We start from the raw sequence: 57,671 nt of genomic DNA on the forward strand, positions 1-57,671 counted from the left end.
CAGGCGTGCTCTACGGCGTCACCGCCGGATTGATCAAGGTCGTGGCCGGGCAGATCCGGCAGGGCGGCCTCGCCGAACCGTTCGGCCACCCCACCCTCTACGTCGTGTGCGCGCTGGGGCCGGTGGGGTTCCTGCTCAGCCAGAACACCTTCCAGCAGGGCCGGTTCATCTCCCCGGCACTGGCGGTGATCACCGCGGTCGATCCGCTGGTGGGCATCGCGATCGGGGTGAACTGGCTCGGCGAGCGGGTCGTGGCGAGCCCGTACGCACTGGCAGGTGAAGTGCTCGCGGCGGTGCTGCTGCTGGTCGGCATCTGGGTGCTGACCCGGCGCGGCGAGCACCTGCGCCGGATCGCGGCCCGGAATTCCGGGTCCGGATGAGGTGGCCTCCGCGGCGCGCCCTGATCACCGGGGGTTCCTCGGGCATCGGAGCGGCGCTGGCGATCGAGCTGGCCGCCGCCGGGTGCGAGCCGCTGCTGGTGGGGCGCGACGCCGACCGGCTCGGCGCGCTGGCGCGCCGCACCGGTGGCCGCCCGCTGCGCGCCGACCTGACCGTTCGGGACGAGCTGGCCCGGGTCGCCGATGCGGCCGCCGGAGTCGAGCTGCTGATCAACAACGCCGGGGCGGGCTGGCATGGCCCGCTGGGCGCGATGACCGCCGGGCAGGTCAGCGACCTGGTAGCGCTGAACCTGACCGCTCCGATGGAGCTGACCAGGGCCGCGATGCCGGAACTGAGCCATCGCGGCGGGCAGGTCGCGTTCGTCTCGTCCATCGCGGCCGTCGGCGTGCACCACGAGGCCGCCTACGCGGCGACGAAGGCCGGGCTGCGGGCGTTCGCCGACAGCATCCGCGCCGAGGGCGTGCCGGTCACCACCGTGCTGCCGGGCGCGGTGCGCACCGGCTTCTTCGACCGGCGCGGCGCGTACACCCGCCGGTTCCCGCGCCCGATCCCGCCGGATCAGGTGGCCCGCGTGCTGCTGACCGCCATCGAGCGGGAAACGCCGGAGGTGTTCGTGCCGTCCTGGCTGGGCCTGGCTTCGCGGGTGCGCGGCGCCCTGCCGGGAACCTTCCGCTTGCTCGCGCGCCGCTTCGGCTGAAGCGCGAAAACGGCACCGCCCCGCGGGACGGTGCCGTTCGTCGACGAAGGCTCAGGCGGGCACGGCCTTGCGGGAGAAGCGCAAGGTGATCCCCTCGCCGTGCAGCTCCCGGCGCAGCCACCACACCGACGCCACCGCGGCCACCGCCACGAGGCTGAACGAGCCCGCCGTGCTGGCCAGCAGGAAGTGCCCGATCGTCGCCTGCGCCAGCGCCCACAGCGTGGTGAACCCGTTGATCGTGAACACCAGCGCCCACAGCAGCGACACCCGCCGGAAGAACCTCTGCACCCGCGCGTTGCCGATCAGCGACGGTGGAAGCACGCAGAAGTCGTCGGCGAGCTTGGCGATCAACGTCCGCTCGAACAGCAGCGAACCCAGGAACAACAACGCCACGAAGAAGTTCTGCAAGCTCGGTTCCAGGAAGTACAGGAATGAGCTGCCGGTCGCGAACCCGACGACGGTGCGGACCACCAGGATCCCGGTGGTCAGCAGCAGCACCATCGGGATCTTCACCCGCAATACCGCTCGCACCGCGACGGCGCCCACTCCCCAGACGAGCGCGGCGATGAGACCGCCGGTCAGGCCGGTGAGGTTGAACAGGACATAGAACAGCGCAAGCGGCGCGATCACCGTCTCGCCGAGGTGTTTGGCCGCGTGCCAGAGGTGCGCGGAAAGCGCGTCGAGGTGAATCACCTGCGAGGGCTTCTGCATTCGTATCGGTCCGTACGTCGGGGGCCGTTGGCCCCTACCGTAACCAGCACGCCGGGACTACCGACGAACAGGGGTGACTCACGTCACCCGCGCAGCGCCCGTATGGACTCGCGCAGTGAACCCATCGTGGCCATCACGGCCGTCGGCTCGTAGCCGCAGTGCGCCATGCAATTGGCGCAGCGCGAGTCGCGCCCGCGACCGTAAGCCTCCCAGTCCGTCTCCTCCAACAGCTCCCGGTAGCTCTGCGCGTAGCCGTCGGCCATCAGGTAGCAGGGCCGCTGCCAGCCATATAGCGAGTAGGACGGGATGGCCCACGCGGTGCAGCCGAAGTCGACCTTGCCCTCCAGGAAGTCCAGGAACTTCGGCGAGTGGTTGAACCGCCACTTGCGGCGCCTGCCATCGGCGAAAACCTTCTTGAACAGCTCCCGGGTCTCGGTGACGCCGAGGAAGTGGTCCTGGTCCGGCGCCTTGTCGTAGGCGTAGGCGGGCGAGAGCATCATCTGGTCCACGTCGAGCTCGTTGTTGAGGTAGTCCAGCACCTCGATCACCGAGGACGGCGTGTCGGTGCTGAAGAACGTGCTGTTCGTGGTGATCCGGAACCCGCGCTGCTGCGCGTCCTTGATGTTGTCGACCGCTTGCGCGAACACGCCCTCCTTGCACACCGAGGCGTCGTGGCGCTCTTGCAGCCCGTCGACGTGCACCGCCCACGAGAAGTACGGGGACGGCGTGAACTTGTCGATCTTGCGCGGCATCAGCAGCGCGTTGGTGCACAGGTAGACGAACTTCTTGCGCTTGACCAGCTCGTCGACCAGCACCTCGATCTCGGGGTGCATCAGCGGCTCGCCGCCTGCGATGGAGACCACCGGGGCACCGCATTCCTCGACCGCGGCCAGCGCCCGGTCGACCGGCATCCGCTGCTTGAGGACGCTCGCCGGGTGCTGGATCTTGCCGCACCCCGCGCAGGCGAGGTTGCAGGCGAACAACGGCTCCAGCTCCAGGGTGAGCGCGAACTTCTTCCGGCCCGCGAGCTTCTGCCGCACTAGGTAGGCGCCGACGCGAGCGGCCTGGCGCATCGGAATGCCCATGGCTGCACCTCCTGACTGCTTCTGGTGTTTGCGGATCAGTCCCGGTGCGCCACCGCGGGCGCGCGTTCCGGGTCGGCCGCCCACTCCGCCACCGCGGGTGTGAGGCGGCGCAGCCGTAGCAGCGCCCGGCACGCGCGGTACGGCGTGCGCGGGCGCAGCAGCGGCTCGCTCGGGGTGTCCACGACCACGCGCACGACCGCGCGCAGTCCGCGTCCGGCCAGCCGGGCGAGCGCGGCCGATTCCATATCGACGGCCAGCGCGCCGGTAGCGGCCAGCGCCGACTTCTCGCCGCCGCCGACGATGTGGTCGGTCGTCGTGATCGGCCCGCGCCACACCGCGAATCCGGCGCGGTCGAGCCGAGCCGCCAACGATCCCGCGTCCGGCAGGGTCGTGCTGCCGTGCGCATCCCGGACCTCGTCGGCGACGACCACACCGCCGCTGGGTACTTCACCCAGCCCGCCCGCGAGACCGACTACGGCCAGCGCGCCGCAGCCGGCCACCGCGTCGGCGTTGCGGCGCCGGGAGCTCCGGCGCGGCCCGAGCCCGGTGCGCAGCACGCGCGCCCGGTCGCACGCGCCGCGCAATGCCACGGCTTCGGTTCGCAGCGCAGCGCAGATCAGCAGCCGATCACCGCTCACCGGTTCACCGCCTGCTCGTAGCGGCCGAGCGCGGTCAGCGGGAAGATCAGCCGGTACAGGTGGTAGTTGATGAAGAAGTCGCCCGGGAATCCGGTTCCGGTGAACTGCGGCTCGTCCCAGGTGCCGTCCGCGCGCTGGCTCGTGGCCAGGTATTCCACGCCGTTGCGCACCGCTTCGCTGGCGTGCCTGCCCAGCGCCAGCAACGCCATCAGCGCCCATCCGGTCTGCGAGGCGGTCGAGGTGCCCACCCCGATCCACCGCGCATCGGTGTAGGAACGCATGTCCTCTCCCCAGCCGCCGTCGGCGTTCTGGTGCTCCTCCAGCCAATCCGCCGCCCGCCGCAGCGCCGGGTGGTTGGCGGGCACCCCGGCGGCGACCAGCGCGGGCACGACCGCGCCCGTGCCGTAAACGTGGTTGGCGCCCCAGCGGCCGAACCACGAGCCGCCGCGCTCCTGGTTCGCCAGCAGCCACCGCACGCCCGCGCGCACCGCGGGATCCTCGCGGTCGGCGAGCAAGCTCATCGCTTCCACGACGTGCGCGGTGACGTCCGCTGAGGGCGGGTCGATCACTTCCCCGAAGTCGCAGAACGGCAGCCGGGTAGCAAGCCTGCTGGTGTTGTCCGCGTCGAACGCTGCCCAGCCACCGTCTCGGGACTGCATGCCGCGCATCCAGGCCAGCCCGCGTTCGATGGCCGCGTGCACCTCCTGCGGTCTGCCGTGCTCGACCCGGTTGAGCGCGAGCACCGCTTCGGCGGTGTCGTCGATGTCGGGATAGCCGTCGTTGTCGAACTCGAACGCCCACCCGCTCGGAGCGAGCCCGGGCCTGCGCACCGCCCAGTCACCGGGCACCCGGATCTCCTCGCGCAACAGGTAATCGGTCGCGCACCGCAGCGACGGGTGGTCGGCGGGCAAACCGGCGTCGTGCAGCGCCTGCACGGTCAGCACGGTGTCCCACACCGGTGATTGGCACGCCTCCATCCGGCGGCTCGTGCCCTGCGGAGTGCGTTCCCGGATGAGGAAGCCCTCCAACCCGGCCAAGCCCTCCCGCAGCACCGGGTGTTCCAGCGGGTAGTCGAGCAGGTGCAGCGCCAGCAGCGAGTACACCCAAGGGGGCTGGATGCCGCCCCACGAGCCGTCGGCCTCCTGCCGGGCGATGATCCACTCCGCAGCGAGTCGCATCGCGTGCCGCCGCACCGTCTTCAGCGGGTACCGCTGATACCGGTGCAACACCGCGTCGAGCGCGCGGAACGCCCGGTCCCAAGGGTCGGAGGAGCGCTGCGGCGTCCGCCCGGAGCGCAGCTCGCGCACGCTCACCCCGAGTTCCCTCCGGGGTGCAAGCGTGCACACGATGGTCAGCGGCACGACGGTCTGGCGCGCCCAGCAACCCCAGTTCGCCAGGTTGAGCGGCGCCCACTTCGGCAGCAGCACGACTTCCGGCGGCATCGCGGGCAGCTCGTCCCACGACCATTCGCCGAACAGCGCCAGCCAGATCCGGGTGAACACGCGGGTCGATTCGAGGCCGCCGTGCGCCAGGATCCAGGCTCGCGCGAGGGTCATGTGCGGGGCTTCGACGTCGTCGCCTGCGAGTTTGAGCGCGACGTACGCCTCGACCGTGGTGGAGAGGTCGCCGGGCCCGCCGTGGAAGTTCGCCCAGGTGCCGTCTTCGCGCTGCTGCGAACGGATCCAGCGCGCCGCCTGCGCGGTCTCCTCCGGCGTGCGGATGCCGAGGAACTGGCGCATCAGCAGATCCTCGACGTCCATGGTCACGTTCGTCGCCAACTCCCCCTTCCACCAGCCGTCGGTGTGCTGCAACGACAAGAGGTGATCCCGGGCGGCGAGCAGCGCGCCGTGCGCCCTGGCGCCTACCGCGGGCAGGTCCGGCTGGGTCTGCTGCTGCTGGGATCGGGTCAGTTGGTCGGTCACCATTGCCTCCGCACGATGAACTCCGCGAGTTCGGTCAGGGATTCGACGGCCGCGCTGTGCCGGCCGCAGGCGTGCAGTTGCGCGAGCGCGGCGTCGAACCTGCGCTCGCACTCGGATTCGGCCCACTCCCGGGAGCCGGCCTGGCGCACCAGTTCGGCGGCGTGCTCGGCGCGTTCGCCGACGAGCCGCGCGGGTTCGCGGTAGATCCGGCGCAGCCGCTCGCCCGCCGGGGTCGCCGAGCTCAGGGCGTGCACGATCGGCGCGGTCTTCTTGCGCGCCCGCAGGTCGGAGAGCACCGGTTTGCCGGTCGTCTCCGGATCGCCCCACAGCCCCAGCAGGTCGTCGACCAACTGGAAGGCCATGCCCAGCTCGATGCCGAACGAGCGCATCCGCGCCACGGCGTCTTCGTCTCCCCCGGCGCACAGCGCCCCCAGCGAGCACGCGCAGCCGAGCAGCGCCGCGGTCTTGCCTTCGACCATGCGCAGGCACTCGTCCAGCGCCACTTCGTGCCGGTGCTCGAAGCCGAGGTCGGCGGCTTGGCCGACGATGAGCCTGCTGGTCGCCGCGCCGAGCATCCGCACCGCTTCCGCCGCGTGCGCGGAAGGCGTGTCCACCAGCACGTCGGTGGCCAGCGACAGCAGCGCGTCCCCCGCCAGCAGCGCGGAGGGCCGGCCGAACACGGTCCAAGCGGTGGGCCGGTGCCGCCGGGACGTGTCGTCGTCCATCAAGTCGTCGTGCAGCAGCGAGAAGTTGTGCACGAGCTCGATGGCCGCGCCCGCGCGCGTCGGCCAGTGCCCGGGGCCGCCGATGGCCTGCGCGGACAGCAGCACCAGCGCCGGGCGAAGCGCCTTGCCGGTGCGCCCGTCCGGAGAACCGTCGGCGTGCACCCAGCCGAGGTGATATTCGCAGACCCGCCGGGTGTGCTCGTCGAGCCTGCCGACCGCGGCCCGCAGCTGCGGTTCGACCTGCTGGCGCGAGGTGCTCAGCACGCTGGGTGTCGCCGTGGTCATCGGGTCACCTCCAAGCCCGCCGGGCGGGCTTCGTCGAACGTCGCCCGCACCACTCGCGCGGCCTGGTCCCCGCTGCGCACAGCGCCTTCCAAGGTGTCGGGCAGGCCGGTGGCGGTCCACGCGCCCGCCAGCACCAGCCCGGGCAGCCCGGTGTCGGCGCCGGGTCGCAGGTCGCGGGTCCCGGGCGCTTGCGCGAAGGTCGCGCGCGGTTCGCGGGTGACGAAGAAGTCCAGGACCTCGGCCCGCCGCGCGGGGGGAAGCAGGTCGCGCAGCGCCGGCAGGAACAGCCCGCGCAGCTCGCCGGTGCGCTGCTCGACGTACTCGTGCGCGGCCGACAGGGAGATCGCCAGGTACTGGCCGCGGCGCACGCCGGCCGCGGAGGTGCGGTCGAACAGCCATTGCACCGGAGAGCCGAGGACCGCCGCGAACGGTTCGGCCAGCACCGGCCGGTCGTAGCGCACGTGCACGTTCACGATCGGCGCTGCCGACAGCCCGGCCCAGGCCGCCGCCGCGGGCAAGAGCCGGGCGGACAGGAGTGCGCCGGCGTGCTGGTGCGGGACGGCGACGATCACGGAGTCGGCGCGCAGCACTTCCTCGCCTCCGCGCCCGCGCACCGGGACCCGCCAGCCCGTCTCGCCCGATTCGTCTCGCAGCACGCTGTTCGCCTTGGTGCGCAGGAGAACCCGCACTCCTGCGGACGCCAGCTCGCGGTGCGCGGCGCCGTCGTGCAGCTCTGCCAGCGGCCGCAGCGGTACGCCGATGTCGCCGCTGTCCGCGGCGTCGAGCAGGCCGGTGCGGAACACCGTGGCGGCCAGCGCGAGCGAGGACTCGTCCGGCGCGGCGTTGAGCGCGGCCACCGACAGGAGTGCCCAGAGCGCGTCCACGGCCCGCGCCGACTCACCGCACTCCCGCAACCAGTCGCCGAAGCTGATCCGGTCGAGCGCCGGATCCTCCGGGTCGAGCTCCCGCATCCGCATCCCGGTGCGCGCGGCGTTCACCCGCTGCCGCAACGTCAAAGCGGGATGCCCGAGCAACGCCGGAGCCAGGTGCGCCGGTGCGGGCAGGTCCCAGCGCCGCAGCACCGAACAGGCCCGGAACGGCTCGAGCACCGGCACCCGGAAGCGAGGCTGCACCCGCACCTTGTCCAGCACGCCGAGCCTGCGCAGCAGCGCGGCGTACGCGCTGTAGCAGCGCAGGAAGACGTGCTGCCCGGTGTCGACGTCCAAATCTCCGCGCTGGAACGAACTCGCGGCGCCACCGAGCCGCGCTCGCGTCTCCACCAGCGTCACCGCGTACCCGCTGTCGGCGCACCGCAGCGCGGCGGTGACCCCAGCGAGACCGCCCCCGACCACCAGCACGTGCCGGCTCACGGCGCCATCCCCGCCATCGAGCGGGCCGCCACGCCCGCCTTCTGCCAGCTCGTCAGCGAAGTCCGCTGCTGCAGGGCCCGCAGCGGCGACGCGGCGATCGCTTGCAGGACCTCGTGGTAGATCCCGGCCATCGACGCGCAGCAGGCGCGGCTGCGGCGGTCGAGCATCGGCAGCAGCGCGAAGCCCTGGCGGTACCACTGCTCGGCGCGCTGCACCTCGAACCGCACCAGCCGCGCCAGCCCGTCCTGCTCGTGCAGCAGCAGCCCGGGCGTGTGCGGCTCCAGCCGGACCCCGAACCGCTCGAGGTCCTCGTCCGGCAAGTACACGCGGCCTTCCCCGTGGTCTTCGCGGACGTCCCGGAGGATGTTGGTCAGTTGCAGCGCCACGCCGAGCGCGTCCGCGCGGCGTTCCGCCACGGCCCGGTCCTGGGTGCCGAACACGCCCAGCGAGAGGCGGCCGATCGAACCGGCGACGCAGCGGCAGTAGTGCAGCAGCTCCGCGAACGTCCGGTACCGGGTGCCGAGCACGTCGGCCTCGCAACCGTCGATCAGTTCGTCGAAGGCGTGCATCGGTAGCGCCGACCGCGACGCCGCGTCCGCCAGCGCCACCAGCACCGGATCCGCCGACCGAGTGCTGGCCGCGTGCAGGTCCGAGCGGGCCTGGCCGAGCAGCCGGAGCTTGTCGTTCATCGGAAGTCCGCCGTCGCCGATGTCGTCGACGCGCCGGGCGAACGCGTACACCGCCGAGAGCGCCCGCCGTTTCGGGCCGGGCAGCAGCCGGATCCCGTAGGAGAAGTTGCGGGCACGGGTGCGGGTGATGCGCTCGCACTCGCGGTATGCCTCTTGCACCGACGCGGTCACCAAGCTCCTCCAGTCAGCAGCAGTCGTGCCCATTCCCCCGCGGTGCGCGTCTTCGCCGGGCTCAAGTGCACGGAGATCGGGTCGTAACCGGCGCCGGCGAAGGCTTGCGCGGTCGCGCGCCCGCCCGCGACGTACCCGGCCACGGACAGCCGCGCCAGGCCCGGCAGCCGACCGATCAACGGGGCGCCGGAGTCGAGCAGGCGTTCGGCGCGGGCCACTTGGAACCGGATCAGCCTGCGCCAGCGCAGCGGTGCCGGATACGTGCCGAGTTCGTCGAGGCTGCAGCCGAAGTGCGCCAGGTCCGCCTCCGGCAGGTACACCCGGTCCTGCCGGAGGTCTTCGAGCACGTCTTGGCAGTGTTCGAGGACCTGCAACGCGGTGCACACCCGGTCGGACAGCGACACCAGGTCCGGGCGGGCGCAGCCGAACACGTGCAGCACGGACTCACCGACCGGGTTGGCCGACAACTCGCAGTACCGCACCAGTTCGGCGAACGTCCGGTAGCGGCGCACGTGCTGGTCCTGGCGGTTCGCTTCGATCAACCTGACGAGGACGTCCTGCGGGATGCCACATTCCTGCACGGTGGGTGCGAGCGCGCGCAGCAACGGGATCCGCGGAGTGCCGCGGTAGGCGTGCGCGAGGTCGGCTTCGAGGAATTCCAGCAGGCTTTCCCGGTTTCCGGGGGCCTCGTCGCCCGCGTAGTCGACCAGGCGGAAGTAGCCGTACAGCGCCATCAGGTGCCTGCGCAGATCTCTCGGCAGGACGCGGGCGGCGACGGGGAAGTTCTCCCCGGCGGCGCGCGCGAGCACGGCGGCGGCGTCGGGCAGTTGTGCCGAAACGTCCGGCTGCCGCGCCGCCGCGTGCTCGTGGCCATACCGCCCACGAGCCCGAGAAATGTCCACAATGGCCCCCTCACCCAGCGACACCCATGGGTGACCGACCAGGTCAGCGTAGGTCTGCGCGGTTCGCACCGCAGGTCGGAGCGGCTACTCGACCGGGTGAGCGTCGTAGGGCGGTGCGGCGCAAGCGAATACCTTCGTTGCGTCCACTATGGACATATGCATTCCGTTCCGCAGCACGGGGACGCAAAGCCGAACACCTGGGCGCATCGCCATGTCACGAACGAAGAAATTCCGCGGGCAAAGCCTTACATGGCGGTCGAATTCGCCTCAGCACGATTTATTCCACAATGGACTGTTGTGTTCGGACGAGCGAGCCGGGGCGGCACTCATCGATCGGGAAGCGGCACGGACGCAGGTGCGCTACGAACGCTGGAGCGGGCCGTTACATCGTCACCTTCGGTCGCATCGATCACCTCCGGCCACGTCGGACCAACCGGCCCGGTGACGTCCGCGACGGCGTTGCGTGTCGAAAGGGACGCGCGGGAATACCGCGATCCCGAGCTCGTTGTTCTCAACCGGGGAAACCATCTCCGGAACCGACAGGAGGAGTGACCGTGGAGTACCGCCAGCTGGGACGTTCCGGTCTGCGCATCTCGACGCTGACGCTGGGCACGATGACCTTCGGCGGGGAAGGCATGTTCGGCAACCTGGGCAACACCGGCGTCGAGGGCGCCAAGCGGCAGTTCGGCATGGCCCGCGACGCCGGGGTCAACCTCATCGACACGGCGAACATGTACTCGACCGGCGCGGCCGAGGAGATCGTCGGCGAAGCGATCGCGGGCGAACGGGACGACTGGCTGCTCTCGACCAAGGTCCGGATGCCGATGGGCGACGGCCCGAACGACGCAGGGCTCTCCCGCCACCACATCATCGGCCAGGCCGAGGCCAGCCTGCGGCGGCTGCGGACCGACCACATCGACCTCTACCACGTGCACGAGTGGGACGGGCAGACTCCGCTGGAGGAGACGCTGGAGGCGCTGGACACGCTGGTGCGCTCCGGCAAGGTCCGCTACCTCGGGGTGTCCAACTACGCGGGCTGGCAGCTGATGAAGGCGCTCGGGGTGGCCGACCGGCACGGCTACCAGCGGTTCGTGGCGAACCAGATCTACTACTCGCTGGAGAGCCGGGACGCCGAGTACGAGCTCGTGCCCGCATCGATCGATCAAGGATTGGGAATCCTGGTGTGGAGCCCGCTGGCCGGTGGGCTGCTGTCCGGCAAGTACCGCCGGGGGCAGCAGGCCGCCGAGGGCAGGCATCTGTCCGAGGAGTGGAGCGAGCCGCCGGTGCGCGACGAGGACAAGCTCTACGACACCATCGAGGTGATCGTGGACATCGCCGCCGGGCACGGCGTCTCCCCTGCGCAGATCTCGCTGGCCTACCTGCTGCACAAGCCGGGCGTGACCTCGCTGGTGATCGGCGCGCGCAAGGACGAGCAGCTGCAGGACAACCTCGCGGCCGCGGAAGTCCGGCTCGGCCGGGACGAGCTGGCGCGGCTCGACGAGGTCAGCAAGCCGTGGCTGGTCTACCCGCACTGGCACCAGGCCAACACGGCGACCGATCGCTTCGGTGCGCCGGATCGGGCGCTGCACGGCTGAACCTCCTCGACGGGCTCGGTGGTCGTTTCACCGATCGGGTGGCCGGGAATCCCGGGCGTACCAGGGGTTCCCGGCCACTGAGCTGCTGAGGCTCGTGCCGGACTCCCGGCGCGCGAAGGAGGCAGCAGATGTCGTTCACCGAGTCCGTGCTCGTCGCCGCACCGGCGGACAAGGTCCGGCGCCAGTGCGCGGAACCGAGTTTCCTGGCCAGGGTGTTCCCTGGGCTGACCGGGGTCCGCCGCGTCGGGGACGGAGTGTTCCGGTGCGGGCTCGACTTCGAGGGGATGCCGACCGACGCCGAAGTCCGGGTCGAGGAGACCGGCGGGCGCACTCGCCTGCGCGGTGCACAGCCGAGCTACGAAATCCTCGTCGACGTCGCCCCGCAGCAACAGCGGCGAACCGACATCAGCATCCGAGTCGACTTCCGGCCGCAGACCCGCACGCAGCACCAGCAGATCAACCGCGCGGTCCGCGACGGCCTCGCGCAGATCAAGGTGTTCCTGGAAACCGAACCGGGCGTGCCGGAGTCCCGGCGCGGGGAGCGCGACCCGCTGCTGCACACCGGCCCGCGCATCCCGCCGGACACGCCGCGCTGAGCGGAACCGGTCACGGCGGATGCTGCGGGCGCCCGCGGAGGAACCTGCGATGATCGCTTACCGAGAATTCGTCGACGGAGTCCGGAAGAAGGCCGAACTGGCCGATGCCGAAGAAGCACGGCGAGCCACGATCGACGTGGTCGCCGCACTGGTGCAGCACTTGGACGGGGCGGACCGCGAGCAGCTCGCCACGGTGCTGCCAGGCAAGCTGCGCGAGGACGTCCCGTGGGATGCGCCGCTGCGCTCCGGTGATCAACCGGCGGACCTGGCGCAGGAGGTCGGCGGCCAGGCCGGGGCGCCGCCGGAACGCGCTCGCTACCTGACCCAGGCCGTGCTCTCCCAGCTCGCGGCTCAGGATCCGGACGTGGCGAAGTCGTTGCAGCACCGGTTGCCCGGCGATCTCGGCGTGCTGTTCGCGCCGCCCGGTGGCGGTCCGCCGCCGGAATGGGCGGCGGCGGGAGCCGATGATCGGCCGCGCCCGTTGGATCAGGGCGAGCTGGAGCGCACCTTGCGTTCGCTACCGGGCTGGACGGGCACGACCACCGGGATCACCCGGGAGGTGAGTCTGCCCGCGGACCGGCTCACCCCGCTGCTGAACCAGGTGAAGCAGGCGGAGAAGGATCTCTCGCACCACGCCGCCATCGAGGAACGCTCCAGCGGAGTGCTGTTCACGCTGCGCACACGCTCGCTGGATGCGGTCACCGAACTCGACGTGGAGCTCGCGCGGCGCATCGACGAAGCGGTCGGCGCGGTCGGCTCCGGCGGTTGACGACCGCGCCTGTTTCAGGAGCCCGCAACCAGGTACGTCGCGTCAAGCTCGCTCGCCGCGGCGGCCGGCTTCCTGCACCCAGGGTTCCTGGCTCAGCAGCTCGCCGAGCCGGCGCACCGCCCGGTACTGCAGCGCGCGCACCGCGGCCGGCTCGCGCCCCATCTTCGCCGCCGTCTGGTCCACGCTGAACCCGCAGGCGAACCGCAGCACCAGGCAGTGCCGCTGATCACCGCTGAGGTCGGCCGCCCGCGACCACAGCCGGTCGGCCATCCACCGGTCCAGCACGCGGTCTTCCAGCACCTCGCCGCCGAACCGGTTCGGGTCGAACTCGCCGGTGACGACCTCGCGGCGATGCCGGGCGGACTTGACGTGGTCCAGCAGCAGGTGCCGGGCGATCGTGACGAACCACGCGCCCGGATCGCTGCTGCTGCGGCGCACGGTGGCGATGCTGCCCAGCGCCCTGGCGAACGTCTCGTGCACCAGGTCCTCGACGGTGCTGAAGTCCGCGATGCGCGCGCACAGGAAGTTGCTGACCCGATGCCGGTAGCTCTCGTAGAGCTCGCCGAAAGCGGCCGCGTCGCCCTGCTTGGCCAGCTCCACCAGCTCCCACGCGCGGTCGCCGGAAAGCGCTTCCGGCGCCGCCGCCGCGGCGGTCATGCTCCCGCTCCGGCGAGCCGGGCGGGCCGGGAAGCGGCGATCCGGCGCTTGTCCCGCAGGATCGCGGGCAGCGCGAACGGCGTGTAGCGCAACGGCCACGGCAGCGCCCGCAGCACCCCGCCGACGAGGCGGCCGAACCGGCGCAGTCGGCGTTCCTGCTGGGCGCTCCACTGCAGGCCCATTCGCTCGCGCAGCTCCGGCGGCATGGTGCCGATGGTCGTCATCCGCACGATCCGGCCGAACGGACGGCCGATCGGCGCCCACAGCAAGCGCGGTATCCAGCGGTACGGGCGCGGTGGATCGGAGATGCTCTCCAGCACGTCGTAGGTCGACTCGGTGGCTTCCAGCCGGTTGCGCACCACGTCCCGGAACCACACCTGCGCACTCGCCCAGTCCGCGGGCATGTGGTGCTCCTTGAGCTGCAAGGCGCGGCCGATCGCGCGGAACTCCTGCCACATCCGCTCGGTCTCGGCCGGGGTCATCGGATCGCCGAACAGCTCAGCGGTGTCGACCACGAACTGCGCGAGGGTGAAGTGCACCCACGCGTACGCCTCCGGGTTCAGCGCGTGGTACCGGCGGCCCCGGCCGTCGACTCCCTTGATGTCCTTGTGCAGTTCCCGCAGGCGGGAACCTTCCGCGTCCGCGCCCGGTCGCATCCCGTAGATGAACCGCATGGTGGACAGGTGGGTGTTGACCAGCCGCTTCCACGGGGCGTTTTTGAAGTCGGAGTGCTCCAGCACGCCTGCGCCCACCACGGGGTGCGCGACCTGCAACAGCAGCCCGGTGCCCGCGAGGAACAGGCCCGGTGCGAGCCCGAATCGGCGCCAGGTCTCCGAATCCGCTCCGGGAAGCGGCGGGTGTTGGGCGGTTCCGTGCACTGCGCGCCTCCACGATCGCCGATGATCAGGGACGGGATGGGGACCGGCCTGGTGCCGCGGCGTCCGCGACACCGTGCGAATCGCGATTAACATTAGGCTCGATCGAGTTCGCCAGTCAAGAACGAGAGCCGTTGTGCTGGCTGCGAAATCCCGGGCGTGTAAAGTCGTTCCGCGATCGCGCGGCGAGCAACGGAGGGATCACCATGACGGCTCCGCGACCTTCTGCGCGGCCCCCTGCCACCGCCACGCGGCGGCGCACGCACGACCGCAGGGCGCAGATCTCGGCGATCGCGGCCGAGCTGTTCAGCGAACGCGGCTACCACGGCGTCGGCCTCGGCGAGATCGCCTCCGCGGCGGGCATCACCGGCCCGGCGATCTACCGGCACTTCCGGAACAAGCAGGACATCCTCGCGCACGCCGCGCAGGAGTTCGCCGATTCGCTCAACGCCTGCGCCGAGCAGGCCGACCAGGAGTCCGGCGACGACGAACAGCGGCTGCGGGCGATCGTGCGGGCGGTGGTGTCGCTGGTGGTGCACCGCCGCGGCAGCATCCGGCTGTACCAGTGGGAGAACAGGCACCTCGACGCCGACGACCGCGCCCAGGTCGATCGCAAGCTGCGGGCGCTGATCGCGGTACTCGCGAACCGGCTGCGGGCGCTTCGCCCGGAATTGCCGGAACCGTCCGCGCGGCTGCTGTCGTCCGCGGCGCTGAGCGGGATCGCGAGCTGGTCCACGCACCGGGTCTCGCTCAGCGACCGCGTGGCGGAGGAAGCGCTGCACTCGATCGCCTCGGTCGTGCTGGCCGCCGAGCCGCCCTCCCCCGAGCGCAAAGCCGTCGCACCCGCCGTCGGCGGCGTGCCCGAACTCGCCGCACGGCGGGAAAAACTGCTCGCCGCAGCCGTTGTGCTGTTCCGCGAGCGGGGGTTCCACACCGTGAGCATGGAGGAGATCGGCACCGCCGCGGGGATCAACGCCTCCAGCGTCTACCGGCACTTCGCGGGCAAAGCGGATCTGCTGGCCGCGGTGTACTACCGAGCGGCCGACCGGCTGGCCGTGGCCACCGGCCGGGCCGTCGAAGGCGCCGCCGACGAGGAGACGGCGCTGCGCGGTCTGGTGGCGGCCTACGTCGAGTTCGCCTTCGACAACCGGGACCTGCTCGCGGTGTACCTCTCCGAGTACCGCAACCTGCCCACCGACGACCGGCACGCGCTGCGCCGCGCGCAACGCGACCACATCGGACAGTGGATGGCGCTGACCGAGCACGTGCGCGAGCCGACGCGGGCGAACCGGTTGCAGGTGACGGTGCAGGCCGCGTTGAACATCGTCAACGACATGGCGATGGCCGGTTCCCGGATCGGCGGGCAGGAGCAGGCGCGGTACCTGGTGCTGGCGGTGCTGCACTCGGCTTGACTCGTGCAGGGCCTGACTTGTGAGGGGCCTGACTTGTGAAGCGCCGCTCGCGCCACCGGGATGATCTCGGACGCTCCCGGTCAGCTGCGGATACCCGACTTCGGAACAGCTTCCAGCAGGCTTGTCTTGTTCCCAAGTTAATCGCCATTTACAGTTCACGGCATGACGCGGCACGGTCGTCGACCGGCCGCGCACGCCCTCGAAGCGGCACCGGCGCCCCCGGAAGGAAACCCATGCCACGAGTCCTCACCGATGAGCGACGCGACTTCGTCGACGCCATCGCCGAGTTCTGCCGCCGCGAGTGCGGCACGAAGCAGCAGCGCGACGAGCTGACCGGCGGCGGGCAGCACCCGCACAACCAGCAGCTCTACGCCAAGATGGCGGAGCTGGGCTGGCTCGGGGTCTCGCTGCCGGAGGAGTACGGCGGTGCCGGGCAGGGCATGACCGAGCTGTGCCTGTTCCTGGAGGAGACCGCCTACGGCCGCGCGCCGATCGGCGGCTTCGCCACCACGATCATCTCCGCGGCCGGGTACGAGAAGTTCGGCTCGCCGCAGCAGAAGGAGAAGGTGCTGCGCGGCGTGGTGGACGGCCGCGTCGAAGCGGTCTCGATGTCCGAGCCCGCAGCGGGTTCGGACGTGGGCGCGCTGGCCTGCAAGGCAACCCGGACCGACGGCGGCTGGCTGATCAACGGCCAGAAGACCTGGTGCTCCAACGCGCACATCGCCGATCACATCCTGCTGATCGCGCGCACCACTCCCGGCGGCACCAAGCACGAGGGCCTGACGCAGTTCATGGTGCCCGCGGACGCACCGGGGCTGCAGATCACCGGCATCGACACCATGGGCGGCCGGGAGGTCAACGACCTGTACTTCACCGACTGCTTCGTGCCGGACGAGGCCGTGGTCGGCAAGGTCGACCAGGCGTGGAAGCAGCTCATGGCCGGGCTCAACCTCGAGCGGATGATCCTCGCGGCGCTGATGCTGGGCACCGCCCGTCGCGCGTTCGACGACACCGTGGCCTACGTGTCCGAGCGCGAGCAGTTCGGCAGGCCGATCGGTTCGTTCCAAGCGTTGCGGCACCGGATCGCCGACATGGCAACGGAATTGGAGTGCGCCCGGCTGCTGCTGGACGACGTGGCGCGGCAGATCGACGAGAACCCGGGCAAGACGTTCCCGCGCGAGGCGTCGATGGCCAAGCTCAAGTGCACCGAGCTGGCCAAGCACGTTTCCCTGGAGGGGATGCAGATGCTCGGCGGTTACGGCTACGCCACCGAGTACGGCATGGAGGCGCTGCTGCGCTCCACCGTGGTGTCCACGGTGTACGGCGGGACCAGCGAGATCCAGCGCGACATCATCGGCAAGACCTACGGGCTGTGAATCGGGAGGCGCGATCATGACCAGGACAACGACGTCCGCGGGCCAGGCAGGCGAGGCGGGCCGGGCAGATGAGTCGGCCCGGGCAGGTGAATCGGCGCAGCTGGTCTCGACCGATCCGGCCGACGGTTCGGTCGTGACGACCTTCTCCGTCGACGGCCCTGCCGAGGTCGCCGACGCGGTGGCACGGGCGCGGGAAGCCGCCGCGTGGTGGAGCGGGCTGGACTTCGCCGGTCGGCAGCGCTGCCTGCTGCGATGGGCGGCACACCTCACGCAGCACGCCGACAAGCTGACGGAGCTGACCCGCCGGGAGAACGGCAAGCCGCTCGACGACGCGTACCTGGAGCTCGTGCTGACGCTGGAGCACATCCGCTGGGCGGCCAAGAACGCGCGCTCGGTGCTGCGGTCCCGGTCGGTCTCACCGGGACCGTTGATGTCGAACTTCGCCGCCAGGGTGGAGCAGCGGCCGCTGGGCGTGGTCGGCGTGATCGGGCCGTGGAACTATCCGCTGTACACGCCGAACGGGTCGATCGCCTACTCGCTCGCCGCGGGCAACACGGTGGTTTTCAAGCCGAGCGAGCACACGCCCGCCGTGGGCCGCTACTTCGCGGAAGCCTTCCACAAGGCGAATCCCGAGGCACCGCAAGGCGTGCTGGCCACGGTGCAGGGCGCGGGCGAGACCGGGGCGGCGCTGTGCCGGTCCGGTGTGGACAAACTCGCGTTCACCGGCTCCAGCCCCACCGGCAAGAAGATCATGGCCTCGTGCTCGGAGACGCTCACTCCCGTCCTGGTGGAATGCGGCGGGAAGGACGCGCTGATCGTCGCCGACGACGCCGACGTCTCCGCCGCGGCCGAGGCCGCGGCGTGGGGCGCGGTGTCCAACAGCGGGCAGACCTGCGTCGGGGTCGAGCGGATCTACGTCGTGCGCGCGCTGCGCGAGCGGTTCGTGGAGGCGCTGGCCCGCGAACTGCGCGGCGTGCGAGCCGGCGAGTCGTACGGCCCGATGACCGTTCCGTCGCAAGTGGACATCGTCCGCGAGCACATCGAGGACGCTTGGTCGCACGGCGCGAAGGCCGTCGTCGGTGGCAGTGATTCGGTGCGCGCACCGTTCGTCGATCCGGTCGTGCTGGTCGACACCGATGAGGATTCCGCTGCTGTGCGGGAAGAAACCTTCGGTCCGACGATGACGGTGCGCACCGTCGACTCGGTGGACGAGGCGGTCGAGCTGGCCAACGCGACCAGCTACGGACTCGCCTCCACGGTCTTCTCCCGCAACCGCGGGATGGAGATCGCCCGCCGACTGCGTGCCGGGGCGACTTCGATCAACTCGGTGCTCGGGTTCGCCGGTATCGCCGGATTGCCGTTCGGCGGGGTCGGTGAATCCGGTTTCGGGCGCATCCACGGATCCGAAGGACTGCTGGCGTTCTCCCGCCCGCACTCCATCGCACGGCAGCGCTTCGCCGTTCCGGGCATGGCGTTGATGAGCTTCCGCCGCAGCGCCGCCACCATGCGCATCATCAAACGCGTCATCGCGTTCCGCCACGGCCGGGCCAAGTGATCGACTCGGCTGATCTCCGCCGGTGGACGGACCCGTCCGGACGGGACCGGTCCGTCCACTCAGGAGTCATCTCAGTGTGGTTTTCGGGCCTTGTCTTGTCAGCGGCGAAGCCGCTGAGGTTCCGCTACGCGAATCATTCTGAAAGAACTCTGCTGGCCGGGATCACTTCGGGGCAGCGACCACGTAATCTTCCTGCAGCGGTTGCGCGTTGAGGAAACGCCGTACGGTGTCCTGGATTCCGGCGGCATACCGCTGCTGGGCTTCCAGGCTCGTGCCGGAAACGTGCGGCGTCATCGCGTGTCCCGGCATGGTCCGCCACGGGTGGTCGGATGGCGCGGGCTGCGGATACCACACGTCACCCGCGTATCCGCCGAGATGCCCGTCGTCGAGTACCCGCACCAGGGCGTCGGTGTCCACGATCTGGCCGCGCGCGATGTTCACCAGCCACGAACCGGGTTTCATCGAGCGCAGCCGTTCCTCGTTGAACAGGCCCCGGGTCTCGTCGGTCAACGGGCAGGAAAGCACGATCGCATCGGACTGGTGCACCAGGTCGTCCAGGTGCTTGTAGCGCGCCGCGAACACCGATTCCTCGGTGGAACTGCGGCGGTGCTTGGTGTTGTACAGCACCTTGACGTCGAAACCCTTGAGCCGCAACGCGATCCGCTGCCCGATCTGGCCCATGCCGATGATTCCGACGGTCTTGTCCTCCAGGTCGTGCGAACGCGCCGCGATGTCGGCGATGTCCCAGCGCCCGTCCAGGACCTGCTGGTAGGCCGGGATGTAGTTGCGCACCAAGGTGAGCAGTTGCATCACGGCGTGCTCGGCCACGCTGACCACGTTGCTGCCGGTGACCTCGGCGACGGTGATCCCGTTGCGGGTGGCGGCATCGGCGTCGATGTGGTCCGAGCCGACACCGGCGGTGAGCACCAGCTTCAGCCGCTTCGCCCGGTCCAGGGCGTCGGCGGAGAGGTAAGTCGGCCAGAACGGGGTCGTGATGAACACGTCCGCGTCCGGGAGGTGCTCGCGCAGCGCCTCATCCCGGTCGCTGAGCGCCACGAGCTCGTGCCCTTCCGACTCCAGCAGTTTCGTCAGGCCCAGTGCCCCTTCGGTGCTGCCGAGCAGGTCGAGCCCGGAGTGGTCGACGTGCCGCTCGGTGGGGCCGGGGTAGAGCACAGCGACGAACTTCACGGCCGCCTCCTTCGGATTCGGCTTCATTCGCGCCCCGGGTACCCGCGCACCGGCGATCAACACCGGACGGCGGCGGGAAAGTGCTGTGGCATGCGGCGTGCAGGTGTCCGAGGACTCAGCCCGACCACCTACGCAAACCGCTTCCCGAACACTCTTCAGGTCAACCGGAGTCGCAATGCCGTGTTGTCCGGTCGTCGGAACCCCATGGACTCGTACATGCGGACCCCTTCCGCGGTGGCGTTGAGGTTGATCACCCGCGCAGGTGTTTCGGCTTGGAACCAGTCGAGCAACGCCTGCAGGCACGACTTCGCGTAGCCGCGCCTGCGGTGTGCCGGTTCGGTGCTCATGTTGAGCACCCGGCCGTGCAGCCCGGCGTGATTGCCGGGACCGGGCGGGACCGGCTCGCACAGGCCGACCGCGCAGCTGACCACTCCGCCCTCGGGGTCATCCACCACGAACGCGGCGAACTCCCCCGGCCGCCGCAGGCGGTCGGTGAACCACTCGCGGGCAGCGGCGCGCCATTCGACGTCCGAGACCGCGACGCCCATGTCGGCGAGCATCCGCACGCGCAACCGCAACAGGGAATCGACGTCTTGCTGGTGCGCTCTGCGCGCTTCCGGACGATCGGACATGCCGAGCACGCTGCCGCGGATCAGATCGCACCGCAACGGTCATTCCCTTTTTGACCATCGCTCTGCTAAGCGGCTGCAGCACGATCGGCACCACCAACCCGCCGCCACGCAGGTCATTCCGAGCAGAACCTCACGCCAGCGCGCCGATGAACGAAGCCGCCGGTGCGAGCCGGGGCAGCAGCGTCGCCTGGTAGGCGTGGTAAACGTCCGGCTTGCCTTCCCAGACGGTGTCGGCCGGTCGGTTGTGCTCGTCGAGCTCGTGGTGCCACGAACCGGACTCGCGGTCGACGAAGAAGTGTTCGGCGTGCGCAGCCCACTCCTGGAACCACTGCGCGTACTCCTGCTCGCCGGTGACCTGGTGCAGCGTCCAAGCGGTCGCCATGGCTTCGGCCAGCACCCAGTGCAACCTGTTGCGCACGACCGGCGTGGCGTCGAAGTCGGTGGTGTAGACGAAGCCTTCCGCGCCGTCGGCGTTCCAGCCGTCGCGCACCGCGGTGGCGAACAGCTCACGCGCGTCCTCGAGCAGCCACCCGGGCGCGGCTTCGGCCAGCGCGACTCGGGTGTGCAGCGCCAGCCGCGCCCATTCCAGCAGGTGGCCGATGGTCACCCCGTATGGCCGGAACGGGTCGGCGGGCTTGTCCCGGTTGTACTCCAGCCGCACGTTCCAGCGCGGGTCGAAGTGCTCCGGCAGCCGCCAATGGTGCTCGCGGGCGAAGCCGTGCACCACGGCTTGCACGATGCGCGCGGCGCGGTCGGACCAGACCCGGTCGCCGGTCACATCGGCCGCGGCCAGCATCGCCTCCACGGTGTGCATGTTCGCGTTGACGCCGCGGTAGTCCTCCAGCTCGGTCCACGTGCGGTCCCAGGAGTCCGCGACCAACCCGGGCCCCTCCTCCCAGAACCGGTTCTCGACGACCTGCAGCGCGTCCCGCAGCAGCTCGCGGCCACCGTCGGCGCCGATCGCCGCAGCGCTGGCGGCGGCCAGCACGACGAAGGCGTGCTCGTAAGCGCCCTTGTGCGCGGCGACGGGCCCTCGAGCGTTCGCCGATGCGAACCAGCCACCGTGTTCGTCGTCGTGCAACAGCCCGCGCAACGCGGCGACGCCGATGTCGACCTTCTCGCGCAGCTCATCGCGCCCCTGCGCGACGGCCAGCGCGAACACGTGGGTCATCCGGCAGGTGATCCACGTTTCCACCGGCCGGTCGGCGACCGGCCGGCCGGTTTCGTCCAGCCAGGCGAACCCGCCGTCGGGGTGCGCGGCCGCGTCGGCGAAGGCCAGCAGCCGTTCCGGCTCGTTGCGCACCCACTCCGGCACCTGCGGTTGCTCGGTCACGACGCCACCCTCCGATTCTCCAGCGGTCCGGCCGAACAGCTTGGCACATTCCGGCGGCCCGCGGGAGGACGCCTCCCGGCTGACTCCTCCACAGTGGACTCTCGCGTCGAACCGGGGTCTCGCGCGTCGAGCCCGCACCGCCGTGATCGGGGACCATGTTGGCCGTGTCCAGCCGCCCGACGTTCAACAGAATCCCGCTGCACCGCGTCGCCGCGCGCGTGCGGCACGCCCTGCGACGCGTGCTGCTGGCCTCGGTGACCGCCGGGCTCGCGTGGTGGATCGCCTCGCTGCTGCTGAGCCCGCCTGCGCCGATCTTCGCCCCGATCGCTTCCATGGTCAGCCTGGTGGACGAACCCGGCGCGCGGGGCCGCCGGGCGTTCCGAGTCATCGGCGGTGTGCTGACGGGCGTGGCGGTCGGCGAAGTGCTGGTGCGCTACTTGGGGGTCGGGCCGTGGCAGCCCGCGCTGGCGGTGCTGGTGGCGACCTTGCTGGTCACCACGGCCAGCACCAATCCGCTGCCGATCATCCAGGCCGGGGTGGCCGCGCTGCTGGTGATCGCGCTGCACGCGCCGCAGACCGGGTTCAGCAGGCTGTTCAGCGCGCTCATCGGCGGGGCACTGGCGCTGCTGGTGAGCCAGGTGCTGGTCACTCCGAGCCCGCTGACGATCCTGTCGAACTCGGTGTGCGCGGCGCTCTCGCCCGCCGCGGAGGGCCTGCGCGGTGCCGCGGACGCGCTGCGGCGAGCCGATCCGGAGGCGGCTTGGCAGAACCTGGAACGGGTCCGCCGCGGCCACCACGAGCTCGCTGCGTTCGAAACCGCCCGGCAGTCCGCGCGGGCGCTGGCCCGGCAGTCCGTGCGCGGCCGGCGGCAGCGGGCCGCGGTGCTGACGCTGGACGAGCACCTGGCCGGAGTCGACCCGGTGCACACCGACTCGGTGCTGGTCGCGCGCGCCACGCACAAGCTGCTCGCCCGGCAGGACGGCGCGCCGGACTGGCTGGTCCAGGTGGTCGACGACCTGGCCGAGGCGGTGCGGACCTTCTGCGCGGCCCCGCTGGCCGACCGGAACCGGGAGAGCGCCCGCGAACTCGCAGCCCCCGCGACGCGGATCGACCCGACGGGGCTGCCGCCCGGCTCGTCGGAGCTGGCCAGCGAGATCCGGCTGGTCGCGCGAGACCTGCACGAACTGGCGAGGGGGCCGGAAGGCGGCTAACGGGTAGCTGCCACTCGCCTGCGGGTGCCGCGCTCATCGCACGAACGGAGCAAGATTCGCGGCCGGACTCGCCGATTCGGTACCGAAGCCCGGTGCCCGGCAGGTAGAAATCCGTCTCGTGCAACGACTGATCACCGCGCGCGAGGTCCTGGCCGGACCGGTCGGGCAGCGCATCAAGGACGGCGCCGTGCTCATCGACGGCGACACGATCACCGCGGCGGGTCCGCGGGAGGAGATCGAGCGCGCGGCCGATGACGACGCACTCCGCTCGGACCACCCGCGGCACGCGATACTCCCCGGCTTGATCAACTGCCACGTGCACCTGGCGTTCAACTGCGGGCAGCACGTGGTCGACGAGCTGCGCGCCACCGACGACTCCGCGCTGCTGCTCGGCATGGCCGGGCGAGCGCAGCAGGCCCTGGCCTCCGGTGTCACGACGGTGCGCGATTTGGGCGACCGGGACGGGCTGGTGTTCCAGGTCCGCGCGGCCGTCGAACGCGGTGAGCTGCTCGGCCCGCGCATCCTCGCCGCCGGGCCGCCGCTGACACCGCCGCTCGGGCACTGCTGGTTCCTCGGTGGCGAAGTGGACGGTCCGGAAGCGATCCGGGAGCGGATCCGGCGCAACGCCGCGCTCGGTGCCGACGTCATCAAGGTCATGGCCTCCGGCGGGTCGCTCACCCCGGAGTCGGTGTCCATGCGCGAGGAGCAGTTCGGCGTCGCGGAGCTGAAGCTGATCGTGCGGGAAGCCCGCGACGCGGGACTTCCGGTCGCGGCCCACGCGCACGGGTCGGACTCGATCGCGGCGGCCACCGAGGCGGGCGTGGACACCATCGAGCACTGCACCTGGATGCGCACCGGCGGCGAGGGCCACGACCGGCGCGACGACGTGGCCCGCGCGATGGTCGAGCGCGGCGTGCGGGCCTGCGTGGCGACACCCGCGAAGTGGCGCGAATTCATGCAGGTCATCGGCCCGGCAAGTGCCCGCAACGTGGTGCAGCGGTTGCGCTGGATGGATGACCTCGGCGTGCCGCTGATCACCGGAACGGACGCCGGAGTCAGCCACCGCTCCGGTTTCGGGGATTTCGTCGAGGCGCTGGAACTCTACGAGCACGTCGGTTTCCCGCTGGAGCGCATCATCGAACTGGCCACCACGGGCAGCGCCACCGGGATCGGCCAGGGCGACCGGATCGGCCGCATCGCCCCCGGCTACGCCGCGGACCTGCTGGTGGTCGAAGGAGATCCGCTCAGCGATCTCGCCGCCTTGCGCGAAATCCGGCTGGTGCTCACCGCGGGCCGCGTGGTGCCGCTGCCGTAGTCCGGCTCGCTCAGAACGCCAGGTACCCGCCGTCCACGGTGATCGTGTCGGCCGTGTGGAAGGAGCTGGCCGGGCTGGCCAGATACACCGCGAGGGCGCCGAAATCGCCGGGTTCGCCCCAGCGGCCCACCGGCATCCGCGGCAGCACTCGCCGCTGGAACGGCTCCGATTGCAACGCGGGATCGGCCATCGGCGTGCTCACCCAGCCCGGCAGCACGGCGTTCGCGCGGATCTTGTGCCGGGACAGCTCGATCGCGATCGACTTGATCATCGAGATCAGCGCGCCCTTGCTGGCCGCGTACCCCTGCCCGCGCGGCTGCCCCTGCACGGCGGCCAGGCTGGCGGTGCCGACGAGGCTGCCGCCTTCGCCCTGCTCGACCAGCTGCGCGGCCGCGGCCCGCAGGGTCAGGAACGCGCCGTCGACGTTGACGCGGGTGACGCGGTGGAACTCGCTCAGGTCCGTTTCCAGGAACCGCATCCCGGCCCCGCCGACGCCGGCGTTCGCGAAGCACGAGTCCAACCGTCCGAAGTGGTCGGTCAGTTGCCGCATCGCATCGGCGACCTGCGCCTCGTCCGAGACGTCGCAGCGCAGCGGAAGCACGTCGGTGCCGTGCGCGCGCAGCTGCTCAGCCGCGGTTTCGTTGCGTTCGGCGTTGGTGCCCCACACGCACACGCCCGCGCCCGCCGCGGCCAGCGCATCGGCCATCGCCAGGCCGATCCCGGAGTTGCCGCCGGTCACCAGCGCGACGTGTCCGCTGAGGTCGAACGGCGAGTCAGGCATCGGCGGCCTCCGGGTCGGCGAATTCCGGTGCGCGCCCGGCGAAAACGGCCTGCACCGCCTCGGTCTGGTTGGGGGTGCCGAGCAGCGCGCCGAGCGCGCGTTGCTCGGCGGCGAAGCCCTCTTCGAGGCTCACCTGCCCCGCGGCGTCGAGCAGCTCCTTGGCCCGCCGCACGGCGTGCGGGTTCTTGCCCGCGATCTCGGCGGCGAGAACGCGGGCGGCCGCCGCCGGATCGTCGGCGAGCTTGGTGGCGAGCCCGAGCGAGACCGCCTCCCGGCCGTCGACCTCCCGGCCGGTGAAGGTGAGTTCCTTCGCCACGTCCCGGCCCACGAGTTCCGGCAACACCTGCGTGCCGGTCATGTCCGGTATCAGACCCCACTTGATCTCCATGACGGACAGCCGGGCGTCCGCGGCGACCACCCGGAGGTCCGCGCCGAGGGCGACCTGCAACCCGCCGCCGAATGCCACGCCGTGCACCGCGGCGATCACCGGTACCGGCAGCTCCCGCCACACGTGCACGGCCTGCTGCCCGAGTGCTTTCGCGGGCCCGATCGGTTCCGCCGCGGGATGGTCCGGCGCACCGCCGCCGCTCATCGCCTTGAACGACTCGAAATCCAGCCCGGCGCAGAATCCGCGCCCGTCGCCGCGCAGGACCACGGCCCGCACCCGCGGGTCCGCGCGCAACCGCAGGCCGGTCTCGACCAGGGCGCTGAACATCGCCGGGTCCAGGGCGTTGAGCTTGGCCGGTCGGTTCAGCAGCACGTCGGCGACGCCGTCGGTGACGGTGCACCGGACCCGCTGCCCGGCGGGATCGGTCAAGGTGCCTCCTCGCACGTGCGGCGCGCAGGCCGGGTAGCGCCACCGTAGGACCGGCACAGGGAGCAGTCAAGACTGACCGCGAATCGCTTTCCGTCCACAATGGCCGGTCGTCGCACCGGCTCTTGTCGGCGCCCATCGGCGGTCGTATGGTCGCTGATTCGTCCACCAACGGCGTCGATACCGGCCTCCGACACATCGGAAGCCGCCATCTCGTTGACCGCAGGACCGCCGAGGCGAGGAGAACGATGGACTTCACCCTGCCGGACGAGCTGGTGCGACTGCTCGGCGAGCTCGACGCCTTCATCGACACCGAGATCCGGCCGCTGCAGCAGCAGCACGACAACGAGCGATTCTTCGACCACCGCAGGGAATTCGCCCGCACCGACGTCGAAGCGGGTGGCACGCCGAACCCCGAGTGGGAGGCGCTGCTGGCCGAAATGTTCCGGCGTGCCGACGCGGCAGGCTGGCTGCGCTACGGCCTGCCGGAGTCGGTCGGCGGCAGCGGCGGCGGGAACCTGGCGATGGCGGTGATCCGCGAACACCTCGCGGCACGCGGACTCGGGCTGCACAACGACCTGCAGAACGAGTCCTCGGTGGTCGGCAACTTCCCGTTCGTGCACATGATGCTGGACTTCGGCACCGAGCAGCAGCGCGCCGAGTTCATCGAAGGCATGATCACGCACCGCAAGCGGGTGGCGTTCGGGCTCACCGAACCCGATCACGGCAGCGACGCGACCTGGCTGGAGACCACCGCGGTCCCGGACGGCGACGACTGGATCATCAACGGTGCCAAGCGGTTCAACTCCGGGCTGCACTCGGCCACGCACGACGTGATCTTCGCGCGGACCTCCGGAGAAGGCGGCGACGCGCGCGGCATCACCGCGTTCATCGTGCCCACCGACGCACCGGGGTTCTCGGTGGACTTCCACTGGTGGACGCTGAACATGCCCACCGATCACGCCGAAGTGAGCCTGCGCGACGTGCGGGTGCCGGGCTCGGCGGTGTTCGGCGAGGTCGGTGGCGGGCTCGCGCTCGCGCAGCACTTCGTGCACGAGAACCGCATCCGGCAGGCCGCTTCCGGGGTCGGTGCGGCGCAGTTCTGCATCGACCGCAGCGTGCAGTACGCCCGCGAGCGCGTCACCTTCGGCAAGCCGCTCGCGCAGCGACAAGCCGTGCAGTGGCCGCTGGTGGAGCTGCACACCGAGGCGGCGCTGGTGCGCAACTTGGTCCAACGCACTGCGTGGGAGCTGGACCGCACCGACTCGTTCGAGATCAGCGATCGGGTCTCGATGTGCAACTACCGCGCCAACCGGTTGGTCTGCGACGCCGCGGACCGCGCGATGCAGGTGCACGGCGGTCTCGGCTACACGCGGCACGAGCCGTTCGAGCACATCTACCGGCACCATCGCCGCTACCGGATCACCGAAGGCGCCGAAGAGGTGCAGATGCGCAAGGTCGCGGGCTACCTGTTCGGGTTCGCCGGGCCGAACCGCCATTAGACGCTGCTGCGGTGGTTCGGTCGTCGCGGACGTTCGCACCGCTGATGAAGACACGGGAGGTTTCGGGTGCCGCTGGAACTGCGCGATCGGCTCGCCGAGCGGTTGTCCGAGGTGTCGGCGGAACCGGTCGAGGTGTCCGAGCCGGAACGCCTCAGCGGCGGCGCGAGCCGCGAGACCTGGTCGTTCCGCGCGCGGTTCCGGGACGGCGAACGGCGGCTCGTGCTGCGCAGAGACCCGCCCGGCGCCGGGGACGAGCACTCCATGGCGCTGGAGGCGACGGCGATCGCAGCGGCCGAACGCGCCGGTGTTCCCGTTCCGCGGTTGGTGGACCACAGCGCCGATGTGTCCATACTGGACGCTCCCTACCTGATCAGCGAGCACGTCGAGGGCGAAACGATCCCGCGGCGCCTGCTGCGCGAACCCGAGTACGAGCAGGCGCGCGCCACGATGGCCCGCGAACTGGGCCGGGTGGCCGCGCACATCCACCGGATCCCGCCGGATTCGGTGCGGGGGCTAGGACGTGGCGACGAACTCGGCACCGGGCTCGACGAATACGCCGCTTCCGGCGATCCGCTGCCCGCGCTGGAGATCGGCCTGCACTGGCTGCACCGCAACCGGCCCGAACCGGCCGGGGACGTGCTGGTGCACGGCGATTTCCGCAACGGCAACCTGATCGTCGGCCCGGACGGGCTGCGCGCGGTGCTGGACTGGGAGCTCGTGCACCGCGGCGACCCGCTGGAGGACCTGGGCTGGTTGTGCGTGAAGGCGTGGCGGTTCGCCTCCGCGCTGCCAGTCGGCGGATTCGGGACCCGCGAAGACCTGTTCGCCGGGTACGCCGAAGTCGCGGGCTGGTACCCGGATCCGGATGCGGTGCGCTGGTGGGAGGTGCACGGCACGCTGCGGTGGGCGATCGGCTGCCGATCGATGGCGCAGCGGCACCTTTCCGGCGCGAACCGCTCGGTGGAGCTGGCCGCGATCGGCCGGCGTGTCTGCGAGCAGGAGCACGATCTGTTGCTGGCGCTGGGAATCCCGCCCGGCGAGGTATCGCCCGGCGACGTCCCCGAGGAACCGCCGGAGCCCGGTCTGCACGGCCGTCCGACCGCCGCCGAACTCACCGAGGCGGTCGGCGAGTTCCTGCGCGACGAGCTCACCGGCGTCGCGGGCCGCGCCGGATTCCACACCAGGGTCGCGGCGAACGTGCTGGGAACCGTCGAGCGCGAACTGCGGCTCGGCCCCGGACAACAGCGGCGCGACGCCGAACGGCTCGCCGCGCTCGGGTACCGCGACCAGTCCGCGCTGGCCACCGCGCTGCGTACCGGGTCAGCCGATCCCGACGATCCGAAGGTGCGCAGCGCGGTCCGCGCGGCCGTGACAGACAAGCTGCTGGTCGCCAACCCTGGCTATCTGTCGCACCCGTCCTGATCGCCTGATATCCAACAGGCCGGAACACGAGAGGAGACCCGACATGCCGGCATTCCGGACCGTGGCGGAAGGACTGCGCTTCCCCGAGGGCCCTGTGGCGTTGGAGGACGGATCCGTGCTGGTCGTGGAGATCCAGCGCGGCACGCTGAGCAAAGTGGACCCGTCCGGCGCGGTGTCGGTGCTCGCCGATTGCGGCGGCGGGCCGAACGGCGCCGCGATCGGGCCGGACGGCGCGATCTACGTGTGCAACAACGGCGGGTTCAAATGGCACGAGATGGGCGGCATCACCGCGCCCGGTGCGCAGCCCGACGACTACATCGGCGGGCGACTGCAGCGGGTCACCTTCGACGGTGCGGTCAGCAACGTCTACACCACTACCGGCAGCGACCCGCTGATCGGGCCGAACGACATCGTCTTCGACGCGCACGGCGGCTGCTACTTCACCGACCTCGGCAAGATGCGCGGCCGCGAAATGGCGCTGGGCGGGCTGTTCTACGCCCGGCCGGACGGCTCGCGCATCGACGAGCTCGTGCACCCGATGATCCAGGCGAACGGGGTCGGGCTGTCCCCGGACGGCAGCCGCCTCTACGTCGCCGAGACCACTCCCGGGCGGGTGTGGACCTGGGAGGTCACCGCGCCGGGCGTGCTCAGCTCGGACGGTCCCGGGCCGGGCGGCGCGACGCTGCTGCACGGTTTCGACGGCTACCAGCCGCTGGACTCGCTCGCCGTGGATTCGGAGGGCAACGTCTGCGTCGCCACCATCAACACCGGTGGGATCAGCGTGATCAGCCCGGACGGCGCGCTCAAGGACGTGGTGCGCCCACCGGAGCACGACCCGTTCGTCACGAACATCTGCTTCGGCGGCCCGGACCTGCGCACCGCCTACATCACCTCGTCCGGCCGGGGACTGCTGTACGCGACCGAATGGCACTGCCCGGGGTTGCCGATGCATTTCACCGCGTGAGGCGGTCCGACTCCGGCGTGACCGCTGCGATCACGCCGGAGTTCGCTGAACGGTCGTAGCCCGATCCGGGCGGTACGGCCTAACGTCGAAGGAAAGGCGACCTGAGCGAGGTGTCGGCAGTGAGCGAACGCGCGGTCCGCATCGGCGACTTCTCCGGCTATCTGGGCGACCGGTTCACCGCCCTCGACGAGGCGTTGGCCGGTGATCCGGTGGACGTGCTGGTCGGCGACTACCTCGCGGAGATCACGCTGGCCGCGCTGTCGTTGCGCTACCAGCGCGATCCGAGCGGCGGCTACGTCGAGTACTTCGTCGACCAGATCCGCCCGCACTTGGCCGCGCTGGCCGGACGCGGCGTCAAGGTCGTCACGAACGCGGGCGGTTTCCACCCGGCGGCGCTGGCGAGCAAGCTGCGCGAACTGGCCGCCTCGGACGGTGTCTCGCTGCGCGTCGCGCACATCGACGGGGACAACGTGCTGGAGCAGCTGCCCGCGTACCAGCGCAGCGGCCACCGGCTGGAGAGCCTGGACAGCGGCGCGGCACTCGCCGAATGGGACGCTTCTCCGCTGGCTGCGAACGCCTACCTGGGCGGCTGGGGCATCGCCGCGGCGCTGCAGGCGGGCGCGGACATCGTGGTGTGCGGCCGGGTCACCGACGCCTCGCTGACCACGGGCCCGGCCGCCTGGTGGCACGGCTGGGGCCGCGAGGCCTGGGACGAGTTGGCCGGTGCGGTGCTGGCCGGGCACATCATCGAGTGCGGCCCGCACGCCACGGGCGGCAACTTCTCCGGTTTCACCCGCGTGCCCGACATGTTGGTACCCGGCTTCCCGGTGGCCGAGGTCGCCGCGGACGGCACCGCCGTCATCATCAAGCACGCCCGCGACGGCGGGACGGTCAGCACCGACACCGTCACCGCGCAACTCGTCTACGAGATCCAGGGACCGCGCTACCTGAACCCGGACGTGACCGTGCACCTGGACGAGGTGCGGCTGCACCCGGACGGCGCCGACCGCGTGCGGGTTTCCGGAGCCACCGGGTCGCCGCCTCCGCCGACCACCAAAGTCGCGGTGTTCGGCAAGATCGGCTACCAGGTGGTGAACACGGTCTACGTGACGGGCCTGGACATCGACGAGAAGGTCGACCTGCTGCGCGCGCAGATCTCCCGGAACCTGCCGCAGGGCATCACCGAACTGGACATCACGCGCATCGGCAGCCCGGCGGCCGACCCGGAGACGCAGTGGGACGCGACCGCGGGCGTGCGGGTTATGGTCACCGCGCGGGACCGCGAACCGCTCGAGCGCTTCGACGCCGCCGGACGGCTCGGCTCGCTGTACCTGCAGAGCATTCCCGGGTTCTTCCACGACGGCGGCAGCGGCATGACTTCGGCGCCGCGCCCGCGCATCGACTACTGGCCCGCGCTGCTGCCGATGTCCGAAGTGCCGCACCGGGCCGTGCTCGACGACGACTCCACAGTGGACGTATCGGTTCCCGTCACGGAGCCCGTGCGGCCGCAGCCGGAGCATCCCGAACCGACCGGATCACCCGAGATCATCGATGCGCGGCGAGCCCCGCTGGGTGTGCTGGCGCACGCGCGCAGCGGCGACAAGGGCGGCAACAGCAACGTCGGCATCTGGGTTCCCGACGAACGCGCCTGGCCGTGGCTGCGCGACACGCTGTCCACCGCGGAACTGCGCAGGCTGGTACCCGAACTGAAAGACCTCGAAGTGGTGCGCCACGAGTTCCCGAAGCTGCGCGCGGTGCACTTCGTGCTGCGCGGCCTGCTCGGCACCGGCGGCTCGTCGAACCTGCGCGTGGACCAGGTCGGCAAGGCCGTCGGCGAATACCTGCGCGCCAAGCACGTGCCCATCCCGCGAGACCTGCTGCCCGCAGAAGGAGACGACCATGTCGCTGACTGACCGGCTCGCCAAGGCGGTGTCCGAGCCGTCCGCGACCGACGCTTTCGACCCGCACGCCGAACTCGGCGAAGTCCTGTCCGGACTGGGTATGAGCACCGCCGACACCGGCGGCGAATTCACCTTCCACGGCGCGGACCCGGTGGTACCGAGCCCGCTGCGGCTCGGCGGCGGTTCCGCGATCGCGCTGGCGGCGAAGTCCGCGGCGATCGCCAAGCTGTGGCGGCTGCGCGGCGGGAACGGGCAGGACATCGAGGTCGACCTGCGCTCGGCGCCGCACCGGCTGTGCCCGTTCTACGACCGCAAGTGGGAGCTGCTGAACGGCCATCCGGGAGCCACCCCGGCGAATCCGAGCAACGCGCTCGGCTTCGCCTTCTACCCGACCGCGGACGGCCGGTGGGTGATGCCGCTGAACCCCTACCCGAAGATCAAGATCGCGGCGCAGAAGCTGCTGGGCGTGCCGGACGACGCGGACGCCGTGGCGCGCGCGATCTCCCGGTGGAACGGCCTGGAACTGGAGAACGCGGCCGTCGAGGCGGGCACCGTGCTGCCGATGCTGCGCACCACCGAGGAGCTGCTGGCCGAGCCGCACTACCGGGAGGTGCTGGCCGACCTGCCGCTGGTGGAGGTCACCAAGATCGGCGAGAGCGAGCCGGAACCGCTCACCGGTGGCGACGACTCGCTCAGCGGCATCCGCGCGCTCGGCATGGGCCACGTCATCGCGGGCGCCGGTGTGGGGCGCGCGCTCGCGCTGCACGGCGCGGACGTGCTGAACCTGTGGCGTCCCAACGAACTCGAGCACGACACGACCTACATCACCGCCAACGTCGGGGCCCGCTCGGCCGTCATCGATCCGTACGGCGAGGACGGTTCGCGGCGGATCCGCTCGCTGCTGGCCGACGCCGACGTCTTTTACGCCAACCGCCGCCCCGGCTACCTCTCCGACATCGGTCTGTCCGCGGAGGAAGCCGCCGGCGCGCGCCCGGGCATCATCCACGCCACGACCACGCTCAACGGCGAAAGCGGTCCATGGGCGGGGCGCGTCGGTTTCGACCAGACCGCGGGCAGCCTCACCGGCATGATGCACCTGGAAGGCGACGGTTCCACGCCTGCGCTGCCGCCGATCCTCGTGGTCAACGACTACATCGTGTCCTGGCTGATGACCGCCGGAGTCGTCGAGGCGCTGTCCCGGCGAGCCACCGAAGGCGGCAGCTACCGCGTGCACGTCTCCCTGACCCGCGCCGCGCTCTGGATCTTGAGCATGGGCGTGTTCGACAAGGATTACGCCACCGCCACCGCGAATTCGGACGCGCAGCACGCCTACCTCGACCCGGAGACGTTCACCGCCGAGACCCCGCTGGGCCACTACCAGGGCGTCACCGACCAGGTCCGGATGAGCGAGACCCCGGGCCGCTACCGCACGGTCCTGGTCCCGCGCGGCTCCTCCCGCCCGGAGTGGCTGCCGCGCTGAGCGGGCACGGAGCTTTTGTCCGGCTCCACCGACGCCTCCGCGTTCGCCGCGAGCCCCAACGATTTCCGCCGCTCGTCAAGACGCGCCTGCGCTTTCGCGACGCAGTCCGCGCAACTCGGATCGAGCCACTCGCGCGCTTCCGGCATCCCGAGCGTGGTGCTGATCCCGCACAACGTCGCGCACTCCAAGCCGGGATACGGCACGCACACCGGAGGTAGCGCGTGCCGTGCCCCGCCGAAGGGACGCCAGTAGACGATCGGGAAGCACATACCGGCATGACTCATCACTGCTCCATCGCAGTCCGGGATCGGGAGGAGGCGGCGGCCCCGGCCGTCGGGGGAGGTAGCTGAACCGGAACCGCCGCCGAGAAGTGACTACCGGTATTGGTACCGTCACTTCCGGTATTGATCATACGATCGCCTAGGTTGATTAACCAGGGTGATCACCGGATCGAGTGAGGCGGAGGCGGACATGGCACCGACATCCCCTACAGTCGCCTGCTGGGCGATTGGACGTCGGCTTCGGGAACGACGCGAGGAAGCTGCGATAACCGGCGCAGCCGCCGCCAAGCGCGTCGGCGTGACACCTGCCTACCTTTCCGACATCGAACACGGGAAGAAGAATCTCGCCGAGGACCGTCTCGACGTCCTGATCGCCACCTACGGGATCGAAGAGGAAGAAGCTCGAGAACTTCGGTCCCTGCGCGCGAGCGGCGCGCATCGCGGCTGGTGGAATGCCTATTCGGCGCTGTTCAACAGTGACCTGCTCCGGTTCTTCGGTTTCGAGCACGGAGCCGAGACCGTTGACGTCTTCGACAGCGACTTGATCAACGGCCTGTTCCAGACCGAGGACTACGCACGCGCGGTCATCGAGGCTGGCAGCCCGAACGTCCGCCTCGCCGAAGTCGACCGCCGTGTCAAGTGCCGACTCGTGCGCAGACAACGCATCACGGGAGACGAACCGTTGAAGCTCAACGCGGTGATGAGCGAAGCCGTGCTGTGGCAGCGGATCGGTGGTCCCGAAGTTCTCGCCGACCAGCTCGACCACCTTTCCGCACTGATCGAGCGGTACAGCGATAACCTGGCGGTGCAGGTCGTCCCGTTCACTTCCACCGGACACGACGCGATGGGCAGTTCGGCTTTCCACATCATGACGTTTCCGAGCGGGAAGCTCCCCGCCCTGCTGTGGCAGGAAACGGTTACTTCGACCGGGCTGATTTCAGATCCGACCACCGTGCGCGAGTACGGTCTCGCGCACGGCGACGCACTGAAGGCCGCGCTGGGACGAGACGACTCGCTCGCTCTGATCCGCAAAGTTGCGGGGCAGATAAGGTGAGTTCATGCAGTCTCACCGCGAGTTGGGCGATGCGCGCTGGCGCAAGTCCGGCCACAGCGCCAGCAATCCGCATTGCGTCGAGGTCGCCGTGACCGCTGATGGAGTCGGTGTGCGGGACACCAAGGACCGCTCCGGCGGCGTGCTCTCGTTCTCCTCGCAACATTGGCGCGATTTCCTCACCGCGCTCAAGGGCGACTGACCCATGGTGCGCCTCCGGACGTGAACGGGCACCGGGGACCGCGCCCGGCCGCTTCCGTCCGTTGCGGCGATCAGCCGCGTTCCCGATCCGGTTTGCGCGCCTCGACCAGCGTGCGGGTGGAGTGCGCGACGAAGGAACCATCGTCGTGGATGCGTTCGTGCAGCTGACGCAATCGGTCGCGGTACGCCTCCACGGTGAACCCGGGAACCGTCCAGATCACCTTGCGCAAGAAGAAGATCACTGCGCCGACGTCGAAGAACTCCGCCCGCAGCCGTTCGCAACGCATATCCACGACTTCCAAGCCGGCCGCCCGCGCGTCCGCCGCCTCCCGGTCCGGGTGGCGCAGCTTCGCGGCCTGCGGCTGCGGCCCGAGAAAGTGCACCACCAGCTCCCACATGGTCGCCGGGCCGACGTGCTGGGCGAAGTAGCTGCCGCCCGGCCGCAGCACCCGCGCGATCTCCGCCCAATGCACGGTGGCCGGGTGGCGGCTGGTCACCAGGTCGAAGGCATCGTCCGCGAACGGCAGCGGTGACTCGTCCGGAACCGCCACCACGACCGCGCCACGAGGATGCAGAATCTTCGTCGCCGCGGCGGCGTTCGGCGGCCACGACTCGGTCGCCGCCATCGTCGGCGGGAACCGCGGGCATTCGTTCAGGACCTCTCCGCCGCCGGTCTGCACGTCCAGCGCCGCCGACGCCTGCGCCAACCGCCGGCTCATCGAGCGCTGATATCCCCACGAAGGGCGCTGCTCGGTGGCCCGCCCGTCGAGCCAGCGGAAATCCCAGCCGTCGACCGGCGAAGCTTCGACCTCGGCCACCAACTCCTCGAATGAGCAAGACACGCCGACGATCGTCCCAGCGTCAGCGGTAGCAGTAGGAGTCGGAAGAGGCGTCGCCGCCTTGCAGGCGGACCTGGTGCACCCGCAGTCCGCGGAAATCCTCGCCGTGCGGGAAGAACGACTCGTCCACCGTCAGTCCACCCGCCGGGTCGGCGTCCAGCTTGGCCATCCAAGCACCCACGCCGTCCGGATAGAACTGGTCGTCCCAAGCACCGTAGAGCGAGTTCGTCAGGTACACGCGCCGCCCGTCGCGGCTGATCTCGACCATCTGCGGACCGCCGGAGAGCGGCGAAGCAGGTGCGGCAGGGTGCGGACGGCGGCCCACGATCCCGCCCAGGTGCACCGAACCGATCTCCCGCGGCAGCGCGGGGTCGGTGACGTCGAACTGCTTGAGCTCACCGGTCCCCCAGCAGGAGACGTAGAGGAACCGGTCGTCCACGGAAAGGTCGATGTCGGTGATCATCGGCGGCACCGCGCCGAACGGTTTCAGCGCGGGCGGCAGCAGATCCGCTTCGGCCGGTTCGGCGGGCACCGTGATGACCTTGTCCGCGGTCCACTGCCCGCCTTCGCGGTACCACCGCCACACCGAGGCGGACAGGTCCTCGGTGCTGATCACGACTCCGGCGAAGCCCCACTCCGCCTCGGGGTCGTGCGAGGGCCGCAGCTCCAGCACCATCTGGTGCTGCTCGCCGAGGTCGACCCGCTGCTCGTGCTCGCCGGTGCGCAGGTTCCAGAAGTGCAGTGCGTGACCGTACTGGTGCCCGAGCAACTGCTCCGGCACGAGCCCGTCCTCGATCATCGAGGGCGTGCCCCACTCGCTGCTGACTAGGGTGTTCCGGTTGAGGTGCCACCAGGCGTCATATGCGAAGTGCTGCGGTCCCCGATCGGTCTCCCACTTGCGCAGCACGTCGAACGTGTCGTGATCGAGCAGCGCGATGCCGCCCGGACCGTCCGAGCCGTTGGAACCGCCGAGACAGGTCATGAACACTCCGTCCGGACCGCAGTGCAGCGTGTGCGGACGGGAATAACCGGCTTTCGCGGCCAGTTCGGCGGCGGAGACCGTCTTGGTCAAGACGGGACTGCGCGGATCACCGGCGGTGTCCAGCACGTGCAGCTGCGAAGACCGCAAGCCCGGCACGATCAGGTACCGCCTGGACAACCCGTCCATGTCGTGGCCCTCGTGCTTGAGGGCGCTGCTGCACGCGTTCCAGCCGAAGTGGTGCAGCTCGTCGCCCTTGCCCGGCATGTCGGTCCAACCGACGACGCGGCCGTACCCGGCGGAGTCCGGGTTCACGTCGACGACCGTCATCGCGTCGGGCCGCTGCCCGGAACGGTCGAACGCCGCGACGTAGGCGAGCTGTTCGCTCGGCGCCGCGATGGCTTCGGCGGGACTGCGGTAGAACGTCGGATCGGTCATGCCCGGCCTCCCTGATATTGGGTTCCGTTCCGGGCATACACCCGCTGCCCGGCGGACGCGAACCGGTTCGGCCGATCATCGGCCGCGCACGTCCGCCGAGCAGCGCAGTGCTCAGGTCGTCAGGGGACTCAGGTCGTAGCGGGCTGTTCCTCGCTCCGAGCCGGTGCGAGCGACCCACGACGCTCCATCACGGCGGTGCCTGCGGCGCCCGCCAAACCGACCAGCAGCAACGCCAGCCACGGCACCCACCGTCCCGCCGGTGCGGCGAACTCGTCGAGCAGCGCTCCGGCCATCCAGCTCACGCCGGCCGCGGCCAAGCTGGAGACCAGGTAGTAGAAGCCGTAGTAGGTACCGGTCAGCCGCTCGCTGCCCAACTGCGGCAGCAGTTCCATCGCGAACGGGTTCGTCATCGCCTGACCGACCGTGAACAACACGGTGGCCACCACGACCGGCACGAACGCCACCACCGGCCCGGCGTGCTCCGGCAGCATCGGCGCAGCCAGCGAAACCGGCACGAAAGAGCCGCCCATGCAGCACAAACCGATGACGATCGAGCGGCCCGAACTCCACCGCCCGCGGCACCACTCGGTGATCCGCACCTGCCCGAACACGCCGATCAGCGTGGAGATCCCGAACACCACCGCGACCGACTGCGAGAACCCGGAAACGCGCTGCGCCTCCAGCGGCAAGGTCAGGTACAGCTGGTTGTAGAGCGCGAAGTACGCCGACAGCGACAGCGTGAACGCCACGAACCGGCGGTTGAGCACGACCTCGCGCCAGCTGCCGAGCACGCTCTGCTGCTGCTTCTCGACCTCCCGGTGCGGCAGCACGAACAGCTGCGCCGCGGTCAGCACCGCGAACGCCACGCACGCCACGAGCGCGATCAGCCGGAAGTCCACCGTCAGCAACAACGCGCCCAGCAGCGGCCCGACCAGCGTGCCCGCGTGCTGGAACACGTTGAACACGGCGAAGACCTCGGCGCGGCGCTCCCCCGACTCGTGCATCAGGTAGGTGCGCACCGCCGGGTTGAACAGCGCACCGGCCAGCCCGGTCAGGATCGCCGCCGCGAACAACCCGGGCAGCGAGGTGAACACCGCGAACAGGCCGAACGAGACGATCCGCAGCGCACAACCCGCGATGATCATCGGACGGCAGCCCAGCCGGTCCGCCGCCGTGCCGCCGAGCAGGAACATGCCCTGCTGGCTGAGGTTGCGGACGCCGAGCACCAGCCCGACCACCGCGGCGCCGTAACCGAGCCGGTCGCTCATGTACGAGGCCAGGAACGGCATCAGCATGTAGAAGCCGACGTTGATGCCGAACTGGTTGATCACCAGCAGCTTCGCCGCCGGGGACAGCCTGGCGAACGCGGCCCTGTTCATGACCGCTCCTGCCCGCAGACCGGGCACTCCGACCGTGCCGCTCGCCGGGTACACGGATCCACCACTCGGTGCGACCTCCTCCATCCAACCGGACCGTCCACATCGGACGAGTCCACGTCCTGCGGTGCCACCGCCGAGCCGGTCAACCCGTGCTCGGCGCGGAAATCATCGTCGTAAATCGTGTGCCAGTAGCGGTGCGGACCATCCGGGAACACCGCCGCGACCCGGTCGGAATCCAGCTCCCGCGCGCACCAGGACGCCACCAGCGCGACCGCGCCGGTGCTCCAGCCACCGGTCACGAACGCGTCCGCGGCCAGCGTGCGGCAGCCGTGCACCGCCTCCGCGGCGCCCACCCAATGCACCTCGTCGAACACGCCGTAGTCGACGTTGTCCGGGTGGATGCTGCTGCCCAGCCCGCGCATCAGCCGTTTCGCGGCGGGGTCGCCGAAGACCGTGGAACCGGCCGCATCCACCCCGACGACCCGTGCGTCCGGTCGGTGCGTGCGCAGCACCTGCGCGATTCCGGCGCTGTGCCCGCCGGTGCCGACGCTGCACACCACCGCGTCCACGTCACCGAGCTGATCCAGCAGCTCATGGCCGAGCTCGTGGTAGCCGGTGACGTTGTCCGGGTTGTTGTACTGGTCCGGCCAGTACGGATCAGGCAACGTGCGCATCAGCTCCCGCACCCGGTCCAGCCGGGCGCGCTGCCAGCCGCCGCGCGGATGTGGCTCGCGCACCAGCTCCAACCGGACGCCGTGGGCGCGCAGCAACGCGCGAGTCATGTCGTCGAGTTCGTCGTCGGCCACGATCACGACCGGGTGCCCCATGGCCGAGCCGACGCAAGCCAGCCCGATGCCGAGCGTGCCGCTCGTGGACTCGACCACGGTGCCGCCAGGCGCCAGCTCGCCGCGGCTGCGTGCACCCGCAAGCATCGAGCGCGCCGCCCTGGCCTTCATGCCGCCGGGCGCCGTTCCCTCCAGCTTCGCCCAAAAACCCGGGTGTGCGAACGAAATCGGTGTGCGCACCCGAAGCATCGGCGTGTTGCCGATGAGATCGATCGCGGACTCGCACCTCGGGGCCACCGGAGCTCCCGTCACGGTCACGTCCGCCCCACCTCGTAGCTGTAGAGCGTGCTGGAATCACCGGTGAGCCAGAAGAACGGATACGGCTCCGCCGACAACGCCTGCACCGGAGCGCCGAGCAGTTCGCGCAGCACGGCCGCTCCGGTCTGCGCGAACATCGTCAGCGGCAGGTTCCGGTGCAGGCAGCGATCGGCTATGTCGTCGAAAGTCCCATTGCCCAGCACCATTCCGGATGCGACCACGGCATCGGCGTCCGCCACCGCCCGCGCGTAGTCGTCCACGACCGGTTCGCCCCATTCGGTCCGGCCGCCTTTGAGATCGCAGGGCACGTAGTCGATACCGCGTTCCCGCAACGCCGAGAGCAACGAATTCACCACGCCGATGACCGCGACCCGGCCACCGTCCGGAACGCGGGTCAGCGCGGCGACGGCGCGAGCGCGCGCCATCGACTTCTCCAGCGAACTCCCAGCGGGAACCACGACTTGACGCGCACGCGGATCCGTCGCGTGCGGCGCGGCGAATGCCAAGTAAGCGTCCAGCGCGGCCACGCGGACGGCAGGTTCCGGGTGCGCCAGCAATTCGCGGACGCTGCGCCCCACGGCGTCCTGGACGACCTTCTCATCGACCGCTCCCGGCTCGACGGCGCAAGATCCCACCGCGGCGCCCACCCGGACGCTGACCACGGTGTTGACGTAGCCCGTGCTGCGGCCGGTGTGCTTGGCCGCCTGCACGGTCAGGAACCCGACGGCGGCGTGCGCCTCGGACGGGTCCGTTCCGGCGGCGACGGCGAACTCGCCGTCGAGGGCGCGCTGGACCACTGCGTCCAGGAATGAGGTGTTCGGCGTGACGGCAGCAGGCACGTGTCTCCCCGGGCTGCAAAAGGAAATGGCCGGATCAGCTCAGGACGAGCTGAATTCGCGAGACCGCACGCGGTGATCGGTGGGAAAAGCGCTGAACCGGCACGCTGCACCGAGCAGGAGCACCTGAAAACCTCCTCCGGGGCTCCGCGACCCCGAGCGAATCTCGCACGACGGCGCCAGTGTCCTGGCTCGTGGATCAGCGCCGCGTCTCCGGCCTTCCCACCGGAATTCCGGCGGTGGCGTCGGTGGAGACCGGCTCCCCACTCACAGTGGCGGGACCGCGCCGGACTCGCACCGGCTTCCTACGCACCGTCGTCTGAACGCCTGAGAAGTTCGCAGCACACGGGTGCGCTGTCAAGGCCCGTGGTGCGCACGATCACGCACCGGACTTTCCGGCAGCGATTTTCAACGACGCGTGCAGAACGCGCTGACCAGCGCGTTGCGGATGTGCCTGCGAGGTGACGAGCACCGCGGCGGCGGAACCGCCACGGCTGCGCGCCACCGGGATCAGCGCAACGGTCTGTTCGGATCGCGCCTCCTGCGGGCGGTCAGGAACAGGAACGAGCCGGGACCGCTGGAATCCACGATGTCCAGCCCGGCCGCGGTCAGCACCGCGGAAAGCCGTGCGGGATCGAACGAGCGGATCCCGAAAACCTGCTCGTGCCGCCGTTGCAACCACCGCTGGAACGGACGCTGCGCCCATCGGAAACTGCTCACCGTGAACGTCCCCGCCGGGTGCAGGCAGCGTGCGACCTCGGCGACGACCTGCTCGACGTCCGGCAGCAGGTGCAGCGCGTCCGAGCAGTTCACCGCGCCCAGGTAGCCGTCCGGGAACGGCAGCGCCCTGGCGTCTCCCTCGGTGAACCGCGCGCCCGGTACCGCCGATCCGGCCGCATCGAGCGCGACCCGGGACAGGTCCAGTCCGACCACCCGGTCCGGGCCGAACTGCTCGGCCAGCACCCGCGTCCAGCGGCCGGTGCCGCACGCCAGATCGAGCACCGGACCGGGCGCGGCCCGCAGGTTGCGCCGCAGGTAAGCGTCTTCGTCCCGAGTGGTCACCAAGTCTTCCCAGTTGCCGCCCAGCAGGTTCCGCACCGCGGGTCGGACGACGTCCTCGTAGTGCTCGGCCACTATCGGGTCGTGCTCCAGCAACTCGCGGTAAGCGCAACGGACGTCGGTCTCGGGCAGCGGCACCGAAAAACCGGCGAGGTCCGGCCATCCCACCGCGTGGTGGATCTCGTGTTCGGCCCGCGCCCCCAAGTACGCGAGCAGCGCCATAGTTTCCGATCGCCACAGTTCGGTCAGCTCCGCGGGTCCGCGCGGACGTTCCGGAGGCCGCTCGGGAGCGGGACGCCAGTGCACCGGCGACGGCCACGCGCGGCCCAGCCCGGCCACCGAGCCCGGCTCGCCCGGTCTCGGCGCGGTCAGGCACCGGCGCACCCGGCTGATGTCCTCCTCGTCCGCGCACCGGCAGACGGCGGGCAGGATGCGGCTTCGTTCCTCCGGAAGGTGCGCGAGCAGATGAAGCAGTGCGGCGCGCAGGGCCGGGTCGGTTTCGGCCGACAACAGCACCGAAAGGTGCGCTTCCAAATCCCCGCGGACGGCATCGCGCACCTGCTCGGCGAAGTGCGGGCGGGCGCGGTCCTCGCCGGCGAGCAACCCGAGCAGCAAGGCCACCCGCGCGCGGTTGGGATGCGGCCGTCCATTGATCACTCCGGTCAGCCCGACCACGTCCACCGGCCCTGCCGAGGCAGGGTCGAACAGTTCCCGGACGAGCCGGGCGAACGCGGGATCGGCCCGCGTCGGGTCGTCGTCGGTCAGCGCGGCGCGCAAGCCGCAAAGCCGGCGGCCGCCTCGTTGCATCGGTAGCAGTGCCTCGTCCCGTTGCTCGCCCGTGCGCATCGCCTCGACTCCTTCCTGCTGTCGCCGGTGCCGCCTTGGCATCGCGTGGATTTCGTTGCGGCGCGGTGCGATTCGGTGCTCTCAGCTGCGCTGCTGGACGCACTGCGCCGGACGCGCCGGTACCGCACCGTCCGCGGAGGGCGAACCGCCGGGCGTCGTCGCCCAGGTCGGTCGATGAGGATTTCCGTTGCCGTGCAAGGGATCCGGACAGGGATGGTGCGCGACGGCGAGCACTCCGAGGTCCGGTCGTCGACGAATCGCACGGTCCCGGCCCACCGGCCCGGTACGTCCGGTGCTGCGGATGCCTTACGCGAGCACCGCGGCCGGGCCAGTGGTGTTCCGGCGGGCCGACGCGGCCGGCTCCGGGGGAACGAGGCAGTCCCGCGGCGGTCTGCCCACGCTCCATCATGGATCAGCGAGCCCGGCCGCGGCGACATCCGAACGCGTAATTCTCCCTGCCCGCCTTGAGCGATCCGTCGCGGCAGCGAGATCACGGACGGTCATGGTTTGCGGATCGACGAATTGGGCTCAGGAATCGAGCATCCCTCGTTGGAGTGCTCTCCACGATCTTGCTTGCCCATCCACCCACGACGCTGCCAACATGGATCTCGAGCGATCACCACGGCATCGCATCCTTCGGGAACATCCGCCTCTTCGGCTGTTCGTGGAGTTCACCCCCGGACAATCCGTTGCGGCGCAACGAGATTCCGCGATGTGCGTGGTGCACACAAGAGTTGAGGAACATCCGGGCGACAGGGCCTTCGCTCCAGCACGCACCGCCTGCCGCGACCTCCTTCCGGGCCACCACCGGCCGATCGTCCGCGCGACGTCTCCGCCGATGCGGCACCGGATTCATTGTCCATCGTGGACAGAGGACGTCGACGGGAGAAGCGGACATGCGCACGCCCCGAACCAGCCGCACGCACCGGCCCGGACTTTCCGGGATCGGCACGATCCCGACCGCCTGGGCTCGCCTTCGCCGACGATCCGGAGCCGACTGCAGCTTCCGCTCGATCACGTTGGGGGAAGCCCCGGCACGTCGCCGGTACCGCCAGGAGCTTCGAGCCGGCGCAAGACGGCCGCCGGACCTCCGAGGAACAGGCGCAGCGATGCGGCTGTCGATCCCTGCCATCCGGAGCAGCCCAGGGCCACCGGGAGGAGCACACCCATTCAGCCCTGTAGCCGCAGCGGTCGACCACCGCACGGAACACGCTGCGACAGCGGCCGCTGCTCCATGCGAGCGACCGCGGACCTCCCGTTCGAGTGCACCTCCCGCGGACCTCTTGGCCACCCGATCGAGTTCTGGTTGCCTGCCTGACGCGAGATCATCTCCAAGCTGCGCCCCGCAGGGGCACGACCACCCACGCCGACCTACGACCCAGCCGGGACACCGTCGAACGGACCCCTCGCCTGGGCCGAACCCGAACCGAACCGACCGGCAGGTCGAAACCGCCCGGTGCGGCGGAGGAAGGACAGGTGCGCACGTGCAACCGTTCCAGCTGCCCGAGTTCTACATGGCTCATCCGGCGAGGCTGAACCCGCACCTGCAGCGCGCCCGGCGGCACAGCAAGACCTGGGCATACGAGATGGACATGATCGACGTCCCGCAGCAGGGCGTCCCGATCTGGGACGAGCAGGACTTCGACTCGCACGACTACGCGCTGCTGTGCGCCTACACCCACCCGGACGCCGACGGCGAAGCGCTCGACCTGGTCACCGACTGGTACGTGTGGGTCTTCTACTTCGACGACCACTTCCTGGAGCTGTACAAGCGGACCCCGGACATCGCGGCGGCCCGCGAGCACCTCGATCGGCTTGCCCTGTTCATGCCGGTGGACGGCGCGATCACCGAAGAACCGCGCAACCCCGTGGAACTCGGCCTCGCGGACCTGTGGAGCCGCACCGTCCCGGCCCGCTCCGCGGACTGGCGGCGCCGGTTCGCCGAGAGCACCCGCAACCTGCTCGACGAGTCGCTGTGGGAACTGGCCAACATCAGCCGGGACCGGCTGTCCAACCCGATCGAATACGTCGAAATGCGGCGCAAGGTCGGCGGCGCCCCGTGGTCGGCGAACCTGGTCGAGCACGCGGTGAACGCGGAGGTGCCTGCCGAGATCGCCGCGACCCGGCCGATGGAGGTCCTGCGCGACACCTTCGCCGACGCGGTGCACCTGCGCAACGACCTGTTCTCCTACGAGCGGGAAGTGCTCGACGAAGGCGAGCTGTCCAACGGCGTGCTGGTCTTCGAGCGATTCCTGGACTGCTCGACGCAGCAGGCCGCGGACGCGGTCAACGACCTGCTCACGTCCCGGCTGCACCAGTTCGAGCACACCGCGTTCACCGAGGTGCCCGCGCTGTTCGAGGAGCACGCCGTCGATCCGGGCTCCCGCGCCGGGGTGTTCGCCTACGTCAAAGGGCTGCAGGACTGGCAATCCGGCGGACACGAGTGGCACATGCGCTCCAGCCGCTACATGAACGAGGACACCCGCGAGGACCCGGTGCCTGGTACCGACCCCACGGCTGACGGGCAGGTCCTGGGCGGGCCGACCGGACTGGGAACCTCGGCGGCACGGATCGCGGTGTCCCTGGCGCAGACGGCGCCGCAGCGGGCGCGCAGCTTCCAGCACGTGCCCTACGAGCGAGTCGGCCCGACACCACCGCAGAACATGCACATGCCGTTCACCGCGCGCTCGAATCCCAACCGGGAGCACTCCCGCGAGCACACCGTCGAGTGGGCGCACCGCATGGGCATGTTGGACGGGGTGGTGTGGGACGAGCGCATGATCCGCGACTTCGATCTGTCGTTGTGCGCCTCCGGCATCCACCCGGACGGCGCGGCCGAGGAACTGGACCTCAGCACCGACTGGCTGAGCTGGGGCACCTACGGCGACGACTACTACCCGGTGATCTTCGGGCGCACTGGCGACTTCGCAGGCGCGAAAGCCTGCACCGAGCGGTTGCGGTCGTTCATGCCGGTGGACGACACCCCTCCCCCGCTGCCCGCCAATGCTCTGGAACGAGCCCTGAGCGATCTGTGGGTGCGCACCACGGCCGAGATGGATCTGGCGGCCCGCCGCACGTTCCGCCGGGCCATCGAGGTGATGATCGACAGCTGGCTCTGGGAACTCGGCAACCAGCTGCAGAACCGAATTCCGGACCCGGTCGACTACGTCGAGATGCGCCGCCGGACCTTCGGCTCGGACCTCACGATGAGCCTCTGCCGGATTTCGCACGGGTGGGCCGTGCCACCGGAGATCTACCGGACACGCACGATCCAGGCCATCGAGAACTCGGCCGCCGACTACGCCTGCCTGCTCAACGACGTGTTCTCCTTCCAGAAGGAGATCGAGTTCGAAGGCGAACTGCACAACGGGATTCTGGTGGTGCAGAACTTCCTGGACTGCGATCGGGAGCGTGCGGTAGGCGTCGTCGTGGATTTGATGAACGCCCGGATGAGCCAGTTCCAGCACGTGGTGGCCGAGGAATTGCCGACGTTGTTCGAGCAGCACGAACTCGACCAGGACGCGCGGGATGCCCTGCTGGGCTACGTCGAGGAGCTGCAGAACTGGATGTCCGGGATCCTCGTATGGCACGCCGGGTGTCACCGGTATGTGGAATCAGCTTTGCGGCACCAGCCGGCAGCGGCACCGGTCGTCGCAGCCACGGTGCTCGGCGGGCCCACCGGACTGGGCACCTCGGCAGCGCGAATCGCCGCCGAACTCGGCACCGCTGCGGGCTGACGAGCCGCTCCGCGTCGTTGTCGAACCACAGCGTCGCGACCGGACTTCCCGCTCTCTCATCGGACCGGACACATCGACCAGCCATCGGAGGTTGATCAGAAGTACCGGCATCGGCCGTTGATCTTCGCGATTTTCCCGACCCGCTCTGCGAAGTGATCTCGGCGGTCCTTGCCGAACCCGACTGCGGACGTTGAACCGGGCCCGGTCGTGCGGCGATCGGCGCGCACCCGTCGCGACCGGGCCCGGGAGCACGAAGACGTCATCAAGACAGTGCGCTCTCCCAGCACCACGACGTGCCGATTGCTGCGGCGTCCTTTCGCGCCCGCTCACCAGCCTCATCGGGAGACTGTGTCCGTACGCGTGCGTCCGTACGCGCGCGTGCGGGAAACGCTCGCTCACGGCCCTGGCGGCGACGCCCGAATTGCATTAAATCAGTCGTTTGACTTATCGACATCGGTACGAGTTAACTGGTCACCCCAGTCGTCTCCGGAGGAGTCGTCGTGAGCTCGGATGCCGAAGGCGCGCCGAAGTTCGCGACCGCCGCGCACTCCTGCCCGGACCGAGCGGTGGTCGAGCCGCAGATGGCGCGCAAGGCGCCGCCGCGGCGGCTGCCATCGTTGGAGTTGCCGGCGGCGGGCCACGATCGACCTGCCGGCGGCGGATCGCAGGAAGTACCGATTCGGTGGTGACCATGACCCGCAAGACCGCCCGTGCCGAACGCGCCGACGCGACCAGGGAGCGGATCCTGTCCGCGGCCGAGCGGCTGTTCGCCGAACACGGCCTGTTCGCGGTTTCCAATCGCCAGGTCAGCGAGGCGGCCGGGCAGGGCAACAACGCCGCGGTGGGCTACCACTTCGGCACCAAGACGGACCTGGTGCGCGCGATCGTGCGCAGGCACAACGACGACATCGAACAGCGGCGGCTGGGCCTGGTCGAGTCGGTGGGCGAGTCCACCGAAGTCCGGGACTGGGTGGCCTGCATGGTCCGCCCGACCACCGAACACCTCGCCGACCTGGACGTGCCCGCCTGGTACTCCCGGTTCTGCGCGCAGGTGATGACCGATCCGGGCTTCCGTTCGATCATGGTCGAGGAGTCGCTCGGCGCACCGTCGCTACACCGGGCCCTCGCGGGGCTGAACCGCTGCCTGCCCGACATGCCCGCGGACGTGCGAGCGGAGCGGTTCGACATGGTCCGGCAGCTGATGGTGCACATCCCTGCCGAACGCGAGCGCGCGCTCGACGAGGGCACCACCACTCCCCGCGCCACCTGGTACGAGGCGGCGACCGGGCTGATCGATGCGATCACCGGATTGTGGCTGGCTCCGGTCAGCGCACCCCGTTCCCGGGCCGGCGACGGAGAGCACGCGTGAAAGTCACCGCAGACGAGCGCAAGTGCTGCGGATCCGGACAATGCGTGCTGCTCGCGCCCGAGGTGTTCGATCAGCGAGACGACGTCACGCTGCTCGCCCCGAGCCCGTCGAAGAACAGCACGAATCGTGCGCGAAGCGGCCGACGTCCGCCCTGCGGCGCCATCGAGGCGCACGGTTAACGGGCGGCCGGTGCGCTCACCGCACGCACGGCAGCGGCCCGCAGCCCGCTGACCCGACCCGGCTGAAAGCATCAGCGTGCAGCCGAGCTCAGGACATCGGCATCGTGTAGCAGACGGCGGTGCCGCTCAGTGCCACCGTTCCGTCGTCGCGGGTGACCGACACGTCCAGGTGCGTGATCGGCTTGTCCTCGCGGACTTCGGTGATCTCGACCCGGCCGGTGATCCGGTCTCCGGGACGCACCGGTGCCTGGAAGTCGAAGCGGGTGTTCAGGAACACCGATCCGGGGCCGGGCAGTTCTTCGGCCACGACCGCGTTGAGGATCGCGCTGGTCACCCCGCCCTGCACCACGATGCCGCCGAACCTGGTGGCCGCCGCGGCCTGCTCGTCGTAGTGCAGCGGATTGCGATCCCCGCTGATTTCGGTGAACCGTTCGATATCGCGGTCGGTGACCTCCCGCGAGAGCTCTGCGCTGGCGCCCACCTCGGGCGCCCCCTGCGGCCAGCTTGAACCCATCGCCGTTCCTCCCGATCGTCACTCGTTCACCCCGGAACCCTGCCCGGTAGTCCTTGCGGTGGCGCATACGGGTCATGTTCGGGCGAGCACGTCGCGCGACCCGGTGTAATCCCGCACCGGTGCCGATCATGGCTGCTAGAACTGCGCCGGGGGCACGATCGACACCGCCGAGATCGAAACTGGGGGACCGGAAGTGGACTTGAACGGGAATCTGCGTCGGATCGCGCTTTTCGCCGGTCACAACAGCTTCGAGGTACGCGACTCGCACGCGGGCTATGACTTGGCGGGTATCGACGACACCGCGAACGACCTGCAACGGGACCGGATCTCCAGCCGCGACGGGGTGGTCAGCGTGGGGACCGCGCGCCGCCGGCGGGTGCCGGTCGTGGTGGAGATCAGCGCGCACGCCCCCGCCGACGACCTCGACGGCTGGGATCACGTCGCGGAAACCAGCGTGGACGTCGACAGCGGGCGGATCCTGGTGCTCGGCGGTTCGGAGAGCCAGTGCGGTGCGGCGCGGTTCGACCTGCCCGCCGGTACCTACCGCGTCCGCGTCTACAGCGAAGGGTTCGCAGCGTTCGACGAGGACGCCTACCGCGTCGTGCTCTGGCCGGGACGCGCCCGCGCGACGACCGTGCTCAAGCGCTTCACCGGCGAACCGGCAGGTGGGTGAGTGACCGGCCGACCGGGGCGGAGCGTGCCGCGGCGTACATTTGACAGGTGCGGGCGCCCGGCGGCGCCGCGCATCGCGACAGTCCGACCACCGGTTCCGCCGGCCGCAGCACCGAGAGAGTTGATCGGGTGAGTGCCCCCACGGTGACCTCGCAGACCCGCGACGAGGGGCACTCCCGCCGACTCCGCATTCCGGGCGCCGCAGGCTGGGTGCGGACGGGGGTTTCGGTCGCTTCCGGCATCGCCCTCTACGCCGCGAACCCGCCGCGAGACCTCTGGTGGCTGGCCCCGCTGGCGTTCGCGCTGTTCGCCGGGACGGTGCACGGTCGCCGCGGCCGCGCCGGGTTCGGCCACGGGGTGCTGTTCGGCGCCGCCTACATGCTGCCGCTGCTGGGCTGGATCCAGGACTTCCTCGGTGCCCAGTTCGGCCCGTGGCCGTGGCTGGGCGTGGTCCTGGTGGAAGCCGCGTTCTTCGGACTAGCCGGTGCCGGGATGGCGCTGGTGAGCAGGCTGCCGGGTTCGGCGGTGTGGATGGCGGCGGTGTTCGTGCTGGCCGAGTCCCTGCGCGGCAGCTTGCCGTTCGGTGGATTCCCGTGGGGACGGCTCGCGTTCACCCAGCCCACCGGTGGGCTTCTGCCACTGGCCTCGGTAGGCGGAGCGGCGCTGGTGACGTTCGCGGTCGCGCTCGTCGGCTGCGGACTGGCCGAGCTGGTGCTGCGGGCACGAGACACGCGCAAGCGGCTCATCGCCCCCGCGGCGGCCGTGCTCGTGCCGGTGATCGCCGGCATGTCGCTGTGGCCGACGGTCGGCACCCAGCCGCAGGCCGGGACGGCGCGAGTGGCGCTGGTGCAGGGCAACGCGCCGAACATCGGCCTAGATCTGCTCTACGCCGACGACACGCTGCACGACAACCACATCCGTGGTGCCCGGCAGCTCATCGCCGACGTGCAGACCGGGCGCGTCGCCCGCCCCGATCTCGTGCTGCTGCCGGAACAGGTCGGCAACTGGGGACCTACCCGCTACGACCCCGAGCTGAGCCGGATCACCGACCAGCTGGGCGTGCCCGTCGTCGCCGGCGGGTTCGCGGTGGATCGGGACGGCTCGTTCCGCAACCGCATCGTGCAGTTCGACCCGGGCAGCGGCGCGGGCGCGGAGTACGCCAAGCAGCACCTCGTCCCGTTCGCCGAGACCATCCCGATGCGCTCGGTGGCCCGCCTGGTCAGCCCGTTCGTGGATCGCTTCCAGCAGGACATGGTCCCCGGTGCCGGGCCGGGCGTGCTGGATTCCGGACCGGTCCGGCTCGGCGTGGGGCTGTGCTACGACGTGGCCTACGACGACGTGTTCACCGGAGCGGCACGGCAGGGCGCCACGCTGCTGGCGGTTCCGACGAACAACGCCTGGTACGGGCATTCCGAGATGAGCTGGCACCACCTGGCCATGTCCCGGTTGCGCGCGGTGGAGACCGGGCGGGCCGTAGTGGTTCCGGCGACCAGCGGCGTCAGCGCGATCATCCGGCCCGACGGCGTGATCGCCGACCGGACCGGCCAGTTCACCGCGCAGAACGTCAGCGGCGAGGTGCCGTTGCGCACCGAGCGCACCATGGCGACCTCGCTCGGCGGCGCCCCCGGGTGGGTTCTGTCCCTGCTCGGAGCGGGTGCGCTGGTAGCCACCGGCCTGCGTCGCCGCCGCAGCGCCAACGCGCAGCCCGGCGGCGGTGACGATGCGCACCCCAGCGGCGACGACGAGGCGCAGCCCGGCCGCAGTGACGATGCGCCGCCCGACCACAGTGACGATCCGCGGCCCAGCCGCAGTGACATTGCGCGGCCGGGCCGCGGCGACATTGCGCGGCCCAGCCGCGGCGACGACGAGAACTGACTGGCACACCGGTCACGCGAGCGGTCCCTGGGGGACGCGCGTGACCTCGAGGAGGAGCGGATGACGAACCGGCACGCCCCGGATGGGAAGGGAGTGCCCGGCACGACCCTCGTGGTTGTCCCCACGTACAACGAGCGGGAAAACCTGGAGCCGATCGTGCAGCGCCTGCACGCGGCACTGCCAACGGCGCACGTACTGGTCGTCGATGACGGCAGCCCCGACGGCACCGGCGACCTCGCCGAACGACTCTCGGCCTCCGACGAGCGGGTGCACGTGCTGCACCGCGCGGGAAAGTCCGGCCTCGGCGCCGCCTACGTCGCCGGTTTCCACTGGGCGCTGGACCGCGACTACGCGGCCGTGGTGGAGATGGACGCGGATGGCTCACACGCCCCGGAGGACCTGCCCAGGCTGCTGGCGATGCTCGGTGCGGAGGGGGCGGGCGCCGACGTGGTGATCGGCTCCCGCTACGTCACCGGGGGGCGCGTGCTGAATTGGACCTGGCAACGCCAGTGGCTCTCGCGTGGCGCGAACATCTACTCGAAGCACGCGCTGGGCGTGCCGGTCAACGACAGCACCGCCGGCTTCCGCGTCTACCGCAGGGACGTGCTGGCCGCGCTTCCGCTGGAGGACGTCGCCTCGCAGGGCTATTGCTTCCAGGTCGACCTGACGCTGCGCGCCGTGGAAGCCGGGTACGTCATCGTGGAAGTTCCGATCACCTTCAGCGACCGCGAATTCGGCGACTCCAAGATGAGCGGCGACATCGTGCGCGAAGCCCTGCTCCGGGTGACCCGCTGGGGCGTGCGCCGCCGTGCCGCCCAGCTCTACGAGCTGTTCAACCCGCAACGCTGATCGGTGCCACCGCGGCGCGGACCGCACAGCACACGAAAACGCCTGGGCACCCCCGCACGGGGCTTGACCCAGGCGCTCGATGTGCTCGCCCGCGGCATCGCGGGCGCAGCTAGTGCTGCTCAGGCGGAGTGGCTGCGCCGGCCCCGCAGCACTTCCAGCCGCTCGTTGAGCAGTTCTTCCAGTTCCGGAATGCTGCGGCGCTCCAGCAGCATGTCCCAGTGGGTGCGCGGCGGTTTGGCCTTCTTCTGCTCGGGCTCCGAACCATCGATGATCTTCGACTCGGTGCCGTGCAGGCGGCACTCCCAAGTCGGCGGGATCTCGGCGTCGTCGGAGAACGGCACCTCGAACTCGTGGTCCTTGGAGCAGGCATAGCGCACCGTCCGGCGCGGTGCGAGGTCGTGATTGCGGTCGGTCTCGTAGCTGACCGCTCCGAGCCGGCTGCCACGCAGAACGCGATCGGCCATGACGGTTCCTTTCCTTCGGCCCGGCGCAGGTCCGGACGGGTTGTGCTCACCGAGTGCAACGACGGACGTCCCGCTGCCTGTTCCCGGCGCAGGGATCCATGTCGCGGTCGGTGACGTTATTCACTCGTCAACGAGATCGTCCCCTCTAGAGATCCATCGGGCCGCGTTCGCGACGTGTTATCCCTCGCGCAACCTAGAGGTCGATCTGAACGGGTGATAGTGCCAGAGCAGCTATCACTTAGGGCAACTTAACCAGCACTCTGTAGCAGGGATTGGGGGCGAGATCACGTGCCGCTCCGACACGAGCCCCGCCACCTCGATCACGTTATGTAGCCACCCCCTCGGCAGTGAGCTCGCGACACTCCGTACTGGCATATTCCGATGTTGCCGATGACGATAACCGAGCGCATCACCGACATGGCGGAACCTGACGAGTAGTTCAGGGGCGGTTCACAACCGTTCCGGAGCCGTGTTGCCGACCGCCTCGATGGCCCGGCGCACCGGCACCAGCGACACCAGCACGAGCCCGACCGCGAAGAACACCACCAACGAGACGATCGCCAGCCGGAACGAGCCGGTGGCCTGGCCGACGCCGGCGAAGACCAGCGGGCCGAGCCAGGACGTGGACCGCTCACCGACCTCGTAGAGGGAGAAATACTCGGCCTCCTTGCCCTCCGGCACCATCTGGCTGAACAGCGAGCGCGACAGCGCGTTGGTGCCGCCGAGCACGAGACCGATGCCGACCGCCAGCCCGTAGAACTGGAACTGCTGACCGGACTGCACGAAGTAGGCCGCGGCCAGCACGACGATCCACACCACCAGGCTCACCAGGATGGTCTTCTTCGCCCCGATCCGACTCGCCAGCACGCCGTGCAGGACGCCGCCGATGAACGCGATGAACTGCACGATCAGGAAAGTGATGATCAGCGACTCCTGCGGCAGCCGCAACTCGAGATCACCGTACTGGGCCGAGACCTGGGTGACCGTGGCGATGCCGTCGGTGTAGATCATGTAGGAGCCGAGGAACGCCAGCGTGAGCGGGAACGCCCGCGCCTGGCGCAACGTCCCGGCCAGCTGCCGGAACCCGGCGGTGATCACCGCGACGCCGCGCTCATCGCCGGTCGGCTCGTCGTTGCCGTGCACCGGCCGGCCGCGCAGCGCGGCCAGCGGCAGCAGGGTGAACACCGCCCACCAGACACCGGCGGAGACGAAGATCCATCGAACCGCCGCGCTCTCGCTGAGCCCGATCGCGTCGTGCCCGAGGTAGAGCAGCAGGTGCAGGGCGAGCGCGCAGCCACCCCCGAGGTAGCCGAACGCCCAGCCGCGCGAGGAGACCCGGTCGCGCTCCTCGGTGCTCGCGATCTGCGGCAGGAACGAGTAGTAGACGACCACCGAGGCGCCGAAGCAGATGTTCGCGGCGATGAACAGCACGATGCCCAGCCGCCAGTTCGAGCTGCCGACCAGCCCGAGCAGGGAGGTCGCCAACGCCCCGCCGAAGGCGAAACCGGCGAGCATGGTGCGCTTGCCGCGGGTGCGGTCGGCGATGGCGCCGGTGATCGGCAGCACCAGGACCTGCACGACGGTGGCCGCCGACAGCAGGTAGCCCCACAGCGAACCTGCCGGGAACACCAGCCCCAGCACCGAGACGTCGCAGTGCACCAGCGAGTTGCCGCCGGGGCACGCACCGGGGCCGTTGCGGGCGAGGTCGGCGGTAGCGGACTCGGTTGCCACGCCCGTCAGGTACAGCGAGAGGAACACCGTGGTCACCGACGTCGGGAACACCGAGTTGGCCCAGTCGTACCAGCACCATCCCCGCTGCTCGCGGCGCCGGCCCGCGGTGTCCGGCGCGAGACCGCCCAGCACGCTCATGCCTCTCCGTCCAAGTGCTCACTCGTTTGGGGGTAACGGGGACTGTATCGGCCGCCGATCAGGCTCGGCCCGCGGTGCGCCGGTCATGATCAGCGCACGGCGTCGCAGCAGGTCACGGCTGATCCGGAGCGGAGCGCGGCTGCCTGGTCGAGGCGCTGGCGTCCCAGTCGGCGCCGAGGCGTTCGCGCAGCACCTCCCGCAGCAGCTCCGGCCGGTCGGTGACCAGGCCGTCGACGCCGAGATCCAGCAGTTCGCGCATCCGCGCGGGCTCGTCGACCGTCCAAGCGTGCACCTCCAGTCCCCAGCGGTGCGCCAGCCGCACGAACCGCGGGTCCACCACTCGCAGCGAGCCGTGCCGCGGCGGCACCTGCGCGGCCCACCCGGCGACCCTCGATCGCAGCCCCCAGCCGCCGTAGCGCGAAGCGCTCCACAACGTCGCGGCGGTGCGCTGCCCCATCGAGGTCAGCAGCCGCTCGTCACCGAGCCGCCGCAGCTCGCGCAACCGGCGGTCGTCGAACGCGGCCAGGCACACGCGGTTCCAGGCGTCGTGCCGCCGCAGCACCTCCAGCACCGGACGCACCGCGGAGTCGTGCTTGACGTCGACGTTGAGCAGCGCCTCGGGCAACTCTTCCAGCACGTCGTCCAGCCGCGCCACCGGCTCGCGACCGCCCACGCGGGCCGCGCCGACCGCCGACCACGGCAACCTGCGGATCGTGCCGCGGCCGTCGGTGGTGCGGTCCAGGCTCGGGTCGTGCGAGATCACCACGACCTCGTCGGCGGTGGCGTGCACGTCCGTTTCGATGTAGCGGTAGCCCTCGGCGACGGCGCGGCGGAACGCGCTCAGCGAGTTCTCCATGCCGTCCAGATCACCGAGGTGCCAGCCCCGGTGCGCGAAAGCGCGTGGCCAAGGACCGTGCAGGAACGGGTGGGTCACGGGGACTCGAGTCCTTTCACGAACCATGGGACGGGCGATCGCAGCGCTCCCACTCTGCCCGACGACGTCGATCTCGGAGAACCCGCACCGGCGTGGCATCGGACCGACCGCCATCCGGCGGGGTTACCGTTACGCGCCGTGGAGAGCCTGCCCGCGAAGGATCCATCCGCCCGGCGTCCGTCCGGACGCCAAGACCGGCACTGCGCGTGGTGCGGCCGCCGGATCGCTTCGGCCGGACGGCAGGGCAGGCCCCGGTTGTACTGCACGCAGTCGTGCCGCCAGCGGGCCTACGAACGCCGGGGGGCGGTGCAGCGCACCGGTCTGCCGGAGGATGCGGTGGTGCTCTCGGCGGGTGAGGTCGCGGATCTGCAGGACCGGTTGTTCCAGTTGCGCTGCGCCGCCGAGGACGTGGGCACCGCCGCGGAGGACGGCGCGGACGCCGAGGAACTTCGCAAGATGGCCGCGCAGGTCGTCGCGGTGGCCACCGAACTCGAACGGATTCGCTGAGGCGGAACGGGATCCGGGACCGAGCACGGTGTCCCTCGGCTCGCCTGCCGATCTCGCGCACCAGCTCGATCGCACGGCCGGTGCCTGCTCGCGCTGTGGCCGCAGCGACGACCCGGCGAAGGCGCCACATCCGCGGTGACGGTCGAAATGCGTCGCCGGAAGGTTCGTTGTTGAATTGCGCATCAAGCTGGCTCGCGACGGAAATCGTCGAACGCGACGCATTATCCGGACTCCACGGACGTGCGACGAACCGCTCATCATTTCCGGTTGTCGAATTGCTCGGACATGGACGAATGAGCACTCAGAGTGCACATCGATCCGAAGATCCACTCTTTGCGGTATTCGCCCTTGCGCGAGGATGATCGTCGCGGCCAATCTGGAGGCACTGACCGAACCGTCGGCCCGCCACCGACCCGCCGAAAGGCACTCACCGCCGAGCAGCGGCGGCGCGGAAACTTCCCGGGCAGCAGTACCGCGACGGGCGAGCACCACCGGCTCACCGGCCGATTCGGACAGCACTGGGAAGAACTGCGCGGGAAGCGGCACCGAGGACCGAGTCCTTCTCGGTCCGCAACCGCGCGCGGTGCGTCACTACGCGAAAGGTCCGAGCACCGATGACCACTGGTACCGACACCGGGACACCGCCCTTCGCGGATTCCTCCATCAGCGAGCTGCTCGCCGTGCCCACCGCCGAACGGAACGACGAATGGCTGCGCGGCGCATTGCAGGCCGCCGTGGAGCTGGAAATGTCCACCATCCCGCCCTACCTGTGCGCCCTGTGGTCGATCAAGGCTCCGGAGGATCCGTCCTCGGCGGTGGCGGCGGAAACGCTGCGGCACATCGCACTCGACGAGATGTTCCACCTCGCGGTGGTGAACAACCTGCTGGTCGCCGTCGGCGGACGGCCCCGGCTGCGCGGCCGGGCGCCGACCTACCCGGGCCCGCTGCCACGCGGGATCGTTCCGGGCCTGGTGGTGCATCTGCAGGGGCTGACCAGGGGATCCGTCGGCGACGTCTTCATGGGCATCGAACGCCCCGAGGACCCGCTCGCCCGCGACTACGACACGGTCGGGCTGTTCTACGAGGCCCTCATCGAGAACTTCCGGCACTACACCGGAACGTTCCGGCCGGAGAACCAGCGCGAGATCTCCTTCGGCGGGCACGCACTGCCGATCGTGCACACCACTGAGCTGGCGATCGACCTGCTGGAACAGGTCAAGGAAGAAGGCGAGGGCACCGCGACCAACCCCCTGTACGGCGACGAGCTGGCGCACTACTACCGGTTCGGCGAACTCGCGCACGGCAGGCGGCTGGTGCGGATCGGCCCGGGCGACGAGTGGGCTTGGGCGGGCGCCGAGGTGCCGTTCCCGGAGTGGCAAGTCGACGTGTACCCGATGGCCCAGCTGCCCGGCGGCGGCTGGCCGGAGCCGCTGCCGGAGGAGGTGCAGCGGCCGCTGCGGGCGTTCGGCCGCACCTACGCGGAGGTCCTCGACCAACTCGAACAGGCGTGGAGCGGCAACGAGCAGGCGCTGCCCGATGCCATCGCCGCGATGCGGCGTCTCCAGCAGCCTGCGCAGGAGTTGATGCACCAGCCCTACCGCGGCGGTTCCTACACCTACGGCCCGGATTTCCGACCGGTCTCCTGAACGCGGAAGGGCCAGCGCTCAGGTGTCGGACCGCTGCTGCGAGATCGCTTACGGAGTAGCGCCGTTCGGGGTCGCGGGACGCATCAACCTGGCTGCTCATCGGCCACCGGCAGCAGCAAGGTGAACATCGGCGGCGTCGCCCGGCTCAGCCGCAGTCGTCCGCCCGCGGCTTCCGCCAGCCCGCGCGCCAAGGCCAATCCGATGCCGTGCCCCGAGGACTCACCGCGCTGCACGAACGGATCCCTGCCGGGCGGGACGCCGCGGCCCTCGTCGGCGACGTCGATGGCGAGCGCGCCGTCGGCGTCTCGCGCGGTCATCGTCACGGTGCCCGCACCGTGCGTCGTGGCGTTGTCCAGCAGGACGGTGAGCACCTGCCGCAGCGTCGCGACCGAAGCGTTCGGCCGGACGGTGCCGCCTGCGCGCACTTCGAGCCGCCTGCCCTGCGCGGTCAGCAGCCCGTTCCAGCCTTCGCGCAGTTCGGCGAGCAGGTCCGGCACATCCGCAGGCGCGGTCACCGGACCACCGGCCCTGGCCAGCAACAGCAGATCGTCGATGGTGCGTTCCAGCCGGTCGGCGGCTTCCACGCTCGATCGCAGCGCGGCATCGGGGTCCTGCTCGGGATCGTCGAGCGCGAGTTCCAGTTGCAGCCGCAACCCGGCCAGCGGCGTGCGCAGCTGGTGCGAGGCGTTCGCGGAGAAGGCCCGTTCGCGGGCGACCAGCTGGCCCAGCCGTTGCGCCGTGGTGCCCATCGAAGTCGCGACCGAGTCGATCTCCGGCACGCCGGCGGGTGCCGGGCGCACCGAGAAGTCGCCGTCGCCGAGCCGTCGAGCGGCACCGGAAAGCTCCTCCAGCGGCCGGGACAACTTGCCCGCGATGACGTGCGAAACCAGCCAGGCCACGAGCACCGCGAACAGCGCCAGGCCGGCCATGGTCAACCAGGTCAGCACCGTGCGCAGCAGCACTTCGCGATCGGAGGTCACCGCGCGCACGACTCCGACCACCTTGCCCCGGTCGGCCACCGGTACCGCCACCACCAGCGAATCCTCGTCGGAGCCGTTGATCAGCCGGCCGT

At 70.4% G+C, this 57,671-nt stretch carries 52 protein-coding genes and 1 riboswitch (2 of these 53 cut by a window edge); of the genes, 25 read left to right on the forward strand and 27 right to left on the reverse strand.

Annotated elements, in window-relative coordinates:
- Positions 1-380 carry the 3' portion of a DMT family transporter gene (locus INP57_RS08230; protein ID WP_295146021.1) on the forward strand. Its footprint begins 523 nt before the window's first position, so 380 of the gene's 903 nt are visible here — the last part of the coding sequence; the start codon falls outside the window, past its left edge; it ends in the stop codon at positions 378-380.
- Complete coding sequence (locus tag INP57_RS08235; protein ID WP_200069505.1) at positions 377-1,096, forward strand: SDR family NAD(P)-dependent oxidoreductase; 720 nt, start codon at positions 377-379, stop codon at positions 1,094-1,096. The genes INP57_RS08230 and INP57_RS08235 overlap by 4 nt, the downstream gene beginning before the upstream one ends.
- A 51-nt stretch (positions 1,097-1,147) precedes the next feature.
- Here INP57_RS08235 and INP57_RS08240 read toward each other — a convergent pair whose 3' ends face one another.
- The 8 genes from INP57_RS08240 to hpnC form a co-directional block, all read right to left on the reverse strand.
- Complete coding sequence (locus INP57_RS08240) at positions 1,148-1,807, reverse strand: VC0807 family protein (RefSeq protein ID WP_233627179.1); 660 nt, start codon at positions 1,805-1,807, stop codon at positions 1,148-1,150.
- An 83-nt stretch (positions 1,808-1,890) separates the two neighbouring features.
- On the reverse strand, positions 1,891-2,892 hold the full coding sequence (hpnH, locus tag INP57_RS08245; RefSeq protein WP_200069506.1) for an adenosyl-hopene transferase HpnH: 1,002 nt from the start codon (positions 2,890-2,892) through the stop codon (positions 1,891-1,893).
- Between the two features lie 35 nt (positions 2,893-2,927).
- The gene (locus tag INP57_RS08250) at positions 2,928-3,530 is read right to left on the reverse strand and encodes a phosphorylase family protein (RefSeq protein ID WP_200069507.1); all 603 of its coding nucleotides are present in this window, start codon (positions 3,528-3,530) and stop codon (positions 2,928-2,930) included.
- The gene (gene shc, locus INP57_RS08255) at positions 3,527-5,452 is read right to left on the reverse strand and encodes a squalene--hopene cyclase (RefSeq protein WP_374220929.1); all 1,926 of its coding nucleotides are present in this window, start codon (positions 5,450-5,452) and stop codon (positions 3,527-3,529) included. The genes INP57_RS08250 and shc overlap by 4 nt, the downstream gene beginning before the upstream one ends.
- Positions 5,449-6,462 carry a polyprenyl synthetase family protein gene (locus tag INP57_RS08260; RefSeq protein WP_200069509.1) on the reverse strand — a complete coding sequence of 338 codons (1,014 nt, stop codon included), beginning with the start codon at positions 6,460-6,462 and terminating at the stop codon, positions 5,449-5,451. Before INP57_RS08260 ends, shc begins: the two co-directional genes overlap by 4 nt.
- Positions 6,459-7,832, reverse strand: a complete 1,374-nt coding sequence (hpnE, locus tag INP57_RS08265) for a hydroxysqualene dehydroxylase HpnE (protein WP_200069510.1) — start codon at positions 7,830-7,832, stop codon at positions 6,459-6,461. The genes INP57_RS08260 and hpnE overlap by 4 nt, the downstream gene beginning before the upstream one ends.
- Positions 7,829-8,725, reverse strand: a complete 897-nt coding sequence (gene hpnD / locus INP57_RS08270) for a presqualene diphosphate synthase HpnD (protein ID WP_200069511.1) — start codon at positions 8,723-8,725, stop codon at positions 7,829-7,831. Before hpnD ends, hpnE begins: the two co-directional genes overlap by 4 nt.
- Positions 8,689-9,594 (reverse strand): squalene synthase HpnC, encoded by a 906-nt coding sequence (hpnC, locus tag INP57_RS08275; protein WP_307849963.1) that lies wholly within the window; start codon positions 9,592-9,594, stop codon positions 8,689-8,691. Before hpnC ends, hpnD begins: the two co-directional genes overlap by 37 nt.
- Before the next feature lie 554 nt (positions 9,595-10,148).
- Between hpnC and INP57_RS08280 the strand changes: the two genes are divergently transcribed.
- From INP57_RS08280 to INP57_RS08290, 3 genes are all read left to right on the forward strand, one after another.
- Entirely contained in the window at positions 10,149-11,189 is a 1,041-nt protein-coding gene (locus tag INP57_RS08280) for an aldo/keto reductase (RefSeq protein ID WP_200069512.1), read from the forward strand.
- 128 nt (positions 11,190-11,317) lie between these two features.
- A complete protein-coding gene (locus INP57_RS08285) occupies positions 11,318-11,785 on the forward strand; it encodes an SRPBCC family protein (protein ID WP_200069513.1) in 468 nt (155 codons plus the stop codon).
- 49 nt (positions 11,786-11,834) lie between these two features.
- A complete protein-coding gene (locus INP57_RS08290) occupies positions 11,835-12,554 on the forward strand; it encodes a DUF2267 domain-containing protein (protein WP_200069514.1) in 720 nt (239 codons plus the stop codon).
- 42 nt (positions 12,555-12,596) lie between these two features.
- On the opposite strand, the gene INP57_RS08295 is transcribed toward INP57_RS08290, so the two are convergent.
- Both INP57_RS08295 and INP57_RS08300 read right to left on the reverse strand, forming a co-directional pair.
- Positions 12,597-13,211, reverse strand: coding sequence for a sigma-70 family RNA polymerase sigma factor (locus tag INP57_RS08295; protein WP_200069515.1), 615 nt, complete (start codon positions 13,209-13,211; stop codon positions 12,597-12,599).
- Positions 13,208-14,089 carry an oxygenase MpaB family protein gene (locus tag INP57_RS08300; RefSeq protein WP_307849964.1) on the reverse strand — a complete coding sequence of 294 codons (882 nt, stop codon included), beginning with the start codon at positions 14,087-14,089 and terminating at the stop codon, positions 13,208-13,210. Before INP57_RS08300 ends, INP57_RS08295 begins: the two co-directional genes overlap by 4 nt.
- A gap of 203 nt (positions 14,090-14,292) precedes the next feature.
- Here INP57_RS08300 and INP57_RS08305 point away from each other — a divergent pair, with 203 nt between their 5' ends.
- The 3 genes from INP57_RS08305 to INP57_RS08315 all read left to right on the forward strand — a co-directional run bounded on the left by INP57_RS08305 (position 14,293) and on the right by INP57_RS08315 (position 18,429).
- The gene (locus tag INP57_RS08305; protein WP_200069517.1) at positions 14,293-15,498 is read left to right on the forward strand and encodes a TetR/AcrR family transcriptional regulator; all 1,206 of its coding nucleotides are present in this window, start codon (positions 14,293-14,295) and stop codon (positions 15,496-15,498) included.
- Positions 15,499-15,731: 233 nt separating this feature from the next.
- Entirely contained in the window at positions 15,732-16,874 is a 1,143-nt protein-coding gene (locus INP57_RS08310) for an acyl-CoA dehydrogenase family protein (protein WP_200069518.1), read from the forward strand.
- Between the two features lie 16 nt (positions 16,875-16,890).
- Positions 16,891-18,429, forward strand: coding sequence for an aldehyde dehydrogenase family protein (locus INP57_RS08315; RefSeq protein WP_200069519.1), 1,539 nt, complete (start codon positions 16,891-16,893; stop codon positions 18,427-18,429).
- Positions 18,430-18,591: 162 nt separating this feature from the next.
- Here INP57_RS08315 and INP57_RS08320 read toward each other — a convergent pair whose 3' ends face one another.
- The 3 genes from INP57_RS08320 to INP57_RS08330 form a co-directional block, all read right to left on the reverse strand.
- Positions 18,592-19,617 carry an NAD-dependent formate dehydrogenase gene (locus INP57_RS08320; protein ID WP_200069520.1) on the reverse strand — a complete coding sequence of 342 codons (1,026 nt, stop codon included), beginning with the start codon at positions 19,615-19,617 and terminating at the stop codon, positions 18,592-18,594.
- Positions 19,618-19,772: 155 nt separating this feature from the next.
- Positions 19,773-20,249 carry a GNAT family N-acetyltransferase gene (locus tag INP57_RS08325; protein WP_200069521.1) on the reverse strand — a complete coding sequence of 159 codons (477 nt, stop codon included), beginning with the start codon at positions 20,247-20,249 and terminating at the stop codon, positions 19,773-19,775.
- A gap of 130 nt (positions 20,250-20,379) precedes the next feature.
- Positions 20,380-21,582 carry an AGE family epimerase/isomerase gene (locus INP57_RS08330; RefSeq protein ID WP_200069522.1) on the reverse strand — a complete coding sequence of 401 codons (1,203 nt, stop codon included), beginning with the start codon at positions 21,580-21,582 and terminating at the stop codon, positions 20,380-20,382.
- A 164-nt stretch (positions 21,583-21,746) separates the two neighbouring features.
- On the opposite strand from INP57_RS08330, the gene INP57_RS08335 reads away from it, so the two are divergent.
- Together INP57_RS08335 and INP57_RS08340 are read left to right on the forward strand one after the other, a co-directional pair.
- A complete protein-coding gene (locus INP57_RS08335) occupies positions 21,747-22,793 on the forward strand; it encodes an FUSC family protein (RefSeq protein ID WP_200069523.1) in 1,047 nt (348 codons plus the stop codon).
- Between the two features lie 118 nt (positions 22,794-22,911).
- Positions 22,912-24,108 carry an amidohydrolase family protein gene (locus INP57_RS08340; protein ID WP_307849965.1) on the forward strand — a complete coding sequence of 399 codons (1,197 nt, stop codon included), beginning with the start codon at positions 22,912-22,914 and terminating at the stop codon, positions 24,106-24,108.
- 10 nt (positions 24,109-24,118) lie between these two features.
- Here the strand turns inward: INP57_RS08340 and INP57_RS08345 are convergent, their stop codons facing one another.
- Entirely contained in the window at positions 24,119-24,889 is a 771-nt protein-coding gene (locus INP57_RS08345; RefSeq protein WP_200069524.1) for an SDR family NAD(P)-dependent oxidoreductase, read from the reverse strand.
- On the reverse strand, positions 24,882-25,706 hold the full coding sequence (locus tag INP57_RS08350) for a crotonase/enoyl-CoA hydratase family protein (protein ID WP_200069525.1): 825 nt from the start codon (positions 25,704-25,706) through the stop codon (positions 24,882-24,884). Before INP57_RS08350 ends, INP57_RS08345 begins: the two co-directional genes overlap by 8 nt.
- Positions 25,707-25,951: 245 nt before the next feature.
- Here INP57_RS08350 and INP57_RS08355 point away from each other — a divergent pair, with 245 nt between their 5' ends.
- The 5 genes from INP57_RS08355 to INP57_RS08375 all read left to right on the forward strand — a co-directional run bounded on the left by INP57_RS08355 (position 25,952) and on the right by INP57_RS08375 (position 32,972).
- Positions 25,952-27,205 carry an acyl-CoA dehydrogenase family protein gene (locus tag INP57_RS08355; RefSeq protein WP_200069526.1) on the forward strand — a complete coding sequence of 418 codons (1,254 nt, stop codon included), beginning with the start codon at positions 25,952-25,954 and terminating at the stop codon, positions 27,203-27,205.
- A gap of 66 nt (positions 27,206-27,271) precedes the next feature.
- Positions 27,272-28,627 (forward strand): phosphotransferase family protein, encoded by a 1,356-nt coding sequence (locus tag INP57_RS08360; protein ID WP_200069527.1) that lies wholly within the window; start codon positions 27,272-27,274, stop codon positions 28,625-28,627.
- Positions 28,628-28,670: 43 nt separating this feature from the next.
- The gene (locus INP57_RS08365) at positions 28,671-29,591 is read left to right on the forward strand and encodes an SMP-30/gluconolactonase/LRE family protein (RefSeq protein ID WP_200069528.1); all 921 of its coding nucleotides are present in this window, start codon (positions 28,671-28,673) and stop codon (positions 29,589-29,591) included.
- A gap of 119 nt (positions 29,592-29,710) precedes the next feature.
- Positions 29,711-31,504 carry an acyclic terpene utilization AtuA family protein gene (locus INP57_RS08370; RefSeq protein WP_200069529.1) on the forward strand — a complete coding sequence of 598 codons (1,794 nt, stop codon included), beginning with the start codon at positions 29,711-29,713 and terminating at the stop codon, positions 31,502-31,504.
- Positions 31,491-32,972: a CoA transferase gene (locus tag INP57_RS08375; protein WP_200069530.1), complete on the forward strand. Its 1,482-nt coding sequence runs from the start codon at positions 31,491-31,493 to the stop codon at positions 32,970-32,972. Before INP57_RS08370 ends, INP57_RS08375 begins: the two co-directional genes overlap by 14 nt.
- Here INP57_RS08375 and INP57_RS08380 read toward each other — a convergent pair.
- Complete coding sequence (locus INP57_RS08380) at positions 32,915-33,256, reverse strand: HC3 family zinc finger protein (RefSeq protein ID WP_200069531.1); 342 nt, start codon at positions 33,254-33,256, stop codon at positions 32,915-32,917. The genes INP57_RS08375 and INP57_RS08380 overlap by 58 nt on opposite strands.
- A gap of 187 nt (positions 33,257-33,443) precedes the next feature.
- Here INP57_RS08380 and INP57_RS08385 point away from each other — a divergent pair, with 187 nt between their 5' ends.
- Both INP57_RS08385 and INP57_RS08390 read left to right on the forward strand, forming a co-directional pair.
- Complete coding sequence (locus tag INP57_RS08385) at positions 33,444-34,307, forward strand: helix-turn-helix domain-containing protein (protein ID WP_200069532.1); 864 nt, start codon at positions 33,444-33,446, stop codon at positions 34,305-34,307.
- Between the two features lie 4 nt (positions 34,308-34,311).
- On the forward strand, positions 34,312-34,506 hold the full coding sequence (locus INP57_RS08390) for a DUF397 domain-containing protein (RefSeq protein ID WP_200069533.1): 195 nt from the start codon (positions 34,312-34,314) through the stop codon (positions 34,504-34,506).
- A 70-nt stretch (positions 34,507-34,576) separates the two neighbouring features.
- On the opposite strand, the gene INP57_RS08395 is transcribed toward INP57_RS08390, so the two are convergent.
- The 6 genes from INP57_RS08395 to INP57_RS08420 all read right to left on the reverse strand — a co-directional run bounded on the left by INP57_RS08395 (position 34,577) and on the right by INP57_RS08420 (position 41,984).
- Entirely contained in the window at positions 34,577-35,347 is a 771-nt protein-coding gene (locus INP57_RS08395) for a class I SAM-dependent methyltransferase (RefSeq protein WP_200069534.1), read from the reverse strand.
- A gap of 19 nt (positions 35,348-35,366) precedes the next feature.
- Positions 35,367-36,761, reverse strand: coding sequence for a selenium-binding protein SBP56-related protein (locus tag INP57_RS08400; RefSeq protein ID WP_200069535.1), 1,395 nt, complete (start codon positions 36,759-36,761; stop codon positions 35,367-35,369).
- A 128-nt stretch (positions 36,762-36,889) separates the two neighbouring features.
- A complete protein-coding gene (locus INP57_RS08405; protein ID WP_200069536.1) occupies positions 36,890-38,140 on the reverse strand; it encodes an MDR family MFS transporter in 1,251 nt (416 codons plus the stop codon).
- Complete coding sequence (locus INP57_RS08410; protein WP_307849966.1) at positions 38,137-39,243, reverse strand: PLP-dependent cysteine synthase family protein; 1,107 nt, start codon at positions 39,241-39,243, stop codon at positions 38,137-38,139. The genes INP57_RS08405 and INP57_RS08410 overlap by 4 nt, the downstream gene beginning before the upstream one ends.
- Entirely contained in the window at positions 39,240-40,082 is an 843-nt protein-coding gene (locus INP57_RS08415; RefSeq protein WP_233627182.1) for a hypothetical protein, read from the reverse strand. The genes INP57_RS08410 and INP57_RS08415 overlap by 4 nt, the downstream gene beginning before the upstream one ends.
- 155 nt (positions 40,083-40,237) lie before the next feature.
- A riboswitch (cobalamin riboswitch) is annotated at positions 40,238-40,411 on the reverse strand.
- 178 nt (positions 40,412-40,589) lie between these two features.
- A complete protein-coding gene (locus tag INP57_RS08420) occupies positions 40,590-41,984 on the reverse strand; it encodes a class I SAM-dependent methyltransferase (RefSeq protein WP_200069537.1) in 1,395 nt (464 codons plus the stop codon).
- A 1,484-nt stretch (positions 41,985-43,468) separates the two neighbouring features.
- Here INP57_RS08420 and INP57_RS08425 point away from each other — a divergent pair.
- The 3 genes from INP57_RS08425 (at position 43,469) to INP57_RS08435 (ending at position 47,090) form a co-directional block, all read left to right on the forward strand.
- Complete coding sequence (locus tag INP57_RS08425; RefSeq protein WP_200069538.1) at positions 43,469-45,721, forward strand: terpene synthase family protein; 2,253 nt, start codon at positions 43,469-43,471, stop codon at positions 45,719-45,721.
- Positions 45,722-46,221: 500 nt separating this feature from the next.
- On the forward strand, positions 46,222-46,410 hold the full coding sequence (locus tag INP57_RS08430; RefSeq protein WP_200069539.1) for a hypothetical protein: 189 nt from the start codon (positions 46,222-46,224) through the stop codon (positions 46,408-46,410).
- A gap of 2 nt (positions 46,411-46,412) precedes the next feature.
- Positions 46,413-47,090: a TetR/AcrR family transcriptional regulator gene (locus INP57_RS08435; protein WP_200069540.1), complete on the forward strand. Its 678-nt coding sequence runs from the start codon at positions 46,413-46,415 to the stop codon at positions 47,088-47,090.
- 267 nt (positions 47,091-47,357) lie between these two features.
- Here INP57_RS08435 and INP57_RS08445 read toward each other — a convergent pair whose 3' ends face one another.
- A complete protein-coding gene (locus tag INP57_RS08445; protein ID WP_200069542.1) occupies positions 47,358-47,783 on the reverse strand; it encodes a MaoC family dehydratase in 426 nt (141 codons plus the stop codon).
- Positions 47,784-47,982: 199 nt separating this feature from the next.
- Here INP57_RS08445 and INP57_RS08450 point away from each other — a divergent pair, with 199 nt between their 5' ends.
- The 3 genes from INP57_RS08450 to INP57_RS08460 all read left to right on the forward strand — a co-directional run bounded on the left by INP57_RS08450 (position 47,983) and on the right by INP57_RS08460 (position 51,179).
- Positions 47,983-48,456 (forward strand): hypothetical protein, encoded by a 474-nt coding sequence (locus tag INP57_RS08450; protein ID WP_200069543.1) that lies wholly within the window; start codon positions 47,983-47,985, stop codon positions 48,454-48,456.
- Positions 48,457-48,584: 128 nt separating this feature from the next.
- Entirely contained in the window at positions 48,585-50,330 is a 1,746-nt protein-coding gene (lnt, locus tag INP57_RS08455) for an apolipoprotein N-acyltransferase (RefSeq protein ID WP_307849967.1), read from the forward strand.
- 60 nt (positions 50,331-50,390) lie between these two features.
- A complete protein-coding gene (locus tag INP57_RS08460; RefSeq protein WP_200069544.1) occupies positions 50,391-51,179 on the forward strand; it encodes a polyprenol monophosphomannose synthase in 789 nt (262 codons plus the stop codon).
- Positions 51,180-51,298: 119 nt separating this feature from the next.
- Here the strand turns inward: INP57_RS08460 and INP57_RS08465 are convergent, their stop codons facing one another.
- The 3 genes from INP57_RS08465 to INP57_RS08475 form a co-directional block, all read right to left on the reverse strand.
- Positions 51,299-51,643 (reverse strand): RNA polymerase-binding protein RbpA, encoded by a 345-nt coding sequence (locus INP57_RS08465; RefSeq protein WP_200069545.1) that lies wholly within the window; start codon positions 51,641-51,643, stop codon positions 51,299-51,301.
- Between the two features lie 450 nt (positions 51,644-52,093).
- The gene (locus INP57_RS08470) at positions 52,094-53,512 is read right to left on the reverse strand and encodes an MFS transporter (protein ID WP_200069546.1); all 1,419 of its coding nucleotides are present in this window, start codon (positions 53,510-53,512) and stop codon (positions 52,094-52,096) included.
- Between the two features lie 112 nt (positions 53,513-53,624).
- Entirely contained in the window at positions 53,625-54,473 is an 849-nt protein-coding gene (locus INP57_RS08475; RefSeq protein ID WP_200069547.1) for a glycerophosphodiester phosphodiesterase family protein, read from the reverse strand.
- Between the two features lie 120 nt (positions 54,474-54,593).
- On the opposite strand from INP57_RS08475, the gene INP57_RS08480 reads away from it, so the two are divergent.
- Both INP57_RS08480 and INP57_RS08485 read left to right on the forward strand, forming a co-directional pair.
- Complete coding sequence (locus INP57_RS08480; RefSeq protein ID WP_200069898.1) at positions 54,594-54,953, forward strand: hypothetical protein; 360 nt, start codon at positions 54,594-54,596, stop codon at positions 54,951-54,953.
- 614 nt (positions 54,954-55,567) lie between these two features.
- Positions 55,568-56,599 carry a ferritin-like domain-containing protein gene (locus INP57_RS08485; RefSeq protein ID WP_200069548.1) on the forward strand — a complete coding sequence of 344 codons (1,032 nt, stop codon included), beginning with the start codon at positions 55,568-55,570 and terminating at the stop codon, positions 56,597-56,599.
- Positions 56,600-56,682: 83 nt separating this feature from the next.
- Here the strand turns inward: INP57_RS08485 and INP57_RS08490 are convergent, their stop codons facing one another.
- Positions 56,683-57,671: the 3' portion of a sensor histidine kinase gene (locus INP57_RS08490; protein WP_200069549.1), read on the reverse strand. The gene runs 301 nt beyond the window's last position; only the last 989 of its 1,290 coding nucleotides appear in the window; its start codon lies beyond the right edge, outside the window; it ends in the stop codon at positions 56,683-56,685.

The organism is Saccharopolyspora galaxeae (assembly GCF_016526145.1).
GTDB lineage: Bacteria > Actinomycetota > Actinomycetes > Mycobacteriales > Pseudonocardiaceae > Saccharopolyspora_C > Saccharopolyspora_C galaxeae.

Excerpts from the sequence above, each read along its gene's own strand:
- INP57_RS08365 (WP_200069528.1), top strand. The coding sequence starts at position 28,671 with ATGCCGGCATTCCGGACCGTGGCGGAAGGACTGCGCTTCCCCGAGGGC.
- INP57_RS08390 (WP_200069533.1), top strand. The coding sequence starts at position 34,312 with ATGCAGTCTCACCGCGAGTTGGGCGATGCGCGCTGGCGCAAGTCCGGC.
- INP57_RS08475 (WP_200069547.1), bottom strand. The coding sequence starts at position 54,473 with ATGGTTCGTGAAAGGACTCGAGTCCCCGTGACCCACCCGTTCCTGCAC.
- INP57_RS08305 (WP_200069517.1), top strand. The coding sequence starts at position 14,293 with ATGACGGCTCCGCGACCTTCTGCGCGGCCCCCTGCCACCGCCACGCGG.
- INP57_RS08375 (WP_200069530.1), top strand. The coding sequence starts at position 31,491 with ATGTCGCTGACTGACCGGCTCGCCAAGGCGGTGTCCGAGCCGTCCGCG.
- INP57_RS08470 (WP_200069546.1), bottom strand. The coding sequence starts at position 53,512 with ATGAGCGTGCTGGGCGGTCTCGCGCCGGACACCGCGGGCCGGCGCCGC.
- INP57_RS08260 (WP_200069509.1), bottom strand. The coding sequence starts at position 6,462 with ATGACCACGGCGACACCCAGCGTGCTGAGCACCTCGCGCCAGCAGGTC.
- INP57_RS08345 (WP_200069524.1), bottom strand. The coding sequence starts at position 24,889 with ATGCCTGACTCGCCGTTCGACCTCAGCGGACACGTCGCGCTGGTGACC.
- INP57_RS08400 (WP_200069535.1), bottom strand. The coding sequence starts at position 36,761 with ATGACCGATCCGACGTTCTACCGCAGTCCCGCCGAAGCCATCGCGGCG.
- INP57_RS08420 (WP_200069537.1), bottom strand. The coding sequence starts at position 41,984 with ATGCGCACGGGCGAGCAACGGGACGAGGCACTGCTACCGATGCAACGA.
- INP57_RS08295 (WP_200069515.1), bottom strand. The coding sequence starts at position 13,211 with ATGACCGCCGCGGCGGCGGCGCCGGAAGCGCTTTCCGGCGACCGCGCG.
- INP57_RS08460 (WP_200069544.1), top strand. The coding sequence starts at position 50,391 with ATGACGAACCGGCACGCCCCGGATGGGAAGGGAGTGCCCGGCACGACC.
- INP57_RS08355 (WP_200069526.1), top strand. The coding sequence starts at position 25,952 with ATGGACTTCACCCTGCCGGACGAGCTGGTGCGACTGCTCGGCGAGCTC.
- INP57_RS08405 (WP_200069536.1), bottom strand. The coding sequence starts at position 38,140 with ATGAACAGGGCCGCGTTCGCCAGGCTGTCCCCGGCGGCGAAGCTGCTG.
- INP57_RS08325 (WP_200069521.1), bottom strand. The coding sequence starts at position 20,249 with ATGTCCGATCGTCCGGAAGCGCGCAGAGCGCACCAGCAAGACGTCGAT.
- INP57_RS08235 (WP_200069505.1), top strand. The coding sequence starts at position 377 with ATGAGGTGGCCTCCGCGGCGCGCCCTGATCACCGGGGGTTCCTCGGGC.
- INP57_RS08435 (WP_200069540.1), top strand. The coding sequence starts at position 46,413 with ATGACCCGCAAGACCGCCCGTGCCGAACGCGCCGACGCGACCAGGGAG.
- INP57_RS08310 (WP_200069518.1), top strand. The coding sequence starts at position 15,732 with ATGCCACGAGTCCTCACCGATGAGCGACGCGACTTCGTCGACGCCATC.
- INP57_RS08240 (WP_233627179.1), bottom strand. The coding sequence starts at position 1,807 with ATGCAGAAGCCCTCGCAGGTGATTCACCTCGACGCGCTTTCCGCGCAC.
- INP57_RS08380 (WP_200069531.1), bottom strand. The coding sequence starts at position 33,256 with ATGAGTCATGCCGGTATGTGCTTCCCGATCGTCTACTGGCGTCCCTTC.
- INP57_RS08285 (WP_200069513.1), top strand. The coding sequence starts at position 11,318 with ATGTCGTTCACCGAGTCCGTGCTCGTCGCCGCACCGGCGGACAAGGTC.
- INP57_RS08485 (WP_200069548.1), top strand. The coding sequence starts at position 55,568 with ATGACCACTGGTACCGACACCGGGACACCGCCCTTCGCGGATTCCTCC.
- hpnD (WP_200069511.1), bottom strand. The coding sequence starts at position 8,725 with ATGGGCACGACTGCTGCTGACTGGAGGAGCTTGGTGACCGCGTCGGTG.
- hpnH (WP_200069506.1), bottom strand. The coding sequence starts at position 2,892 with ATGGGCATTCCGATGCGCCAGGCCGCTCGCGTCGGCGCCTACCTAGTG.
- INP57_RS08290 (WP_200069514.1), top strand. The coding sequence starts at position 11,835 with ATGATCGCTTACCGAGAATTCGTCGACGGAGTCCGGAAGAAGGCCGAA.
- INP57_RS08315 (WP_200069519.1), top strand. The coding sequence starts at position 16,891 with ATGACCAGGACAACGACGTCCGCGGGCCAGGCAGGCGAGGCGGGCCGG.
- INP57_RS08385 (WP_200069532.1), top strand. The coding sequence starts at position 33,444 with ATGGCACCGACATCCCCTACAGTCGCCTGCTGGGCGATTGGACGTCGG.
- INP57_RS08465 (WP_200069545.1), bottom strand. The coding sequence starts at position 51,643 with ATGGCCGATCGCGTTCTGCGTGGCAGCCGGCTCGGAGCGGTCAGCTAC.
- INP57_RS08445 (WP_200069542.1), bottom strand. The coding sequence starts at position 47,783 with ATGGGTTCAAGCTGGCCGCAGGGGGCGCCCGAGGTGGGCGCCAGCGCA.